This is a genomic window from Bacteroidales bacterium (assembly GCA_031275285.1).
Classification (GTDB): Bacteria; Bacteroidota; Bacteroidia; order Bacteroidales; family UBA4181; genus JAIRLS01.
On sequence record JAISOY010000186.1, the window covers coordinates 1 to 46,373 of the forward strand.

Sequence of the window (46,373 nt, forward strand, 5' to 3'; positions counted from 1 at the left end):
ATTATGGAAAACTGTACTATGGCCGAAGACTGCGACCTCTGTTTCGAGAACAGTACCCTTAATGCCGTAATAAATGGGAACATTGTAAGCATCAAGAACCCTGCAGGAGGCTCCATCACTGCCGATAGTATCGGTGAAGTCATTATGGACGAAAATTGTAAAAATCCGGGAGGATGTTCTGTTAAAATCAATAATAAGACCCATCTTGCCTCATGATGTATCATTTTGATGAAATCGTCCGCCGCAGGAACAGCAATTCCTACAAATGGGATACAGCAGAAGATGAGAATGTTTTACCGATGTGGGTCGCCGATATGGATTTCCGCACAGCTCCTGCCATTATCAACGCATTGGAACGGCGTGTACAGCATGGTATTTTCGGATATGCTAAAGTGCCGGAAACATATTTTGATGCGGTAATTGGCTGGTTCCGGAAAAGACATCATTTCACCATCGAAAGGGAATGGATACTGTTTACTTCGGGCGTCGTTCCAGCCCTTTCGGCTGTCATCAAAGCACTGACACAACCGGGCGATAAAGTAATCGTGCAGACTCCCGTCTACAATTGTTTTTTCTCCAGTATCCGAAACAACCAATGCGGAATGGTGGAAAACCGGCTGATCTATAAGGACGGCACATATAGCATCGATTTTGACGATCTCGAACAAAAAACCGCCGATACGTCAGCAAAGCTGTTGCTGCTCTGCAGTCCGCATAACCCTGCCGGAAGGGTATGGTCACGGGAAGAGCTGACAAAGATGGGTGAAATTTGCCTGCGGAATAACGTAATCATCGTTTCCGACGAAATTCACTGCGATCTGGTTTACCCCGGCCATACACATATCCCGTTTGCATCCATCAGCGAAAAATTCCTGAAAAATTCCGTTACCTGTACCGCCCCGAGCAAAACCTTCAATCTGGCAGGCATCCAGGTGGCCAATATCATTGCAGAAGATGAAGAAATACGCAGGAAGATCGACAAAGCCCTTAACATAAATGAGGTTTGCGAGATCAATGTTTTTGCCATAGAAGCCCTGATCGCTGCTTATAATGAAGGAGTGGAATGGCTGGAAGAACTGAAGGAATACCTGTACGGTAATTACCGTACACTTACCGGATTTTTTGAACAGCATCTTCCGCATCTGCCTGTTCTACCGCTTGAAGCGACTTATCTGGTATGGGTCGACTGTTCGGCATTGAACCGGACATCGGAAGAGATAACCAAAACCCTGCTTGATAAAGAAAAGCTGTGGATAAATGAAGGCACTATGTATGGTGAAGCAGGTGAAGGCTTTATACGTATCAATATTGCCACCCAACGCGAAAATCTGCTGAAAGGCCTCAAAAGCATCGAAAAGCAACTTAAACGATGAATAATTAAGCCATTAATACAAAATATGTACTTCAATAATATTTTATGGACCATTGGCAATACTCCCATGGTCCGGATCAATCAACTTAATCCCCACCCCGATGTTTTGCTTCTGGCCAAACTCGAGGGATTTAACCCGACAGGCAGCATCAAAGACAGGATTGCCCTGAAAATGATTGAAGAAGCTGAAAAAAAAGGTGAGTTGACCAAAGATAAGATCATCATCGAAGCCACTTCAGGAAATACAGGAATCGGACTTTCCATGATAGGAAGGGTGAGAGGATACAGGATACAAATTGTAATGAGCTCTGCCGTTTCGGAAGAAAGGCAAAAAATGATCAAAGCTTTTGGAGGGGAAATAATTCTCACTCCGCCCGAATTAGGGACTGATGGAGCCATCATGAAAGTAAAGGAATTGATAGAGTTGAATCCCGGAAAATTTTTCAACCCTAATCAGTTTTCGAACATCAATAATAAGCTGGCACACTACAAAACAACCGCCGAAGAAATATGGACCCAAACCCAGGGGCAGATCACACATTTTGTCTCTTCACTCGGCACATCGGGAACCTTAATGGGTGTGGGTAAGGGGCTGAAAGAGAAAAACCCCGCAATAAAGATCATAGAGGCTCATCCGGTCAAAGGTCACTATATACAGGGGTTGAAAAGCATGGAAGAAGCGATTGTCCCTGAAATATATGATGAATCGGAAATCAACATGAGTATTAAGGTAGAATCGGAAGAAGCTTTTGCAATGTCCCGGCGCATCATCAATGAAGAAGGTATCTTTGTAGGAATGAGTAGCGGAGCTGCCATGTTGGCAGCCCTTAAAGCAATTGAACAGCTGGATAAAGGAGTAATGGTGGTCATCTTTCCCGATAGGGGAGAAAAATACCTAAGTACCAGCTTATTTCCTGATTAACCGACCAGAGTTGCAGAAAAATCTATCTGGATGATGATAAATTTCAGTAATTTTGATATCTGTTTAACGGAAGAGAATAGTCTGGTTGCGCTGAATAAGGTGTTTAACGATTATTACGTATCTTCGTTGCCTGCAAATACAATAATTTATTGATCCCGTAAACAGCTATTTATGCAGTCCCTGAAAGGAAACGAGACATCCAGAGCAGGCATCTTCATAGCCTATTTCCTGATTTATGTAGTCTGGGGTTCCACCTATTATTTTATCGGTGTAGCTCTACGGGGACTACCGCCGTTTCTTCTTGGAGCGCTCCGTTTTACTACAGCAGGACTGATCTTATTGCTTTGGTGTTGGTACAGGGGTGAACCTGTTTTTAAAAAAAGCCTCATCAAAAAATCGGCCATCAGTGGCATTGTGCTGTTGTTTATCGACATGGCGGTCGTGATGTTGGCACAACGTTATATCAGCAGCAGCCTGGTGGCGATCATTGCCAGTTCAACGGCGATCTGGATCATGGCACTGGATGCTCCCATGTGGAAAAAAAACTTCCGCAACCCATTGGTAATCGTTGGCATCATCATTGGATTTCTCGGCGTCATGATGCTGTATGTGGAACAATTTAAATTCGACAATCATCCCGGTGAACACAGGGAATACGGTGTCCTCCTTTTGGTCTTCGGATGTATCTCATGGGCACTCGGCACACTCTATGCCAAATACCGTTCATCGGGTGAGGAAGAAGTGAACGCTTTTGCCGGTTCTGCATGGCAGATGCTCTTCGCAAGTGCCATGTTCTGGATATGCGCATTTTTCAGTGGAGATATAACGAATACTGACCTACGTATCGTTCCCACAACTTCATGGCTATCGCTGGCGTATCTGATCATATTTGGTTCTATCATGGCCTACTCTGCTTATGTATGGCTGCTCAAAGTACGTCCGGCAACCGAAGTCGCCACACACGCATATGTCAATCCTTTTGTTGCAGTATTTATTGGTATGGTTTTCGGGAAAGAAGAGGTTACATGGATACAAATGGCGGGACTGGTGGTGATATTAGCCAGTGTGATGTTGATCAATAGAAAAAGAAAAAAGGCACTTAAGTAATTGAGATCCGAAAATCAACAAAAAATACTACAATGAAAACGAATATTCATTATTTACTTCTTTCTTTTCTGATAGTTACCTTATTATTATCCTGTAGCAATGCAAATAATACAAAAGCAGAAAAGAAACCCACATTAAAAGAGGCCTTAAACGGTAAATTTCTCATCGGCACCGCCCTGAATCTGGCACAGGTGTATAATAGAGACTCCTCATCTGTGAATATCATAAAAACACAGTTCAATTCGATTGTTGCCGAGAACTGCATGAAGAGCATGTATCTGCAACCCAGAGAGGGAGAGTTTTTCTTCGGCGATGCAGATAAATTTGTTGAATTCGGAGAAAAGAACAACATGTTTATTATAGGTCATACGTTGATCTGGCATTCACAAGCCCCGGCCTGGTTCTTTGTGGATGAAAAAGGAAAAGATGTTTCCCGCGAGGTATTGGTTCAACGCATGAAAAACCACATCACTACCGTTGTCTCCCGCTACAAGGGACGGATAAAAGGATGGGATGTGGTTAATGAAGCCATCCTGGAAAATGGAACTTACCGCAAAAGCAAGTTTTACGAAATTATTGGTGAAGACTTTATTCCTCTGGCATTTCAGTTTGCAAACGAAGCAGATCCGGATGCTGAACTTTACTATAACGATTATAATGAATGGTACAAAGGGAAACGTGAGACCCTGGTTAATCTGGTGAAATCATTCAAAGAAAAAGGTATTCGTATAGATGCTATAGGGATGCAGGGACATATTGGAATGGATATTCCCACACTCGAGGAATATGAGTCAACCATTGAGGATTATCACCGGGCAGGGGTAAAAGTAATGATAACAGAATTAGATTTAAGTGCATTACCTTCACCCTGGGGAACCAGTGCCAATATATCCGACACAGTGGACTATCAGAAACAGATGAATCCTTATACCGATGGTTTACCTCAGGAGATCGAAGCAGAATGGGAAAACCGTTATCTTGATTTCTTCCGCTTGTTTCTGAAGAACCAGAATAAGATCGGCCGCGTCACCCTCTGGGGTGTTTCTGATCGTGATTCCTGGAGAAATAATTTCCCGGTAAAAGGCAGGACAGATTATCCGTTGTTGTTCGACCGGAAGTATCAGGCCAAACCCATAGTAGAGAAGATCATTCAAATATCGGTAGGGAATTAAGATATCAAACAAAACTTTACTGAAAAAACTGTAGTCCAGCCATGCGGATATATCTGAAATCCAGCCAGTCCTGATGTTTCACGTATTCGAAAATAAAGTTGAGTACCAGAGGATCAACACTCATAATCCCAGTCCAGTTCGGTCGAAACGGTACATCAGATTTTTTTTGATCAGACAGTTAAGCGCATCAGGAGATAACCCTATAATAATAAACATGATTAATACCCGATTTTAACACAAATAAAAATACATAACAAACAATTCATTATCAAACAAGATTGATATTTCAATCATCCAACCTTTCCATTCAGGAAATCTTCTATGAATCAAATTTTCCGAGCCTCTTGTTTTTTACATATATTTTAAAAACCGAACAGGAGTATCCCTAAAGGATTCAGGAAGCGGAAGAAGTAATATTTTATTTAAAAATAAATTCCGTATCTTGTCTCATATTTTTTAATGCATTTTAATCTTTTCTCGCTGAGAATTGCTCTAAAAAGTAGTTTATATAATATACTCATTTTCAACCACAGAACAACATCATGCAAAGTTTAAAAGGAAAAGTTATCATTGTAATGGATGCTTCCAGCGGTATAGGCGAAGCTACTGTAAAGAAAATTGCAGAAAAAGGCGGAAAGATGGTCATTGCAGCCCGGTGGCCTAACCATTAACTCCTAAAATATCATCATATAATATCCACAAACATAGCGGCATACACACTGTCATGAACAAAATTGGACATTTAGTTTCACTGAGCCCTTCGGGGTTCATCTAACCATTTAAAATAATTTTATACAGATGAAAGCAATCGTCTTAAAACAGTTCGGAGGAATTGAAAACTTCTCATTGAAAGAAATCCCCGAACCACAGATAAAGAGCGGGCAGGTATTGATCCGTGTAGAAGCAATCGGCATCAATCCCGTAGATATAAAAACCCGCAAAGGAGGCGGACAAGCTGCACAATATAAAGATACCCCCGAAATGGTCATCGGATGGGATGTGGCCGGAGTAATCACCAGGGTTGCCGGAGACGTAAAAGACTTTAGCCCGGGAGATGAGGTTTTCGGTACCATCAATTTCCCCGGGCAGGGAGGTGCTTATGCCGAATATGCCGCTGCTCCCGCCAATCAACTCGCCCGTAAACCCGCCAATATATCCATGCCCGAGGCCGCAGCTTCAACACTATCGGCATTGACAGCCTGGCAGGCACTTATGTATCTGGGACATATCAGGAAAGGAGACCGTGTGTTGATTCATGGTGGTGCCGGAGGAGTCGGTAATTTCGCCGTACAGATAGCTAAAAAAACAGGATGTCATGTCATCACAACAGCATCGGCATCTGATGCCGGTTTCGTGAAAAATCTCGGTGCAAACGAAGTGATCGATTACAAGACACAGAAGTTCGAAGAATTGATCAGCAATATTGATTTTATACTCGATCCCATCGGCGGCGAAAACTTCGTCCGTTCATTAAAAGTGCTGAAACCCGAAGGCACTATTGTATTGATATCCTCCCCTAATATAGAAGAAACGAATAAGATAGCCAAAGAGCAACATGTCAGAAATTACAAACCGATGATGATGCATTCGGACGGAGAAGATATGGGACATATTGCCGGAATGCTCGCCGATGGCAGCCTGAAAGTGCATGTGGATAAAACATTTCCTTTCGATAAGATACCCGAAGCCCACAACCAACTGGAAAACGGAAAAGTGAGAGGGAAAATAGTTGCTTTGGCTTAATAACTATCGTTCTTTGCAACAAGATAATTTGTGCCTTACAGCAACATATCTGTCGGAAAACGAAGAAAATCAACAGAGATAAACAGGTTGATCTTCTTTCGTTTCACTTTCAAAAGTTAAAATTCTAATTATTTTTATATTTTCTAAAATGAATAACAGATAGTAAATCTTGTATAGATAATCGAACAACTTACGATTATCTATACAAGGTTTACTATTTTTGTGTTCCTATTGGAATATTGTTCATGCTGCTGAACCCGAAAAAGTACGGAAAGACAAAAAGGGCTTCAAATCAATCGTACACTGGCCCGTAATATAGCATGGACCATCAGGAATGTAAAGCCGGCCTCACAATCTCTACCGGAAGTAGAAAACCGGGTACGAATAAATTTAAAAAAAAAATAAAAATAAGAGCGAAATAATATGTTTCAGGATATAGTACCGCATACTTTGAATATAAGCTATCAAAATCTAAAACCAAAAGATGATGATTATCTGACTTCGTATAATAGTAATCTGGTATTGATCCATGAAGATACGACATTCCATTTTCCTGCAATAACAGATATACTCCTGCATCACCGTATAAATTCAGACCGGCTGATTTATTTGTTCGACATAGACGGTAAAAAATTCTTCCTTAATCCAGACAGCCTGCCTGAAATCAGTAATTTTAAATATCAGGATGTACGTTCATTCCGAAACAGGCAGCCCGGCTGGTTGTGTTTCGGCGCAGCAACTGCAATGCACTTGGCCCGATGGTATGAAAATAACCAATTCTGCGGTAAGTGTGCCTGTCGAATGTTATCTAAAGAAGAGGAAAGGGCTTTATGCTGTCCTGAATGCGGTCTGGTGATTTATCCTGGGATAAACCCGGTAATTATTGTCGGCATTACAGATAATGATCGATTACTTTTGGTAAAAAATGCCAACTCGGAATACAAAGACTATGGGCTTGTCTCCGGGTTCATGGAGGTAGGTGAAACACTGGAGGACTGTGTAAAGAGGGAAGTAATGGAGGAAGTCGGATTGACCGTCAGAAATATCAGTTATTATAAAAGCCAACCATGGGCATTCTCAGAATCGATATTGGCCGGTTTTTTCGCGGAAGTAGATGGAAATCCAGAACCGGTTCCGGATGGAAAGGAACTGTCGGAAGCTATTTGGTTCTCCAGAGAAGAACTACCTGCGGGTGATTCCGGATTCAGTCTTACCTGGGATATGATCGAAAACTTCCGGCTCGGGAATGTGTAATTTTGATCCTTGTATGGAGCCTTTCAGTAAATCTTTTTTTATTATGTCACCTCGTCGAAATGTTCCTGCGCCTACTCGATCATCATCTGGACGGAAGGCATCAGGCTTTCGCCCATCTCAGTAAGCGAATATTCCACACACGGAGGTATCTCGGCAAATGCTTCCCGATTTAGCAAATGATCCTTTTCTAATCGTTTTAAAGTATGTGTAAGCATCTTTTGCGATATGTCGGGTATTCATTGGTGCCGGAAGAGTTCTTAAAAATGTATTTAAAAACTTTATCCAGCACCAAGAGGAATTTTGTATATATCCAAGCTGGAATATCAGAAACTTCAGTGGACATCCGGATTATATTACAAACCGCTTTAAGAACAAATTTCTCATCAATTATTGTATGTCATAACCATCCGTCGGGAAACTTTATTCCGAGCCAACCGGATAAATTACTCACCGATAAAATAAATGGCGCTTGCAGAACAATGAATATAAGTCTATTAGATCACATTATTGTTGCAATAGAAGGTTATTATAGTTTTGCTGATGATGGGAAGATATATTAACAGAAAATGAAATGTTATGGTGCAAATAAAAAAGCGGCTGAGAAAACTATTCTTAACCGCTTGATTTTCTAGTGACCCCGGAGAGGCTCGAACTCTCGACCCATTGATTAAGAGTCAATTGCTCTACCAACTGAGCTACGGAGTCATTTTTTTGGTGGGTCAAAGTTAGGGAAAAATAATAAACGGACAAATATTGATTTCATTTTACTTTCATCCGGTCGAACCCTTTTCCGTATACGCCCATCACATTTCCCATAGAGATAAAAGCTTCCGGGTCCACCTCCTTTATTGCTCGAAAAACATTGGTGACCTCATATTTCCGGACAATGACCAGGATCATCTTAGTGGGTTTTTTGGTGTACCATCCCTGTGCATCCACCAGGGTCAGTCCGCGTTTGACATTGACAAAAATATGTTCCGCCACTTGTTCATACTTATCCGAAAAAATAAAAAGCTGGTACGACTGTTTGGAACCCGCCAGCACAAAATCAATAACATAGCTGGATATCACCATCACACAATAACCATAGATCATTCGTTCCAGGGAATGGAAAATAAAGAATGAAGAAGAAATAATGACCACATCCACCGTCATGATCACACGTCCCGGACTGATGTTCCGCTGGCTGGTGATCATCATGGCAATCAGGTCGGTTCCGCCTGCACTTCCACCCTGTGTAAAAACGATGCCGGTTCCTATACCTGCCAGAATAGCCCCCACGATAGTAGCCAGTAAGGTATCTTTCACCAGCGGATCCGGAAAAACTTCCTGGAAAACACCCAATAAAAGGGAAAAGACAATCACCCCATACACAGATTTCAAACCAAAATTCACGTTGACCATTTTCATTGCTATCAGGATCAATAAACTGTTGACCAGCAGATAAGTGATCCCTGCCGGGAATCCTGTGGCAAAATAAACGATGGCAGCAATACCGCTCACGCCGCCGCCGGTAACATTACTAGGAATAAGAAAAGCTCCCCATCCGAAAGTAGTACAAAGCAACCCAAAAGTAATAATTACATGGGAACGCAATATGGCAAATGTTTTTGATTCTTTTTTCATGAATGAAAGCATATTAAAATTCGTGCAAAAGAAAGTAAGAAAATCTTATTCCGCAATGACTTAAGTAACCCCAATAAATGAATGCCATACTTATTAAACGTAATTAACTTGACCAATGCGACTTAAGAAAAAACAAATAGCACTGAATGCTTAAGAGAATAACAACATATTTATTTTAATGTTTATGATAACTGACAGGTTTGTTATATTTGCATCTCATATTCTGCAAAAAATATTTTTAATGGCTGCATCTTGTCATCATCAATGAACATATATATTCGTTTTCTTTAGTAAACCATCAAAACATTCACCAATGATAGAAAATATCCCTCAAATACGCCACACAACATGCGGTAATTTTTTTCTGCTGGCCGGTCCCTGCGTGATAGAAAACGAAGGCATATGTTTTGATATCGCCCGCCGTATCAAGGAAATAACAGACCGGTTACAGATCCCCTATGTCTTCAAAGGCTCTTTTAAAAAAGCCAATCGTTCCCGCCTTGATTCCTTTACCGGTATCGGAGACCAAAAAGCCCTGCAAATTCTCGCTGATATCCGTGAGAACCTGCAAATTCCCACAGTTACCGATATCCATACCGAAGCCGATGCCGAAATGGCCGCCCCGTATGTGGATATCTTGCAGATACCGGCATTCCTGAGCAGACAAACAGATCTGTTGGTTGCTGCAGCAAAAACCGGAAAAATGATCAATATCAAAAAAGGTCAGTTCATGGCTCCCGAGGCCATGCAATTTGCAGCAGATAAAGTAAGACAGGCCGGAAATGAAAAAATAATCCTGACAGACCGCGGTACCATGTTCGGTTATTATGATCTGATTGTCGATTACCGCGGGATCAAACGGATGCAGGAGACCGGATTACCGGTGGTACTGGACATCACACATTCACTGCAACAACCCAATACAACAGAAGGAGTAACCGGTGGCTTGCCACAGTTAATTGAGACAATTGCCCGTGCCGGTGTTGCAGTCGGTGTTGACGGAATTTTCCTCGAAACGCATCCTGAACCCGCCTGTGCAAAATCAGACGGAGCCAACATGCTTCCCCTTGATCAACTGGAAGACCTGCTCAGAAAACTGGTACGGATCCGGCAGGCGGTCAATAACTTTTAATTTTTTGCCTTGTCGCTTGCCGACAATATTCCTTTCCATAACATCCGGACATCTTCCGGGGTAATATTCTTTCTCGGAAGCGAATGATCGATTCCGAACATTTCATAAACATCTGCCAGCAAAGGCCTTTTAAATTTGTTTTTTATTCTTCTGGAAATATCACTCCGGGAAGCATCAAAAAGCATATTTCTCGAAAAATAAAAATTTAAAAAGAATTCCTCACCCTTCCACTCCCCCATATCCGTGAGATAGAAAATATTGTTCTGTACCCTGATATCCCTGGGGTATCCATCAACCGTCAAAGGATGCACCTTTGAGACCGTATTATAAAACAGGTTGTTTTCAATAATGGAATGGGTATGGCCGGATCCATGGAACTGCAACAGGATATTCCTGTCATTCATACTGATATTGTTCCGTATAAGGTGTCCGATATTTTCTGCATCCGGCACCACTTTCGAGCTGCCGTGCAACAAAAGAAAACCTCCTTCATTATCATGGCTGAAATTATATTGGTAGGTGTGCCCTATCGAATAGGCATCACAGTCAAAAGCCATACCGTCCCGGGTGCTGCGTGTATTCCATACTTCGTTGTACCGGATCAGTACCGAATCGCTGTTCCATGCCCATAAGGCGGCATTGAATTCTTTCGACCGGGAAGCTGCCCCGTTTACCTTATTGTATTCAATAGACGCCTTGAATGCCACCTGTGGAACAATACCGTCCCCACCGATACTTTCCAGATCATTCCCCCGTATCACAATATTCAGGTTGGCCTGGTATTCTCCCATCTCGTCCATCCAGGAATATGGATAATCTTTCTCCCTCAGCCTTCTCTGCCAGTAAGAACTGACACAGATCCCGGTCCTGTTTATCATAAACATCCTGTTACCTGAAATATCCACTCCATTAAAGAACGATGGCTTCTCTTTTCCGATTACCGCCAACAGGATACCCCCGCTCCCATGGAAATCTTTCGTATCATTACCCTTCACATGATGGATGTAATTGTTTCGGATGGTGATTCCTTTCAATTCTCCGGTATCTGAAGCTACCACATATATTCCCCGCCTCCTGTCGTTTCCGTGGTTATCAAAATCGACCATCCGGTTCCCGGGTATATTGGTAATTTCCAGGTCGCGGATCTCCCAGTATTGCTGGTTGCGCAACAAAACAGCCTGGAAAGTCCGATATTCCTCAAAATAGACTGGATCAGCCTCTCCTCCATGTATGCACGGCAATTTCTCCCCACCATACTTTGAGATAACGATGGGCTGTTCTTCTGTTCCGGAACCCTGAGGAAAAAGCATTCCAAACCATTGCTGTCCGGAGCGGAACAGGATGGAATCACCGGGCTTAAAAACCGATTGATTGACCTGCCTTAACGTTTGCCATGCATAATCCGGAGAAAGTCCGCTGTTGTAGTCATTTCCCGTAAAAGCATCGACAAAGTAAGTCCGTCCGGAAACAGACAAAGTAAACAAACAAACAACAATACATATTAAAAACGGTATTTTTTTTGTTTTACCGGTCATAAGCAGGTCTGATTTGTTTCACAAAGATAATGATCTAATGCAAAAGGAACGCTTTTATGACAGGAATCTGACGATCATAGTTCTAAGCAATTACAGGAACATTCAAATTTACCGATGGACGACTTGAAATTTTGACTAATTTTGTGTTCATTTTCTGAAACCCGATCAATTCATCAAAATCATTAGTTCGCTTTGGAACCTTTAAACGAAAAAGAAGCCATCATTATAAAAGGGGCAAGGGTCAATAATCTGAAAAATATAGATGTGACCATTCCCCGGGATCAATTCATTGTCATTACCGGATTAAGCGGTTCTGGGAAATCATCATTGGCTTATGATACCATATATGCGGAAGGACAACGTCGTTATGTGGAAAGCCTATCATCGTATGCGCGCCAGTTTCTGGGCCGCATCCATAAACCCGAAGTAGATTTTATCCGTGGAATACCGCCGGCCATTGCCATCGAACAAAAAGTAAATACGCGCAATCCACGTTCAACAGTAGGAACTTCCACTGAGATCTATGATTACCTCAAACTGCTTTTTGCACGCATAGGCATCACCTATTCGCCCCTGTCAGGGGAAGTGGTCCGGAAAGATTCGGTAACAGATGTCGTCAATTATATCTTATCCCTCCCGGAAGGAACCAATGCGCTTATTCTCTATCCCTTCAATGAACAGCAGAAAAAGAACTTCGGTGCATACCGGGAAATACTGTTGTCGCAGGGAAGCAGCCGTATTGAGATCAACGGAGAGATCAAACGGCTGGAGGAAGTCCCGGTAAAGGACAAATTTTCTGAAAAAGACGAAGTAAATCTGGTCATCGACAGGATACGCGTAGCATATGATGAAGAGTCTTCCGCACGTTACGCCGACTCTATTCAAACTGCTTTTAATGAAGGAGACGGGCGTTGTATCATCAGGACCATGGATGAAAAGAATGTCGCGAAAGAATTCTCCAATCGTTTTGAGCGCGACGGTATCCTTTTCGACGAGCCCAATGAACATATGTTCAGCTTTAACAGTCCTTATGGGGCCTGCCCCAAATGCGAAGGGTACGGAAAAGTCATCGGTATCGACGAAGACCTGGTGGTTCCGGATAAAAGCCTGTCCATCTATCAGGATGCCGTGGCTAGTTGGAGAGGAGAAAGCATGAGTGCATGGAAGAACAAGTTGATTTATATCGCCGATAAAATCAATTTCCCCATCCATAAACCTTACAATGAGTTGACGGAAAAACAACTCGACATATTGTGGCACGGCACACGTAATTTCAGCGGCATCGATGGGTTTTTCAAATACCTGGATGAAAATAAATACAAGATACAATACCGTGTAATGACTGCCCGTTACAGCGGGAAAACGACCTGCCCGGAATGTAAAGGCGGCCGGTTACGAAAAGAATCCACATACGTAAAGATCAACGGAAAAACCATCAATGAACTGGTGTTACTACCGTTAGACGAACTACATACCTGGTTCGCAACTCTTCAGCTGAATGATTATGAACAACAGGTCGCACAGCGGATCCTTACGGAGATCATTAACCGGTTGGACTACCTGACTCAGGTAGGATTGAGTTACCTGACGCTTAACCGGCTATCTTCCACCTTGTCGGGGGGAGAAGCGCAACGCATCAATCTGGCAACCTCACTGGGCAGCAGCCTGGTGGGATCGCTTTATATACTGGACGAACCCAGCATCGGATTACATCCGAGAGACACTACCCAGCTGATAGGAGTATTAAGAAAACTTCAGGCACTGGGAAATACCGTGCTGGTTGTGGAACATGATGAAGAGATCATGCGTGCCGCCGACCGTATTATCGATATAGGACCACTGGCAGGCCGCCTGGGAGGCGAAATCGTCTTTGAAGGTACTTCCGAAGAATTGGAGCACTCGAAGAACAGTCTGACCGCAGATTATCTGACAGGCCGGGAACAGATCGCACTTCCTGCCCAACGCCGTAAATGGAACAGTTATATAGAGCTTTCAGGCGCCCGGGCCAACAACCTGAAAAATGTCACGGCACGCTTTCCTTTAAATGTATTGTGTGTGGTGACGGGGGTCAGCGGATCGGGCAAGTCAACGCTGGTCCGTGATATCCTGTATGCGGCACTCGGAAGACGCATCAATGGGGTAAGCGAAGAACGGGCCGGAGCTTTTGACAAGATCACCGGGGATATCGCAAAACTGAAATCCATTGAATTTGTGGACCAAAATCCGATCGGGCGGTCAACCCGGTCAAATCCGGTCACCTATAGCAAAGCTTATGACGATATCCGGAAATTATTTTCCGAACAGCCTCAAGCCAAATATAACGATCTGAAGCCGGCCCACTTTTCATTCAATGTAGAAGGAGGACGTTGTGAAGAATGTCAGGGAGAAGGTGAAATCACCGTTGAGATGCAATTCATGGCAGATGTGAAACTGGAATGCGAAGCCTGCCATGGCAAAAAATTCAAAGAAGATGTACTGGAGGTCACTTATCAGGGTAAAAACATCTATGACGTGCTGGAACTTACCGTAGACGAAGCAATAGAATTCTTCGGAAATAAAAAATCCACCCCTGAAAAAAAGATCGTGGAAAAGCTAAAGCCATTGTCTGATGTGGGACTCGGATATGTAAAGCTGGGACAATCGTCAAGTACATTAAGCGGTGGTGAAAGTCAGCGTATCAAACTGGCGTCTTTCATTTCCCGGGAAAATAGCGAACTCCCGACACTTTTTATTTTTGACGAACCAACCACGGGACTGCATTTTCACGATATCCGGAAGTTACTGGATGCATTCAATATGTTGATCGAGAATGGACACAGCGTATTGGTGATCGAACACAATCCGGATGTGATCAAATGTGCCGACTGGGTCATTGACCTGGGACCGGAAGGAGGAAAAGGCGGAGGAACCATTATCTGCGAAGGGACTCCGGAAAAGATCGTATCATGCGACAAATCTTACACAGGTCAGTACCTGAAAGGAAAAATTTAATGTATAGCAATGTATCTCAACACCTGTCATCGATTTTCAGGAAAAGAATTATCTTTGCGCACATTTAGAAGAAGTAATATCTTTACATGGATCATATCAGGAATTTTTGTATTATCGCCCATATCGATCATGGGAAAAGCACATTAGCAGATCGATTATTACAGGCAACCAATACCGTTGCCGAACGTGATTTTCAGGACCAGATACTGGACAATATGGATCTGGAACGTGAACGCGGCATCACCATTAAAAGCCATGCCATCCAGATGGATTACGTGCATGATGGGAAAAAATATACTTTGAACCTGATCGATACCCCCGGCCATGTCGACTTTTCGTATGAGGTCTCCCGGTCTATCGCTGCCTGTGAGGGTGCACTTCTGATCGTCGATGCCACACAGGGTATCCAGGCCCAGACAATTTCCAATCTTTATAAAGCTATTGAATACAACCTGGAAATTATCCCTGTCTTGAATAAAATGGATATGGCCGCAGCCATGCCTGATATTGTAAAAGACCAGATTGTCGATCTTCTCGGTTGTGACCGTGACGATATCATCGAGGCCAGTGGAAAAACGGGATTAGGCGTGGAAACAATCCTTGACCGCATCATCCATGTAGTTCCGCCACCGAAAGGAGATCCGGAAGCCCCGCTCCAGGCGCTTATTTTCGACTCTGTATTCAATTCTTTCCGTGGAATCATTGCTTATTTCAAAATTGTCAACGGAAGCATCTCATCCGGAGATCATGTTAAATTTTTCAATACCGGCAAAGAATATGACGCGGATGAAATCGGCGTCATGCGAATAAAACTGGAGCCGCGTGAGACTTTGAATACCGGGGATGTGGGTTATATCATTTCCGGCATAAAGGCAGCACGTGAAGTGAAAGTCGGGGATACCATCACGCATGTGGACAGACCGAGCCAAAGCGCTATTGCCGGGTTTGAAGAAGTAAAACCTATGGTGTTTGCCGGTATTTATCCGGTAGATGCCAGCGATTACGAGGAACTACGGGCATCCATTGAAAAACTGCAGTTGAACGATGCATCCCTTACCTTCGTTCCGGAATCATCTGCAGCCCTTGGTTTTGGTTTCCGTTGTGGATTCCTCGGTCTCCTGCATATGGAGATAATACAGGAACGGCTCGACCGTGAATTTGACATGGATGTAATCACTACCGTTCCAAACGTATCCTATAAAGTATATACCAATAAAGACGAAATACTTGAAGTGCATAATCCTTCCGGACTTCCTCCGGTCACGCATATCGACCGTATCGAAGAACCTTATATTAAAGCACAGGTAATTACCCAGGCTGAATTTCTGGGCACGATCATGAAGTTATGCCTGGACAAACGGGGTACGCTTAAAAATCAGGTATTTCTGACCACTGACAGGGTCGAGTTGAATTTTGAAATGCCGCTGGCAGAAATAGTATTCGACTTTTATGACCGGTTAAAAAGTATTTCAAAAGGCTATGCTTCTTTTGATTATTATACCTCCGGTTATCAGCAGGCCGATCTCGTAAAGCTGGATATCCTGTTGAACGGAGAAAGTGTAGATGCTTTGTCCGCACTGATACACAGGGGCAATGCCTATGATTTTGGCCGCCGGATCTGCGAAAAGCTGAAAGAGCTCATACCCCGTCAACAGTTTGATATTGCCATACAGGCTGCTATAGGGGCGAAAATCATAGCAAGGGAAACCATAAAAGCTGTCCGTAAGGATGTTACAGCTAAGTGTTATGGTGGGGATATTTCGCGTAAACGAAAATTACTTGAAAAACAGAAAAAAGGTAAAAAGCGTATGCGGCAAATCGGAAATGTAGAAGTACCTCAATCTGCATTTTTGGCAGTCCTGAAATTAAATGACTAAATGTCATTCGTGGAAATGATAAGAAAAATCAAAAACCATGAACGATTATAGAAATCTTTCTATAACTTTGTCGTGCCTACATAATAAAAGCGTTGATAAGTAGTTATTTATTATTATATAGGTCAACATTGATCAAGGTGAATGATAAAAGTAACTTTCTTATTGGAAGTCACGTATATATCTTAATAAAGTAAATTGGAATAATGAATTCTCGCAATATATTTTTTGTCATACTCACCATATGTTTTATCTCCACACCTTTGAGTTATGGTCAGAAAAATTCAAAGGTAAAAAAAGCATATGAGGAATTTAGTGCCGGCCACTACAGTTCTGCTGCGGATATGCTGAGAAAGGCTTATTCATCAGTCAAAAATAAAGACGAACAGGCCGCGATCTTATTCAAAATAGGGGAATGCTACAGGCTGACCAGCGAACCTTCCCGTGCGGAGTCGTGGTACATCAAGGCCATCAACAAAGGTTACCAGGATCCGATCGTACATCTATACCTGGCTGATGCAAAAAAGATGAACCAGAAATACGCAGAAGCCAAAGAAGAATACGTCAAATATAAAGAAAAAGCACCCAATGACAGGCGGGCCGACGACGGTATCAAATCTACCGAACTGGCAATTACCTGGATGGAGACCGGGAACGGTTACCAGGTGGAAAATATGAAATTCTTTAATTCACGCCAGAGTGATTATTGCCCTGCATATGCTTCCGATGATTATACCACCGTATATTTTACATCGTCACGCGATGCTGCAACAGGTAAGAATGTTAATGCCGTAACCGGAGAAAGCTTTTCCGATATTTTTGTTTCTAAACTCGACCGGAAAAATGTCTGGAGCCAGCCGGTGCCTATCGATGGAGATGTCAATACCGAAGTAGATGAAGGTATTTGTTCATTTACCCCGGATTTCCGGACCATGTATTTTACCCGTTGCCGGTCTGCCAAAAATAAAGCATGGGGCTGCCAGATTGTCACAGCACAGCTGGTAAATGGCAGATGGACCAAAGAGAAAGCGATCGACATTGCCAATGACAGTGTAGTCATAGCCCATCCGGCTATTTCTCCGGATGAACTGACCTTATATTTTGTTACAGATATGCCTGGTGGACAAGGCGGTAAAGACATCTGGAAAGTGACACGTTCTAATTCCGGTGACAATTGGGGTACTCCTGAAAACCTGGGTCCTACTATCAATACTCCGGGCGATGAAATGTTCCCCTATGTTCATGCCGACGGGACCCTTTATTTCTCATCCAACGGCCATATAGGCCTGGGTGGACTGGATATATTCAAAGCCAGGAATGATGAAGGACAATGGATAGTAGAGAATCTGGGCTATCCGATCAATTCCCCTTCAGATGATTTTGGTATTACTTTCCAGGCTGAATCGGAACAGGGATTCTTCTCTTCGAATCGTACATCCCGCGGTGATGATGATATTTTCGTATTCTCCCTTCCTCCGCTTGCCTTCAACCTGACAGGCGTTGTGGTGGATGAAAAAACAAATGCCGTATTACCTGAATCTACCGTAAAAATTATCAGTAGCGACGGTATTACCAATGAAATGCCGACAGGAGCAGACGGTACATTCAAAATAACATTGAAACCCAATGTCGATTATGTCTTTATTGCTTCAAAGAAAGGGTATCTTAATGGTAAAGAACGTGAAACGACAAAGGGATTGGAACGCAGCAAAGATTTCCGTATCACCATTCCATTGTCTTCGATTGCTAACCCAATTGAATTGACCAACATATTCTATGATTTCGCCAAATGGGATCTTCGTCCCGAATCCATGGTCGCTTTGGATAGGTTAGTAGAAACATTAAATGACAATCCACATATTACCATAGAATTAGGATCGCACACCGACTCTCGTGGTACCATAGCAGATAATGAAGTATTGTCACAACGACGTGCACAATCAGTGGTAGATTACCTCATCCAGAAAGACATAGCTTCTGACCGCCTTACAGCAAAAGGATATGGGGAAGAACATCCTAAGGTGGTAGATGATGAGTTGGCGAAACAATATCCATTCCTGCCTAAAGGAACCCGGTTAACCGAAGAGTTTATCAATTCGCTGACCGATAATAATCAACAGGAAATTGCGCATCAGATCAACCGGCGCACTGAATTTAGAGTACTTCGTACGGATTATAATGAATAAAAAGATGAAATATATTTTTAACTATTTTTAAGAATTATATAAAACGCCTCAATTTTTATGGCATAATTTTTGTTCTTAATATAATAGTTTCATAGTAGCAGTAGTTTTTCTCATAAGTTAGTAGTTGTAAATGTTAGTAATTGAAAAGAGCCGTTCGGGAGAACCGCTCTTTTTTCGTTATATCAGCCTTGTATGTGGGGATTGCTACATTCATACCCCGGATATCAGGAATACTATTTATGTTTTTTCTTTAGTAACTTTTTGGCAGAAACAGCCGCTCCGATAATCCCGGCCTCGTTAAACAGGTCGGCAGGTACTATTTTGGCACGGGATTCAAACGGGATACCGTTTTTCGCTAATTTCTTGGCCAGCCCGCCTCCAATAATAACCAGGTCCGGCCAAAACATTTCTTCAATATAATCAATATATGTTTTAAGCCGTAGCATCCATTCATCCCAGCTCAATTCAAATTTCTTCCGGGCTGCATCGGAAGCCCATTTTTCAGCATCTTCAATCCCTCCGGGCAAGCAAATGTGTCCCCATTCGCAATTCGGAACAAGTTTGCCTTTGGTAAAAAGGGAACATCCTATGCCGGTACCTACGGTCAACATGATCACGACCCCTTTATTTTTCTTTCCGGCACCATATTGCATTTCAGCCATTCCGGCAGCATCAGCATCATTTACAGTAATGCATTTATTATCGGTCCGCTTTTCTATCAACTTTTCAAGGTTCACATCCAGCCAGCCATCATCGATATTGGCCGCGGTTTTGACTATCCCATGCTGCATCACACCCGGAAAGCCGATGCCGATAGGCCCGTTCCATTTCAATTTCTTTGCAATATTCCTGATCACACCCACCACTGCTTCAGGAGTAGATGGATCCGGAGTTGGAAGCCGGTACTTTTCAGTAGTCATTTCCCCTGTTTTAACGTTCACTATAGCACCTTTAATGCCGGAACCTCCAATATCAATACCCAATATAAACTTCGATTTCATAGGATTATTTTTTAGGTTGTATGTTTTATATGATTCAATTATCCTGTTTGATAGAACAAACTTACACTTTTTTTTAAAATAATCATTTTCGAAGTGATCATTCCTGAAATTTTGTTATTCAATCCGGACAATGCGGTTTGGTAAGGTAAAAAGTCTCCGATTTAAGAAAAAGATTATCGCTTTAATTTGTTTTTTATATCAACATTTTTATTACCTTTGCCGCCTCAAAAAGTATATTTTAATAAAAATGGAATCAATCACATTAAAAGCCTCTTTGCGTAAAGAGACCGGAAAAAAATCGTCAAAAGCAATCAGAACAAAGGAATCAGTTCCATGTGTTTTATACGGAGGAAAGGAAAACGTTAATTTTTATGTTGCCGAAGGAGACTTTCGTGGATTGGTTTATACGCCTACAGTATACCTGATCAATCTGGATGTGGATGGAAAAGTCCATAATGTTGTCATCAAGGATTTACAATTTCATCCGGTAACGGACAAATTGTTACACGCCGATTTTTATGAGGTATCAGAAGATAAGCCTCTGGTTATTGAAGTTCCTGTTAAAATCACCGGTTCTTCCATGGGTGTACGTGAAGGGGGAAAATTAGTGGTGGAAAAAAGGAAAATAGCCGTAAAAGGTTTGGTCAAGGATATTCCTGCAGAGATTGCAATTGATATCACAGAATTGGGTATCGGAAAAGCGATCCGCGCCGGGGAAATTGAAGCCAAAAAAATTGAGGTTGTCGTACCCAAAGACACTCCTGTTGTATCTATTCGCACAACCAGAGCAGCGGCAGCAGCGGCAGCAGAAGCTGCTAAACAATAATGATTTAATTGATCAATCATATAAGAAGAACCCCGGAGTCTGATATAGGCTCCGGGGTTCTTCTTATATGATTTGCTCTTAAGTGAATTTTCTTCTTCAATTATTGGAGAATCAGGATTCTCCCGACCTTTATTCGTCCTGCGATCAAGGTCTCCTTCCAGTGGATTGGCCTTTCATTTTCTGGAATTCATACCTCCGGTTGTAACGGAAGAAACGTTCGCTTTGTCCGAAAGTAATCGTCACCATTAACTCATGGGAACCATAAGAATATTTCCGGATACTGCTTAGAGTATGGTCAAAAGCATAACCGAAATGATATTGTTTATACCGGGCCCCGAATAAAAGGCTTACCCCGCCAATATTACCGCCTCCGCCCGTACGATAAGAAAAACCACCCCAGAACTGGTCATAATAATAACCCATGACATTGATATCCAATTGTCCGATACCATGTTCATTCATTTTCCCCTGTAAAGTGGGCATGATATTCCATTCCGGATTCAATTCGAAGATATACCCTCCCATCAAAAGATATTGCCGCTCAATACGGTAGTTTGAACTATTACGTCCGCCAAACATGAGAAATGATTGAAACAGGTTGGATACGGACAGACCAACATAATAATCACGGGTCGTATAGTGTATCCCAAATGAAGCATCGGGAACAAAACTATTTAATTTTGATGCATTGAGGAACATATCATCATCTTCCGTCTCTATTTTACCTCTGTCGATATATAATTGGAACAGGTTAGCTGACAACCCTAATGAAAGTTGTCCGAAACGATCTTCCAGATGGTAAGCATAAGTAAACTGTGCACCTGTTGTACGGATAGGACCTCTTATATCGTTGAACAGGGCTACTCCTACCCCTATATTTTCCGGAGAAAAGAAACCGGAAGTCCCACGCCTGCTCCTGCTTCCAAAAAGGCCTTGACGGGGTAAGCGGGCTTGTCCTGTTAAGGTTTGATTGGTAGGTGAAGCTGAGAAACCGGTCCACTGGTCTTTGATAACCACTCCGACCGATGAAAAGCCATCACTGCCTGCTGCTGCCGGATTCAACAGGAAGCGGTTGAAAAGATATTGTGTAAAAGGCTGGGATTGCTGAGCATTGACTGTAATACAGGACAACAAAACAATAACCGTAGCACTGACAATATAGGTATATATTTTTCTTGAACTCATACTTTCTTTACCGGATAATGGAGATTGTCCCGAGTAGAGGCCTGCTTGATTTTCCATCATTCAAATTAATGACATAATAATATGCCTCCATAGGAAGAACATTACCATTGGTATCACGACCATCCCATGGTTGGGGATAACCTCTGGCCGAAGTAAATACTTTTCTCCCCCAACGGTCGAAAACCTCCACTACCGCATTTGGATACTCACTTAACACCTTTATTTCCCATACATCATTATCTCCGTCCCCATTGGGAGTAAAAGTATTAGGAATCCTAAACAACACCGGCTCCGGTGCTTCTTCGCATGCCAGCACAACCACAGTATCCGATGCCGTACATCCGTCCAGGTCAGCCCGAACCCAATATACTATATTTTCCTTTGTGTCATGTCCTGAAATATCAATAAAAGAAGAGGTACCTGTTTGTCCGGTAGACCAGGTATAAACTGTCCCTTGTGGATTGCGGTTAGGATTAAGGGCATGTAGCCGGAATTCCGGTGTACAGACCATGGTATCTTTTCCTAATGCAACTGTAGGGGTTGGACTTTCAATAACCGTAATAAAATTAGTGATCAAACAACCATTCCAGTCAATTGTCTTTAATTCGTAAGTTCCTGCCTTGGTAATGGTATTATTAATAATGGTATAATCTGCCCATTGATATGCCTGGAAATCTGACTCATTAAACATTATTTCGACTGCGTTTCCATTACATATGGTATATCTGTCCTGGGAAAAAACAGCTTCGGTCCCTACAACGGCTACATCCAGATAGGCCCAATCACCGGCACAACCTGTATCCGTTATTTCCTGAACACCTAACTGATAAGTCCCCCTGTTAAAGCCCCACTGGACAACAATTGAATCAGAATAGGCCTGAAGCAACTGCCCGGCATTACCAGGAACGGTATAGTCGAATACAGTATTTAAACCGACTATTCCCGGATCGCGTGTAGCTTTAAACACGGATTTACTTCCCACGCACACCTTAGTATCCTGCGAATAACCAGAATGTAAGATAGTAGAAAATACCGCTATCAGAAATAATATGTATGAATGTTTGATCAACGTAAACCTTCCTTTGTTCTATTCTTTTATATAAACCTAAGCCCTGCGTTGAAATCCGTCACAGAGCTTAGGATATATATTTCCTGAAAATGAAAGACTAACTAAGATATTTACATATTCCTAACATGTTGCAATTTCTTGGTTGCCGGCTGAGGAGCGACAATCAAAGTGAATTCGCCACTAGGGATATCTGTTCCTGCAACTGCAGCAATTTCAGTCGGATTCAATGCCTTACGGGATATTCTATCCGTCAGTTTGGTAATGGTAACTTTATACAGGCCGGCCTGAGTTACATCAACAGGCATTGAATAATTGCCCGCTTTACTTGCTGATGTACCGATTGTTGCATTTTTAGTGGAAGAAGTAGCGCCACTACCGTCAAAATTAGAGAAAGCAAGGGTATATTCTACTTCCCATGCACCAAAACCGGTTAATGCGATGTTATCAATATTAACACTGGTCATTGAAGATGAATAACAGGTGGCTGCCTGAGCCGGAGTGGGCCAGGCTAAAGTCGGTTTGGCTACTATGGTGATATTAGCCAAAGTATCTGCTGCTTCACAAAGGGCAGTACCATTAAATACCGTACGAACATTAGCCCTTAACTTGTAAGTACCGGGAGAAGTGGGCATCTTAACGCTTATCTCATTATTGGTATAATAACCCGAACCCGCAGTAGCTTCAGTGAGCGTGGCTCCGGCTAAATCCAGAATTGTCCAGTTTTGATTCACACCACTCGCATTTTCAAACAACCATTTGTATTGATAAACCAATCCTGTTACAGCTGTCTGTGCCTGTGTCTTATATGGCATACGGCTACCCACTGTCACAGAGTCGATACTTTCACCACCGGTGCTGGTAAAGTCCGTATAATTAGGTGCCTGGGCAAAAGCTCCTGAAGACAACAGGGCTATGGCTGAGACCAAAATACCCGTTTTAAAAATATTTATCGCTTTCATTTTCTTTATTTTATTGAAGGTTATTTTTTCGGTATATGATTATATTATGGATTCAGATTCGGTATATGATAGATCGGACCGGTTTGTGCAGGTTTGATCAGGTTATATACAAATTGGTTGGCTCCGCTGGTAATGACGCCCGCCACACTGGATTTCCTGGATACACGGTCTGTAATAGATGTAATGACAACAGTATATGCGCCATAATCTTCGAATTCCAATACGAAACTACCTCCTGCTGCCATATTGACTGAAGCAGTATATGGTGTAGCAGCTCCTCCATCTTTGGATAATGTATATCCGACAATTACCTGGCTGGAACTGGAAGTGGCCGTTACATCAAAAGTATAGGAAGCCTTATTGGAAGAAGTTACGCCCGGTACACACTGGGTAAATGAATATTGGGAACTTACCTGGTCAAAGCCGATTACCGGTTTAGCTATGACAGCCACCGGTATTTTCGTAGGAGTGCCTTCACACACCGTACCACCTGATGTTGGTTTCTCACGGACGATCAAAGTATCTATGGCAGGATTCGCACCCCATGTCACTGCTGATATATGGGTAGTGCTCCCGTCTGTTGTACCCACTGCAGGTGTTTTCACAGACCACTCAAATGTTGATGTTAATTTAGTGACATCCACAGGATCAATGATATTTCCCGATCCGTCATAAAAATTGGAGTTAAACGCCCGGTCAGGCAACACAAAATATTTCATGGTAGAAGTTACTGTCACCGAGTCACGTTCCTCTTGAGGAAGATCCGGACCTCCAGAACTATTATATCCATGCTGGTAATGGGCCTTACCATCGATCTGGACATTTGTCGGATTGGTTTGTGCATAAGTACTTCCCGCAACAAAGAGGAATATGGCAACAATACAATAAGTCAATATATTTTTCATGGTTTAGATATTATGTTCTATATTAATGATACATTCTATATGATAGGTTATAACAGGCTATCTGTTTTTATAAAAAAGGATATATCACACTCCAAATATCGTGTAATACAATCCTGATAAATACGGGGGAATGAGGCATTGATCAACTCCATGGGCTTTTTATTTATTCGTTTTTTACCTTACTAGCTTATACGCTAAATTTTAATTCAGGTTACATTTTTGGAAAAAAAGGTGGAAACTCATTCAGCCGATTTCCAGACAAAAACGCTAGATCCATATTCAAAAACGACAATTTCATCGCACAAATTTGCATCTTTTTCCTTATTAACCGGAACAAGAACCTGAATTGGCTATAGCCCAATTAAAAAGAGAGGGCTATCATTTCGGATAGCCCTCTCCTATAGGTATAAAATAAGTTGGATTGATTTATCTAAAGCTTTCCTTATCACCGAACATTTTAAACTTAACAACATCGGGACATGGTATGGAACCCCTTCTGTTTGACTTGTTTCCTTCATTAAAGGAGAATGAAACGGTTATTTCATGGGAACCACCTGTAGCCGGTCCTAAATTAGATACGGTAAAATCATAACTATATCCAATGGCAATATTATTAAAGGCGACACCGACAGTGAAGATGAGGGCATCATAAGACGGATGGTCCTTACTGGGTAATCCCCTCCATCCGACACCCAGCAATAACGGCGCACGATACCAGTTGGCGCCAATATCGAGCTGGTAGTAACCCTCGGACATCTTGAACATATAATTCATAGAAATCACTTCAGGTGTTCTACCGACATTGTTCCTTAACCCGAAATTGATACCTCCGAATTGGGACCATTGGATAGGAATACGAGACTCATCCCGGCGGGTGGTCGACGCATTGGGACGCAATAAATGGTCGGCAGTAAGACCGAACCACATTCTCCGGTTATAAAGCACCACAGATGATCCGGCATCAAAGTAATAATAAGGTTTGGTATCCTGTTCCACACTGGAAGAACTCGTACCTGTCTCGGATATCTGATCGGGAAAAATTGTACTTGAATACTTAATACTGCGTTGAGAATAAGAAAATGATATCCCCGGGCGGATCCGCCAATCATCATTGATATTAAAACGGTAGGAATACAAACCCTTGATTTGGGTCATTCCATATTTGGCGGAGCCCATAACATCCCTCAGAAAGACCAATCCGATGCCACTGTTGATGGCATAGAAATTATGGTCTATCCCTACCGAATAGGTCAAAAATGAACCCGGTAGTTTTGCCCATTGGTCCCGGTAACTGACAAAGGCTCTTGAACCCAATGAATTTCCGGCAAAAGAGGGTGCGATAAGCAACGGGCTGGCATAATATTGCGAGAACTGTGCATCCTGCGCAGATATCGGCAAACCCATGGAAACCACTATCACTAAAGTAAATATATAAAATCTTATCATCACAATCTAATAACTATCTTTCTCCTTTTACGAAATATATGGTTAGGAAGTTACATATTTGTGCATCATTATCTCAACAACAAGACATCACCCATTTTAGAGAAAGTCTGGCCTGTTTCGAATACACCCTCGATCTTATAAACATATACACCTTCCTGACATAGCTGGCCTTTGAAATATCCATTCCATCCCCTGGTCGGGTCTTTCGTTTCGAAAATCAATTGTCCCCAACGATTATAGATGGTCAGATGGTACGAACGGGTCGGACTCAACACCGGAGGATAGAACAACCAGTTCTGGTAACCACGGTCGCTGATCTGGTCGCTGGGCTCTCCGTCTGTTTTTGGCTTAAAGGTATTCGGGAAGATCACATCGCCCGCATTTTCCAGTTCTACAGCGCCCGGAATGGTCAGGGTAGTGACGCATTGTGGATCGGTATATGTCCCTGTAGTCAGGGTAATATCATAGCTTCCTGCTTTCCGGTAAATATGGTCAGGATTCATGGTCGTATCGATAGCCGATCCGTCACCCCAATCCCAACGATACCATATATCATATGGCTGTCCGAGACTATTCTGAGCCGTCGTATAATTAAAGGCACGAAGCGTCTGTCCTACCCACAGGAAGTCAGGTTTGACCTCGAAGGCAGCCCTTGGTACGGGATGCACCACTACCTGCTGTGTCGTGACACTTGGGAAGGCAGCATCACCGGTAACTGTAAGCGTTACGGTATATGTCCCTGCATCCTGGTAGGTATGTACCGGATTTTCCAGGCTCGATGTGGAGCCATCACCGAATGACCAGTTATATACCTTACCGTTCCGTGAATTATTTTTAAACTGAACCTCATACGGCATACAGGCGGGAGGCACCGAATCAAACCTTGCCACAGGAACAGGCGCATCTATCTCTACCACCATTGTCTTGGAATTGGGGCATTCGTCGTTCCAGGTGCTTACATTCTGCGTGATCTCATATTTGCCCCATGCATTGATGTGTACCGGGGAAGGATCGGGCAGGCTGGAAATAACACTGGGTGTTCCCGAACCTTGTTCTGCCAACGTCCAGCTATACCTCAGATTATTTTTATCAGCTGCCGGGATCTGGTTGGTGATGGTAATCGGCGCATCAGGATAGAACTGGAAGGATGGTGTAGCCACAAAATCAGCTACCGGTTTTCCGTATACCACGATCTCTTTGGTTACACTATCAGTACAGGTTCCCGACCACACTTTCAGCTCAACCTGATAAACTGCTGTATTAGACATACTTTGATTATCAAACGTATGGATCGGGTTGATCTGTGATGAAAGCACATTGTCGCCAAAATTCCAGATCACATTACCGTCGCCATAACCCCTAGAGCCATTCGTGAATTTCACCTCAAGCGGAGCGCAACCTATGGTATCCCCAACCGTCACGAAATCCGCCCTCACAAATGGGAACACGGTAATGCCTGTCGAAGTGGAGGCCGTACAACCCCATACATTCTCAGCAATCAACTCCGGATGTACCAGCGTATTTGAAGCCTGGGTGTTCGAATAAATATGTTTGGTCAAGGTACTCACCGCATAGGTAGTATCAGCCGAAACATCCCCGTACTCATAGACATACATCATACCGGTAGCCGGATTGAGATATGACTTGTTGGTAAAGATAACTTCCAGTGGCTGGCATCCCTGGTTCACGGAAATATCAAAATCGACATGCGGTTCCGGATACAAAGTAAAAGGATGGGTAACCGTATCCCTGCACCACTGGTTGGATGCGGTCAGCAATACTTTCAGATACTGAGGATTACTATTGCTCGGATTTACATAACGATTGCTGGGCAACGGACCTGTCTGGGTCGGATAACCAGGACCAAAATTCCAGAGGTACTGGTTGGCACCCGTTGACTGATTGGCAAAACGGGCATCTACCGGGGAACAACCATCCGGCGGACCGTCGAACTCAGCTATTACTTCCGGACCGACGGAGATGTAGGTACTCGATGAATTCTCACAAACATGCCAGCCAAAAGTATTGGATGAAGTGAGCGTCACCAGATGGTTATTCATCCGGCTTCCCGAAGTATTACTATACTTGTAATAAAACGGATTGGTATCATATACATCCTTTTCATATGTATCCCCGAAAGACCAGTTATATTTAGTGGTCAACAGGTTTGACTGGGAAGTATTGGTAAATAACACGGAATCCGGAGGACAGATATAACCCGTTACATTATGGATAAATGTTGCATTCGGAATAGGATACACGGTGATCAGCGTATCTTTGTTCTTATAGCATTTCTCTGCACCTATTCCGTTTTCCGCCTGTAACCACACATGATACACTTTCTTGGCAGAAGGAGAAGGATTGGCAAAAACAAAATTTAACGGATCTACTGTAGCCACACCATAATTCGGATCGCTGGGATTCGAAGAAACAGGCAGGCCATCGGCGGGTTTCGTGGGCATATCCCAATACCAGCGGAAAACCTGCGATCCTCTGGATATATTACGGATACCTGCGCCAAATGGAGCACATCCCGCTGTATCAGCCGTGAAATCTACGGTTAAGACGGGCATCACCTTAATAGTCTTCAGGGAAGTATCCTGACAGCCAAACTCATTGGTCGCCTTAAGGGTCAGCGTCTTAAATTCTGCAAAGAATGTCTCATTATTGAACTGATACAAGGTATCCGCACCCCTGTTAGGTACGCCGTCTACTTCCCATAAATACTGGGTAGCAGCCGTATTAACACCAGTACCCGGAGGAGAACCCGGAGTCCACTGAAGATTGTCGAACCAAAGGCTTTCCGGAGAACAGAGGAAAGCAGGTGCCGGGCTTGTCTTATCTGATGCGTAAAGTGTATATTCAGCTTTAGGTGCAGGACGGACAGTCACCGGTTTGGTAACATCGGCGCTACAAAAGTATTGCTGGGGCGTACCGGAATTATAAACGGCAGTGGCTGTCAATTTAACATTCACTACATCGGATTGGGAATATTTATTCGGAGCAGCTACCCGGCTCTGGAAAACCCACGAAGGATGCGGAACAGTAGCATCTGCAACATTATCTTCGTCAAAATCCCAGGCATAAGACTGGATATTCTGCGCAAAAGAGGTGAATTGCGTCGGGATCCGGGAAGCAGGCGTTACTTCCGACTGATCGCACACTTCAAAAGAATTGGCTGAAAAATCGACCTTCAGTTTAGGATATACAGTTATGGTCCGGCTCAGGGAACCGGAACAGAAATTACCATACCTGTCTTTATTTACCGTACTCAGGGCATTCAGGGTCAATACCCGTTGAATGGCCGTGGGCATATCATTGATATAGGTATGGGGTACCTCTGTATTGAATGGAGCAGGATCATCCGCCGTTAAATCACCCCAGTTAAGGAAGTAAGTGACATTGGCTTCATTGGCGGTATTTTTCGCTTTGATCAGGAAGTCTGCACATCCCTTATCATCAGACAGATCCATAGATGTCACAGGATCCGGATGGACGCGTAATGTCTTTGTCGCAAAGTAACTGAGACATGCGTTGGCCCCGACTTCGGCAATGAAATATTTCGTATCCCCGACAGTACCTGTAGCCCTGTAGGGATTGCCATAGAAAACCATATTGGTGGTAGAATCGGTGTACCAATTGACGCTCTTTCCGGCATCCAGATCAAACATGGTCAAGCCGTTATGGCAATATTCCATAACATCAGAAGCCGGAGCTGCCGGTGTTTTCCTGATTTTCAACGATGTAAAGGTGGTGTCGCTGACACAGTTCTTATCATTGAATACATACACACCATATCTTACATCGGCTTCGTCCAGCGGACCGGTATAATTCAATACCGCAGGCAACGCATTCGGGTGGGTCGTATCATCCGCCACATTGATGGAAGACTGGTTATTTGCCGTATTGATCGGAATATCCGCGCCATCGATCCGGTACCAGCGAATATAATTATCTGTTACACCATCCGTATTTTTACCAATACCGGTGGCCTGCACCAACTTATTCGCCACTGAAGAACAATAGGTCGGACCGGTTAAAGCCGGAGCATTAGGTGTAGGATTCACAGACACAAATACAGTATCCGCATCACTACGGCACCCTCCATCCTCGGCTGTAAGGTAGACGAAGAAATTGGTAGTACCTGTAACGGTCGGGGTAAGCGTACCTCCATCCTTTACAATAAATCTATATGGATACCAATCCAGGGTCGATCCGGGGTCGCCCTGAACCAGGGTAGCGTTCAACTGTACCTGATCCCCTGCACAAATCGTGATGTTCGGACCGGCATCTACAATAGGTTTAGGTACCACGGCGACGTATTGTTTCGCCGGAGGAGCCGTACAACCAAAATTATTGGTTTCCTGCACCGTAATATACCCTTTCCATGGCAAAGCCGGAGTAGGATATTCATAAACCTGAAATGCGCTGTTATCCGGAGAAGGAATGGACGGATGACCGGGTACCGGTGTCGGAAGTTCTTCATAACTCCAACTATATGTAGAGCCCACGGTGGAAGGATTAACATCATACAGTATCCTTGGTTTACTTCCACCGACACAATTATCAGTTGGAGGAGATATTTTGGTATTTGGTATGGGATTGATCTGAACACGCACAAGCTGTGCTGCTGAGTTATTAGAACAAACTTTTGCCGGATTAACCTGGAAAGAAAGCTGTGGAAGAACGCTGATAGTCACGTTTTTTTGCGAACCACCCCACATGGTATTGGGTGGAAAATAATCACTACGCCGTGTCGTATCGCCTACAAAAGCAGGAAGGTTACCTGTTCCGTTGGTCGGGAAATTATTGAATACCGGTGATGTAGCCAACGGCAAAGACTGCATTTCGTTAAAATATCCGGTTTCAACTCTCCATATATAATCATAGGTATAGGTATTGCCACCGGGATTATCAGTCTGTACGCTAAAAGCAGCCGGATTGATCGGATCTCCCGCACATGCGGTCATATTGGCATAAGGTGTCAGCTGTGGTACCGGAGCAACCATCATCGTGAACGTTTTGGGATCACTGTAACATCCGTCTTTTAACGACTTCACCGTATAAGTAGCCGTTAAGGTCGTCAATGTGGCATTTACCGTATTAAAACCGGGCACGGCGGAACCGATATTATTGGTTTCATATTGATAGGGTAACCCGATCCTGTCCCCACTGGGGGTCCACTCATACGATATACCTGTGAAACTACTGCTGAATGTCGATGTAGCTGTCAACTCACTGGTACAGTAAATCTGATCTGCAGGAACAGTAACATCCGGGGTCGGCTTAATGATGACCTTAAATTTAACGGTATCTCCCTGGCATCCGTTTACTTTGGCCGATGCCTCGAACTGACCGGTCAGGTTACCAGGCCCTGCATTTTCTTTAGTGGTGAAACTCGGAATATTCCCTGTTCCCGTAAGATTTAAAGGAGTAGTGGAATTACCACCGGAAATACCGGCATTATCCAATATCCATTTAATATCTCCCGATGGGGTATTCGGCAGGTTATCTGTCTTTATCTGGATGCCCGGCACCGTTATTTCCGGACACTCCCGTAGATCCTGGATCACCGACATCTTAGGCGCAGGCTTTAAAGTATACGGTATATATAATGTATTTACCGAGGAACAGAACTGACCCGATACGGGAGATTTATCCGATGATACGGCGGTCACTTCAACTGTAGCCACCTTGTTCGAAGAAGTATAATTCTTGTTCTTCCCGGCGGTAAATGCAGGGATATTTCCTGTCTGCGGGGTGGTCGGAAGGCCGACATCCACACTGGTGTTCCAGTTATAGGTAACCGTTACTCCTGGCTTGGTGATCTGGGAGGAGAAATTAATGCCACCAACTGATTCCCCGGGACAGAACGGTGCCGGAGTCGTTACCGGATTAATTTTAGGAGAAGGATATATCGTATAGGTGAATGTAGCCGGAGTGGTATTCACACAACCGTACTGGGTCGTTGCGACTACCTGTACGGTAGCCACCCAATCATCCGGAGAATCATTGGTCCTGGGCGGGAAAGAAGGAATATCCCCTAAACCGCTGCCTGTTTTTCCTACATCATCACCGGTAAAGGTCCACTGAATCTGACTGATCTGTGCTGCCGGTATATTACTGCTGGAAAGCGTCACAGCATCAAAGACCTCCGACGTGGTAGAACAGAGCGCCTGGTTATTGATGGCTGAGATCAATGGTGTGGAGTGTGCAGTTAAGGTCACATCTGTCGGATTACCGTCACAGCCGTTCAACTTCGGAACCACCCTGACCACCATAGCCATATCAGATCCGGTAGTATTGACAGGTATTTCTATAGCGGTAACGCTGGAAGCACCTATTGTATGATTAAAGTTGTCCCCACTGGTGGTAAACGCATAAGAAGGAACATAAGCATATTCCGGAACAGGAACAATACTGTTGAAATAAGTACCCGGCGCATTGGCTCCGCAAAGCTCCTGGGAAGGGATCGACTTAATGATCGGACGGGGCTTCAATGTAACCGTGAATGATTCGGTAGCCACACAACCTTCCGCCGTAGACTTAACGGTCACGGTACCCACGCGATTGGTAGCACCGTTATTATCAGCCGTAGTGAATACGCTGGTAGTATATTCTTCGGGACTGACCGATCCCGGAACCAGAATAGCCGGACGGTCGGTGCCGGATAATCCCGTATTTTGTCCTGTATAGGTCCAGGTCATGGTAGCATTGGCCACACCCGTAGAGAAAGTGGTCAGATCCGACTGGGTCAGGGATTCGTTGGAACAATATTCCTGATTCGGATTAGTCAGTGTAATATCAGGACGTGGATTAACTTTCACCGTAAAGGTCTCCGGATCACTGGTACATCCGTCTACTGTAGCTGTCACTTTCAGATCGCCGGTTTCTGCCGTCACGCCGGAAGTAAGGCCGGCTTCCAGATACTTCAGATAAGGAGATACATTAACGGTAGCGGTTCCGTCAGACATTCCCGAATTCGGATGCGCTCCTGGATCTCCTGCCCAGGTATAGGTAACCGGTTTATTCAATGCAGGATTCAGGGACAATACAAAACTTTCCTGCGGGCAAAGCACCTTATCGGAAATAGGTGATAAGGCCGGTTTGGGTTTTACCGTTACATTGAATACCATGGGGATTGCGTCACAACCATCTAGCGAACCTACCACCGATACCGGATAGATCTGGTTGGTGGTGGTATTGTTGGCAGGCGCCGTAATGACTGCCGGATTTCCTGTAGTGGTGGTGCCATTAAAGGTCCATTTGTAGGTAACACCTGTCAGACCATTGGCATTTGTAAAGGTTATGGTTGAATTGTCAGTCGGACAAAGAGAAATATCCGCTACCTGTGTGGTTATCGGAACCGGCTTAAAAGTAATGTCGATGGTAGCCTGGGCCGCGCTTCCGCAATTACTGGAAACCGTCCATCCAAATTTATATACGCCAGGCACGCTGACTTCAAATTCGGTAACGGGGGAAGTAGACGGCATAGCCGGGGAAACAACCGTTCCTGGACCTGAAACCAGTACCCATTCTCCACGTTCCCAGGGTTCCATTCCTCCTGGGTCCGTAGTAGTGCCGGTAAGTTCTTTCTTCAATCCGCAAACGACCGTAGAGGTCGGTTCTATTTTAGACGGATTGGGAAGTGCTTCGAAAGTCAGTTTGATCCGGTCGGAACAGCCTGCGCCTGCCGGATTATTCCATTCTACCTCGTACACACCCACAGCAGTAGCTGTAACAACGGCCGAAGGATCTGTCACATTACTGAAAGAAATAGGATCCGCCGGATTTACTTTTACCCAGTTGGCTCCGGCTCCGGCTGTGGCGGTCATGGTAATGCTAGGTCCACAGGTGCTTTTATCCCCTCCGGCATCAAGATTGGCTGCCGTATTGATCTGATGGGTACCGGAAGGAGTACCGGTACAGGTCAGGGTCCCTACAGTCTGGGTTACACTGGTAATAGTCACATTAGTAACATCTGTACCTTCCTTGATCATGGATGCGGGAACGGACAAAGAGGCTCCTGCTGCTACAGTTACTGTCTGAGAACCTGCACCTAGTTTATCAGTAGTATAGGTTACCGTATAAGTTCCTCCGGCATTGCCGGATAATACAAAATCAGGTGGATTGATGGTAGCATCCGTTTTTTCACAGATATTCTGGCTTCCGGACAATGTAGCCGTAGGCGTCTGACGTATGATAATGGTAGCCGAACCAGAAGGTTGACCGGTACAAAGTCCACGGTCCTGGGTCACGGTTAGCACTTCAAAAGTATAAGTACCTGGACGTGTGGTCGCCACAGGATCAAATGTAATCAGTGGTATATTTATATTAGCACTGCCCGAACCTCCAGTTGTGCCAGCTATGGTTAATAAAGTCTGAGACCCCACAGGCGTCCCTCCTTTTCGCAACTGCCACACAATCTGCCAATTAGAATTTTTGATACCTGTAGCGTTTAAGGTAATATTTACGGAAGCAACATCATTACAAACAGTTTGAGAACCTGTTACCGATGTTTTGGGAACAGGTAAAATCGTATGCTCCTGGGATAACATCGGAGATGAACAAAACTTATCTGCCTTACCAGATCGGTTGGCTGCTGAACTATATCTGAATACAACCCCAATTGTTCTCTTTATTCCGTCTGCTAAAGTGGTAGTTTCCGTAGTTTTACTCTGCGGATTATTTGTTCCAAAGTATGTACCATCCCATGTCCAATAATTTTGTGTGTTGACAGTTTCGTTGGATGCCCCAGACTGCCCCACTAATGTTATAGGATTTGGAGTCGGTGAAGTTTGCCATAAATAACTTGTATTGGAACATAAGTCATCTGTCGGCTTGTTTACCCAGGTAGGAGCAGATAGTACAGATCGTTTGAGAACCTTTGCCGTACCCGTAATCTTAGGCGAAGCCGTTGAGGTACAGCCGGTTGTCAGGTCTTTTAATTGAGTAATTTTATAATCTGTTACCGTTCCGTTGGCCGGATTGGCGGTAATGGTCGTAGTATAAGGTACAGAGGTAAAGGTATACTGGTTGGTTTCCCCATTGGTCAGGGTCACTTCCACCTGGTATTGCCCGCTGGTATTTCTTTTTGCATATACCCCGTTCAACGTCAGGTCAATGGTTTCATCCGGGCATATTTCCCCGCCATTGGTCAGGTTGGCCATAGGCTGAGGATTTACCGTCAGGTTAAAAGTAGTGGATGCACCCGGACATTTATCACAGGTACTCCCTGTATAGGTATAACGACAGGTTCCGGAAACGGGGAATTGAGTCCCGTTCACCCATTCTCGATGCACCCGGATCTGTATTGTGTTGGTAGCCGGAGCTACCGGATAGCTTTTCAACTTGATGGTGGCATTTTGTCCGGTAGCATCGGTGGGTGTTAACTCCAGAAGATTTAAAACATTCCCGGGATCTCCCAGAATCCATGTAGATCCGTTATTGATGCTGTATTCCCAGACAAACCGGGTAGCGCCGCCATAGGTTTCGGTATTTGGGGCTCCAGGATAGCTCAACGTAAGTACTTCGTCCGGACATCCTTCTTTTTTCCCGCCTGGTGTTCCGGGTGCACCGGAAATATCATTACGTATCACCCATGTGATCTTCGCAAATTTAGATTCACAGGTATAGGAAGTACCGGGGGTTTTGTCATCAAAACGGTAACGCACCCAGAACACATATTCTCCGGGAACATTGGGTTTTACCCGGTATGAATCAAAAGCAGCCGGAACATCCGCAGACGAAGTGGGATCGAACTGGTTACCGGTACCGCTTCCCGTATATACCTTTGTCCGGACCAGCGGACCGACGGAACCGCCATTGTCCGCATACCATTCGTATTCTCCGGGAACCATGGCCCCAAGAGCCGCTTCATGCTCAACAGTTACAGTATAATTCGGTGCAATCGAATACTGCCCCGAAAAGCAAAAAGTGAGTGTGGCATCCTTAGGATCCGGCGGAGCCGGTACTACCAGTATTTCAGCGGTAATAAGGTCATAATCGCCGGGAAAAGGATTACAATAATTCCAATGCCGGGCTTCGATAAAAAAACGTTGCCCCGCCGTAGTTACATTCGGCGGTATATGTATATTTTGTGTGGTTTCATTTATATTCTGATTCAGAATAAAACCTGAAATTGTCCTTTCCGTTTCCGAATAAGGAGTAGCCACTCCTAAAGGATCCGAAACAGGCGTGGAACCAACGGTAACCTCAGGTATATTGCTGGCACCGACTCCATATACGAACTGTACGACACGGTCTCTCTGATTGGTATAATAATCCAGAATTTCTTCTCTCGGATCCCGGTTACATGCTAAAATGGTATTATCTGTAAAAGTGATGTTTACTTCCTGCTTTTCACAAACAAGGAATACCTGCTCATTGGTAATATCATCCTTAAATACCAATTGTCCCATTCCCTGACTATCTCTTGACCAAACGGTTACATTGTATATTTCTTTATTTAAACAGGTATATCCTCCTGTTTTTGAACGAATATAGGATTGAGACTGGTAAACACAATCATTAGAAACGGGATAAACATGTGAAACTTGGTTAGTTATTTGATAAGTAGTTGTTCCATCGCCATTATTCGTAGCAGTCATGGTTCCAGCGGCTATCATAGCAGCAACATCCCATTCATCTGTAGTTCCATCACCCCAAATGTAGCCCAATACCAGATCATTAGCCGGCAAACTCACATGGCTTACCGTTCTTCTAATGGTAACTTTATAATCACGTGGGGCGCAATATTGAGCATTAAGTGTACCCGGACGGGTATCATTATCTTCCCATATAGCACAATTCTGAGCATTTACTTTAGGATTAAAAATGATTATAGTGAAGAATAAAAATACGGCCTTTAAAATATTTTTATACCCCGGTGTGTGTTTATAGATAAATTGCGTCATAATTATATCACTTCAGATCTGAAACATTCATTAAAAAAACACTATTTCCTGAAAACTACAGGTTATACGTATACACAGTTATTTTCTACGTATACGGAAAAAAGAAAAAAAGGTTTATTCTTTTTGATTCATTAATTAAGTTGTAAAAATACAAACAATCACTTAATCAACAACAGGATTTAATGATCGATAAAACAATCAAAAGACACACAACACCTTAATTCAATTCGCATCATCAATCTTGTTTAATGGAATCGTCGGAATACTCATTCTATCTGAAAAATGAAACGACCTCAATAATATGATTGAAGTCGTTTCCTGCAAATGCTGTTTTTTACAGTCCGTCAATTATTCTTTTATAATCTGCCGGACAGTTGTCCCCTGACTGGTAGTGACCTTTAACAAATAGGTTCCCGGCTGCAAACCAGATACTGAGATTTGGGATGACCGTTTCGCATACTTCACCATTTTTCCATTGAGGTCATAAATTTGTATGGTGAGTATATCCGAATCGGCTTGGACAGTCACGTCATTCACCACCGGATTGGGATAAAACGAAATTTCAGGTTCTTGTTTTTCCATTAACTTTTTACTTTTTTCAGTAGAATTTTCCTTTTCTGAAAATAGGCCAAAGTCGTAATCGACCGCTATGGGTAAACGGTCCATCACGGCTGCTCCGGCCATGCGTTCTATAATACGGATTTCTCCATCCACTTCTTCATAAGGCATCAGCATATAATAATCCGGGAAAATACTCCAGGAGACCTGACAGGTATAAACTTTGGCAGCTACTGACACAGTCACATCTTCCATAAAATTACCGAACGAATCGAACAACCCCATTCGTGTGTTTGTTGTTACCGGCACGTTAACCACCACCCGGAATGGAGTATCTATATATACCTTATGAAAATTCCGTTCTGAAGTATTCAATACCAAATGGCTTTGTAATATCGTAGAAGTTGATACAGGACCGGAAAATACCGAGTAACCTGCTATCCGGGTAAAAGAAAAAGGCAGTTTATCTACCAAATGGCTGTTGGCTGGCCTTTCTATGATCTGCCGGATACCGTTCTCCATAATATATGGCTGGATCATATAGCTCCCGGAAGTCATTGAATTCGAAATACGACAGGTATACGTATAGCTTGATCTGGAAATATGAATATCTTCCACGAAAAAGTTATTGGTTTTGAATAAGCCGATCTTAACGGAATCGGGATGTGCTGTAGTATGGGCATATATTTTAAAAGTTTCGCCCGACCGGGCTTCATAATAGTCGGGCCGCGGGCTTTCGTCCAGAGCCAGATGATCCAGTAATTTCAGATTAGCTTTTACTTTTACCTGATATTCCAGATAAATCAAACTGGGAAAACTTGCATTCGTCATTTTACAGATCAATATTTTTCCGGCATTTTCTTCCCCGGGTACAAACCTGCCTGAATCGTTGTCCTGAACATTAACACTCCTGGAATTATTTTCGCTAATATACTCCCACCATCTATAATTGGTATAATTCCCATTTACAATATATTCACTGCTTAAATCTATTTCCTGATCATAAGTAACTTCTCCACCGTCAATTGTTTTTTGCCGGTCGTAACTGTAGCTAGGTATATTCAAAACAGGCAAAGCTGAAAATTTCAGAAAATTGTAATTACAGCGCACAGTGTTCAGTTGGCTGGTTTGGTTAATATTCAGGCTTGTTAACTGACATGAAGTACAGGTTAAACTTTTCAGATTAACATTTTGCCTGACATCCAAATTTCTTAACGGATTATTACTGCATTCTAATTGTTGCATTAAAATATTCCGGGAAACATCCAATGTATCAAGTTGGTTTGCACCACAACTCAAGTTAGTTAATAAAATATTTCCTGAAACATCCAGACCGGTCAATTGATTCCAATCACACGATAATTTTTTCAGGTTTATATTTTGACTAACATCCAGATATACCAGTTGATTTGAAGAACAGCTCACATTGGTAAGATTAATGTTCCTTGATATATCTATATCTGCTAATTGATTAAAATGACACTGTAAATCGATCAATGAAGCATTATTTCTAAGATCCAAAGATACCAATCGATTATGACCACAAGATAACATTCTCAATAATAAATTATTCGACACATCTAAAAAACTTAGTTGATTTTCTGTACAAATTAGGGTAGCCAAATTAGGATGAGTACTAACATCCAGACTATTAATTTGGTTATAATCACAAGTCAATGAATTCAAATTAGGATTGTTCGATACATCTAAACTCACTAATTGATTCCTCTGACAGTTTAAATTGATTAAGTTCGTATTTTGGGATATGTTTAAAGTTCCTAATGGATTAGAAGAACAATCCAATGTTTCCAGATAGCTATTTTGAGTAACATTCAGACTACTTAAATCATTGGTGCGACATACCAATGTAATCAGATATTGAAATTTACTGCAATCCAATGATCCAGACAATCGAGGTTCTGATAGCCCTCCATAGGTAAATCCTGTCAACCTTTGGGGATTATTCGAATTCCAGACACAAATTCGGGCAGTGTTCAATTTAGTGATCCAATTCTCTGATACAGTCCAGTCAAGTGTATCTGTAACAGACAGGCCTAATGCTTCCAAATTTAATTTTCCGGATACAGTAGAAGGTTGCCTTAAAAACGTACGCAACCCTTCCTTATCGTCTTCATGATAGTTTTGCGAGAACACTTTTCCCGAGCAAAACAACAAGACTCCTGTTAAAATTAAAGCGTAAATTTTTTTCATGGTAAAATAATTTAGGTTAATAAAAATTTAAATAGATATTTGTTTCCCATTTACTTGATCAAACCCTTTCAATAGTATAATGCGTATTTAATTACTCTTAATTTATGAGATTTTTGTTTCGTATTTATATAAATTTCATTATTATTTCTCGAAAAATAATGAAATTTTACACACTTTGTTTTATTTTTTCATATTTTTATTTAAAATTTATATCAAAAAGCGCTTTTGTTCGGCAAAGTCTCCGGACTTCGTCAAACAAAAGGAAAACTCCTGCTTTACATGTATACAAGAAAGGAGTTTGCTTTTAGCGAACCACCTTATCAGTAGGCATTGGCGGCCATAATATTCGTTAATCATCATTTTAATTAAGAAATACATCAACAAGCAATACGAAGAAGTTCCAATTAATAATACAAATGATCAAATCTAAAATTTCAAAATGTGTATATTTCAGCCGGCTTTGTGAAAAGGTTTTTCCACAGGCACAATGAGATCATTTTTATTTTAGGTTAATAATTTATGTTATAACGCATTATATAATACAAACAAAATATCCGTCATAAATGTTCAATGAGATATTTTTTATTGATTATTACACATTGAATATCTTTAAGCCATTCATATTATAAACTTAGCGTAAGCCCTCGTGAGTAATTATCTAAACGAAATATGTGGACGTATTTATTGGAATCTATATAATAAGTAATATAAAACAATTAATGCTATATTTACTGAACACAATTCACTTGATCAATGCAACTTAAGAACACTGAGTGTTTAAAATCAGCATATCGTCATTCAAACTTATTAAAAAATGAATCGACAATGACCACCAATACAAAACCGAAGAGGATCAACATCCCTATGATCTGGGCATATTCCAGCAAGTCATCACTGGGATTATATAATTGACTGGTACCTAATTTACCGACCCATTCTTCCAGTAAATGCCAGCCAAATGCATCCGAAATCGCCATTTCGGAAACTTCCGGATCCATGTTGCCGGTTTCTATCGAAAGTTGATGTAAAAATACGTGTAACCCTTCTTCATCTGTTTCGTGACAGATCTTTGAAAACGCTATTTCCGAAAAAGATACTCCCCATAGTAAAAATAAAAAATATCCTTTTTTCATAGTTTCCTGTTTATTAGTGAATATTCTGTATTATTCCTGATAATTACAATTAACAAAAATGCCGTATAAAAGTTCAATAAATTTATCCGGTACACTTATAAAACACATACATAATCATCTTTCCCACAGCACACTTCCGTCATGCTGTCCCAATAAAACATAGAAGGGCTATTTCCCTCTTTTGGCATAAAAACAAAAACAAATGTTAAATTTGTCATTTATTTAAACTTTTCCGTCATGAGTCGACGTTGGAACAAACTTTGGATCGGTTTGGTATCAGGGATCGCCCTGCCACTGCTCTTATTCTTTATTTTTTACCTGATCATGTATGCCCACATCCCTTTCGGGGAGTACCTGGTGTATTCCGCCAAAATGCGCGCATTGCCAAAAATACTGAGTCTGTGTGCGATCCCTAACCTGATCATTTTTTATCTTTTCCTGAATAAGGAATACTGGTATGCTACACGCGGGATCATTGCCGCCACCCTTCTCCTTACCCTGGGAGTGGTGGCCGTAAAACTATTTGTTTAAAATTCCGTATATTTAATATTATATAAACCGTTTTTATATGAAACACTTCACATCGGTACATGATGTTTCGAATCTGGACAAACTGATCAAAAAGGCGTTTGAGATAAAGGCCGACCCTTTTAAGTACGAAACTGCCGGACGGCACAAAACAATGGTACTGTTGTTTTTCAACTCGAGCCTCCGTACACGTTTAAGCACCCAAAAAGCAGCCCAAAACCTGGGAATAAATACTATGGTACTGAACATCAATGAAGATGGATGGAAAATCGAGACGGAGTTCGGAGTGGTCATGAATGGGGATAAGGCAGAACACATCAAGGAAGCTGCTGCCGTGATCGGACGTTACTGCGACATTATCGGGGTCCGGTCTTTTCCGGGACTGAAAGATCGCGAAGCCGACTATTCCGAGCAGGTCATTAACCAGTTCATACAATATGCCGGTGTGCCTGTCGTCAGTATGGAATCGGCAACAAGACACCCGTTGCAGTCCTTTGCCGACATCATTACCATTGAACAATACAAAAAAAAGGAGCGTCCCAAAGTATTGCTTGCCTGGGCCCCTCATTGCAGGGCGCTACCTCAATCCGTTCCTAATTCTTTTGCGGAATGGGCCGTTGCTGCCGGATACGAGGTGATCATCACTCATCCTGAGGGCTATGAGCTGGATCCTTCTTTCACCAAAGGCGCCACGATCGAATATGACCGCAAAAAAGCGTATGCCGGAGCCGATTTTGTTTATGCCAAAAACTGGTCTTCCTACCATAATTACGGAAAGATCCTCAATGAAGACCTGGCGTGGACGGTCAATAGCGAAAATATGGCCTTGACCGATCATGCGAAATTCATGCACTGCCTGCCTGTCCGTCGTAACCTGGTAGTTTCGGATGCTGTTATAGACGGACCTGATTCGATAGTCATCGAAGAAGCTGCGAACAGGGTGGTTTCGGCACAGACAGTTCTCTGGGAAATATTAAATAACCTATGACCGGAAAAACCGAAAACCTGATGTCTCAACAGGCAGTTGAACTTCTGATGCGTTTGATCGCCACTCCTTCCCTAAGCAGGGAAGAAGAACAGACGGCAACCATCATCGAATCGTTTCTGCTTGGACAGGGATGCCAGACATTTCGTAAAGGAAACAATATCTGGGTGCATTCAACCATAGATAGGAACTTACCTGTTATCCTGCTCAATTCGCATCATGACACGGTGAAACCATCTTCCTCATGGACAAAAGATCCTTTTGCGCCTGTTATTGAAGATGGAAAACTTTATGGGCTCGGTAGTAATGATGCCGGGGCTTCTTTGGTCAGCCTGATGATGACTTTCCTTCATTATCACCGGCAAAAAGACCGTAGGTTCAACCTGATCTATGCGGCTACAGCCGAAGAGGAGATCACCGGCAAAAACGGGATCGCACTGATCCTGGATGACCTGGGACCTCTTGACCTGGCCATTGTCGGGGAACCGACACAAATGCAGATGGCTGTGGCTGAAAAAGGCCTGATGGTGCTTGATTGTGAAACACACGGAAAAACCGGGCATGCTGCGCGGGAAGAAGGGATCAATGCTATTTACCTGGCGTTGGATGATATCGCATGGTTTCGTCACTTCACATTTCCCAAAACATCCGGCTTGCTGGGAAATGTAAAAATGACCGTATCGGTGATACAGGCCGGTTACCAGCACAATATTGTCCCGGATAATTGCCAGTATGTGGTTGATGTCCGGACAAACGAGCATTACCGGAATGAAGAGGCATTGGACATCATCCGTAAACATGTAAAAAACAGCATTATCACACCAAGGTCTACCCACATCAACTCCTCTTCTATTCCCCTGGAACACCCGATCGTCAGGAAGGGACTTTCTTTGGGCTTACAGCCTTTCGGATCACCAACGACATCCGACCAGGCCCGGATCCCTTATACGTCCGTCAAGATCGGTCCGGGAAATTCAGCCCGTTCACATACTGCCGATGAATTTATCTTTTTAGATGAAATAGGACATGGGATCGACATATATATTAAATTATTAGATAATTTTTCGTTCAATTAGCTCTAAATGCCTTTAAAGCATCTGTTTATCTTTATTATTGGGTTGAACCTGTTTCGGGCAACATTCGCTTTGGATGTCGATAGCATCGAAATCAGGTTAAGTACCATTGTCTCTGATACGGAAAAAGTAACAGAGTACAATAATATTGCCCGTAAACTGATGTCTGAACCGGTGAACGATTATGATGTTGCACTCAATTACCTGAATAAAGGATTAAAAATTGCCGAACAAACACAAAACTTAAAAGGAGAAGCCGAACTTCTAAGAACCATCGGGATTGCCTATTTCCACAAAAAAGATTATGATTTAGCCATATCAAATTTTCAAAAAGCACTGGAAATTTCCCTGCAATTGAAAGACAATGAGGGTATGGCCCAGAACTATTATAACATCGCCATATTATACCGGGAACAATCAAAATTGTACTATTCCCTCAACCACTTATTAAATGCTCTTTCCCGTTGGAAACAATCAGGCAATAACGAAGGCATTTTAAGTGCCTATATCGAGATTATCCGGCTTTACCAAAGCATCCAGGACTATCCCTTAGCAATCAATTATGTGGAGGAAGCGCTGAAAGTAGCCCATGAGACCGGAGATAAAGCCGGAGAAGCGTCCTTGCATGACATGCTTGCCAGGATCAATCTGGCAATGGGTAACGTCTGGGACGTCGAAGATAATTACGCCCAATCTTTACAGCTTTATGAAGAATTGAACGATCAGTTGCAGGTAGCACGGATCACTCAAAATATAGCGGCTAACCTGTACCTGAATGATCCGGAAAAACGTCTGGCATTATTGCGGAAATCCGCGTCCATATATGAAGCGCTTGACCCCGGTAATCCCACATTATATTCGATATATAATAACATGGGAAATATTTTTATGGTTGAGTCGAGGTCTGACAGTGCTGAATTTTTCAAGAAAAAAGCCCTGGATAAGGCCATTTTATCGAAAAGCACCCAGACCCAGGCTTCTGCATACTATTCCTTAGGACGGTATTATCTGGACAATCATTCCTTAAATAAAGCCGGAAAATTTTTCAATGAAGCCTATCTTCTTTCTATATCAGCCGGTACTACGAATATACAGTCAAATGCATTATCAGGCCTGATCGCAGTAAAAGAAAGACAAGGTAATTTTACCGATGCCATGGTAGAACTTCAAAAGTACCAGGCAGTAAAGGATTCCCTTTTAAGATTCGAAAGTGAAAGGGATAGTTCTTTATTAAACATGCAATATGAATTTGAAAAGGCAGAAAGAGAGCAGAATGAAGCGATAAAAATGGAATTACAGCAACAGGAACAAGCCATCAGGCAACAGCGTTACATCGTTTATTCCATCATAACAGCCCTGCTGTTCATCGTTATCCTGCTTGTCTTTATTGTACGGGGAAACCAACTGAATAAAAAGGTAAACAATCAGTTACATAAGCAACAGAAGGAAATCGAAGAGATCAACGAAGAATTGCAGGAATCCCATAATGAACTTTCTAAATATAAAGACAGGCTGGAAGAGAGGGTACATGAACAAACGGCTAAACTACAACAAAGCGAGATACAGCTACGTACCCTCAGCGACAATCTTCCGGGAGGCTGTATGTACCGGAAGCATGTACTGGCTAATGGCGACGAAAGTATTTCATATATCAGCAGCACAGCCCAGAGGTGGATAGGTGTAACTCCCGAAGAGATCAAAAAAGATATCCATACCTTCTATCATCGGATCAATAAAGAAGACCTTGAGGAAAAAATCCGGCTGGAACAGCAAAGCATACAGACTATGTTGCCGTATTCCTGCGAATTCCGCCTTAATAAAAACGGAAAAGAGGTTTGGTTGCTCGAAAATGCCATGCCTCATCTGGATGATGATGGAAATATCGTATGGGATGGTATTGCTGTTGATATTACCGACAGGAAAGAATTTGAGGCGGAATTGATCCGTGCAAGAGTACAGGCTGAAGAATCGGATATGCTCAAATCATCCTTCCTGGCAAACATGTCACATGAGATACGTACGCCGATGAACGGCATAGTAGGCTTCCTGAGCTTTCTGGAACAGGATAACCTACCTGCTGCTAAACGCCAGTCTTATATCCGGATCATCCGGAGCAATGTACAGCAACTGCTTCAGATCATAGAAGATATTATCGATATTTCCAAAATAGATACACATCAGTTGGCGCTACATCCGGTTAGCTTTGACCTGAACAACCTTATGGAGGAACTGGATGTATTCTTCTATGACATCATCGCCCGAAATGATAAAAAAATAGAATTAATCCTGGACCGGAGACAATTCCGCTATCCATGTTTCATCCAGTCGGACCCGATCCGCGTTCGCCAGATCCTTTCGAACCTGATCGGTAACGCCATAAAATTCACCCTTAAAGGATATATTCGTTTTGGCTATTTATTGAGAAAAGATGCTTCCGAACTTTTGTTTTTCGTGGAAGATACTGGAATTGGCATTCCTTCTGACAAGAAAGAATATATTTTCGAACGGTTCAAACAACTGAACGATGATCCGTTGAAAATGTACGGAGGCACCGGGCTCGGACTGGCCATTTCCAGGAATCTGGTTGAAATGCTGCATGGAAATATCTGGGTTGAATCCGAACCTGATATCGGTTCTGTTTTTTATTTTACCTTACCTTATTTG

At 42.9% G+C, this 46,373-nt stretch carries 29 protein-coding genes and 1 tRNA gene; 17 read left to right on the plus strand and 13 right to left on the minus strand.

Going from position 1 to position 46,373, the window contains the following annotated elements; genetic code table 11:
- From LBQ60_18230 to nudC, 7 genes are all read left to right on the plus strand, one after another.
- Positions 1–216, plus strand: a 216-nt coding sequence (locus LBQ60_18230; GenBank protein MDR2039864.1) for a DUF3737 family protein, incomplete at its 5' end; no start/stop codon positions are given.
- Positions 213–1,373: a pyridoxal phosphate-dependent aminotransferase gene (locus LBQ60_18235; GenBank protein MDR2039865.1), complete on the plus strand. Its 1,161-nt coding sequence runs from the start codon at positions 213–215 to the stop codon at positions 1,371–1,373. The genes LBQ60_18230 and LBQ60_18235, both read left to right, overlap by 4 nt.
- A gap of 24 nt (positions 1,374–1,397) precedes the next feature.
- Positions 1,398–2,294 carry a cysteine synthase family protein gene (locus LBQ60_18240; protein MDR2039866.1) on the plus strand — a complete coding sequence of 299 codons (897 nt, stop codon included), beginning with the start codon at positions 1,398–1,400 and terminating at the stop codon, positions 2,292–2,294.
- A gap of 171 nt (positions 2,295–2,465) precedes the next feature.
- Positions 2,466–3,401: an EamA family transporter gene (locus LBQ60_18245; GenBank protein ID MDR2039867.1), complete on the plus strand. Its 936-nt coding sequence runs from the start codon at positions 2,466–2,468 to the stop codon at positions 3,399–3,401.
- A gap of 32 nt (positions 3,402–3,433) precedes the next feature.
- Positions 3,434–4,573, plus strand: coding sequence for an endo-1,4-beta-xylanase (locus tag LBQ60_18250; protein MDR2039868.1), 1,140 nt, complete (start codon positions 3,434–3,436; stop codon positions 4,571–4,573).
- A 798-nt stretch (positions 4,574–5,371) separates the two neighbouring features.
- Positions 5,372–6,316 (plus strand): NADP-dependent oxidoreductase, encoded by a 945-nt coding sequence (locus LBQ60_18255; protein MDR2039869.1) that lies wholly within the window; start codon positions 5,372–5,374, stop codon positions 6,314–6,316.
- A gap of 423 nt (positions 6,317–6,739) precedes the next feature.
- Positions 6,740–7,570: an NAD(+) diphosphatase gene (gene nudC / locus LBQ60_18260; protein MDR2039870.1), complete on the plus strand. Its 831-nt coding sequence runs from the start codon at positions 6,740–6,742 to the stop codon at positions 7,568–7,570.
- A gap of 71 nt (positions 7,571–7,641) precedes the next feature.
- Here nudC and LBQ60_18265 read toward each other — a convergent pair whose 3' ends face one another.
- Entirely contained in the window at positions 7,642–7,806 is a 165-nt protein-coding gene (locus LBQ60_18265; GenBank protein ID MDR2039871.1) for a winged helix-turn-helix transcriptional regulator, read from the minus strand.
- Here LBQ60_18265 and LBQ60_18270 point away from each other — a divergent pair.
- Positions 7,774–8,130 carry a DNA repair protein gene (locus LBQ60_18270; protein MDR2039872.1) on the plus strand — a complete coding sequence of 119 codons (357 nt, stop codon included), beginning with the start codon at positions 7,774–7,776 and terminating at the stop codon, positions 8,128–8,130. The two genes, LBQ60_18265 and LBQ60_18270, sit on opposite strands and share 33 nt — an antisense overlap.
- 72 nt (positions 8,131–8,202) lie before the next feature.
- On the opposite strand, the gene LBQ60_18275 is transcribed toward LBQ60_18270, so the two are convergent.
- Together LBQ60_18275 and LBQ60_18280 are read right to left on the minus strand one after the other, a co-directional pair.
- Positions 8,203–8,275, minus strand: a tRNA-Lys gene (locus LBQ60_18275).
- A gap of 54 nt (positions 8,276–8,329) precedes the next feature.
- Positions 8,330–9,196 (minus strand): YitT family protein, encoded by an 867-nt coding sequence (locus tag LBQ60_18280; protein MDR2039873.1) that lies wholly within the window; start codon positions 9,194–9,196, stop codon positions 8,330–8,332.
- Between the two features lie 325 nt (positions 9,197–9,521).
- On the opposite strand from LBQ60_18280, the gene kdsA reads away from it, so the two are divergent.
- Positions 9,522–10,328, plus strand: coding sequence for a 3-deoxy-8-phosphooctulonate synthase (kdsA, locus tag LBQ60_18285; protein MDR2039874.1), 807 nt, complete (start codon positions 9,522–9,524; stop codon positions 10,326–10,328).
- On the opposite strand, the gene LBQ60_18290 is transcribed toward kdsA, so the two are convergent.
- A complete protein-coding gene (locus LBQ60_18290) occupies positions 10,325–11,863 on the minus strand; it encodes a hypothetical protein (GenBank protein MDR2039875.1) in 1,539 nt (512 codons plus the stop codon). The genes kdsA and LBQ60_18290 overlap by 4 nt on opposite strands.
- A gap of 192 nt (positions 11,864–12,055) precedes the next feature.
- Between LBQ60_18290 and uvrA the strand changes: the two genes are divergently transcribed.
- The 3 genes from uvrA to LBQ60_18305 all read left to right on the plus strand — a co-directional run bounded on the left by uvrA (position 12,056) and on the right by LBQ60_18305 (position 18,914).
- Positions 12,056–14,854, plus strand: coding sequence for an excinuclease ABC subunit UvrA (gene uvrA / locus LBQ60_18295; protein MDR2039876.1), 2,799 nt, complete (start codon positions 12,056–12,058; stop codon positions 14,852–14,854).
- 86 nt (positions 14,855–14,940) lie between these two features.
- Positions 14,941–16,731 (plus strand): translation elongation factor 4, encoded by a 1,791-nt coding sequence (lepA, locus tag LBQ60_18300; protein ID MDR2039877.1) that lies wholly within the window; start codon positions 14,941–14,943, stop codon positions 16,729–16,731.
- Positions 16,732–16,934: 203 nt separating this feature from the next.
- The gene (locus tag LBQ60_18305; GenBank protein MDR2039878.1) at positions 16,935–18,914 is read left to right on the plus strand and encodes an OmpA family protein; all 1,980 of its coding nucleotides are present in this window, start codon (positions 16,935–16,937) and stop codon (positions 18,912–18,914) included.
- Between the two features lie 233 nt (positions 18,915–19,147).
- On the opposite strand, the gene LBQ60_18310 is transcribed toward LBQ60_18305, so the two are convergent.
- Positions 19,148–19,915 (minus strand): ROK family protein, encoded by a 768-nt coding sequence (locus tag LBQ60_18310; GenBank protein MDR2039879.1) that lies wholly within the window; start codon positions 19,913–19,915, stop codon positions 19,148–19,150.
- Between the two features lie 247 nt (positions 19,916–20,162).
- On the opposite strand from LBQ60_18310, the gene LBQ60_18315 reads away from it, so the two are divergent.
- Positions 20,163–20,741: a 50S ribosomal protein L25/general stress protein Ctc gene (locus LBQ60_18315; GenBank protein ID MDR2039880.1), complete on the plus strand. Its 579-nt coding sequence runs from the start codon at positions 20,163–20,165 to the stop codon at positions 20,739–20,741.
- Positions 20,742–20,885: 144 nt separating this feature from the next.
- On the opposite strand, the gene LBQ60_18320 is transcribed toward LBQ60_18315, so the two are convergent.
- The 8 genes from LBQ60_18320 to LBQ60_18355 form a co-directional block, all read right to left on the minus strand.
- Positions 20,886–21,986: a type IX secretion system membrane protein PorP/SprF gene (locus LBQ60_18320; protein MDR2039881.1), complete on the minus strand. Its 1,101-nt coding sequence runs from the start codon at positions 21,984–21,986 to the stop codon at positions 20,886–20,888.
- Positions 21,934–22,893: a gliding motility-associated C-terminal domain-containing protein gene (locus LBQ60_18325; protein MDR2039882.1), complete on the minus strand. Its 960-nt coding sequence runs from the start codon at positions 22,891–22,893 to the stop codon at positions 21,934–21,936. Before LBQ60_18325 ends, LBQ60_18320 begins: the two co-directional genes overlap by 53 nt.
- A gap of 212 nt (positions 22,894–23,105) precedes the next feature.
- On the minus strand, positions 23,106–23,954 hold the full coding sequence (locus LBQ60_18330; GenBank protein ID MDR2039883.1) for a hypothetical protein: 849 nt from the start codon (positions 23,952–23,954) through the stop codon (positions 23,106–23,108).
- A gap of 44 nt (positions 23,955–23,998) precedes the next feature.
- The gene (locus LBQ60_18335) at positions 23,999–24,859 is read right to left on the minus strand and encodes a hypothetical protein (GenBank protein ID MDR2039884.1); all 861 of its coding nucleotides are present in this window, start codon (positions 24,857–24,859) and stop codon (positions 23,999–24,001) included.
- A gap of 426 nt (positions 24,860–25,285) precedes the next feature.
- Positions 25,286–26,305, minus strand: a complete 1,020-nt coding sequence (locus LBQ60_18340) for a PorP/SprF family type IX secretion system membrane protein (GenBank protein MDR2039885.1) — start codon at positions 26,303–26,305, stop codon at positions 25,286–25,288.
- Positions 26,306–26,373: 68 nt separating this feature from the next.
- Positions 26,374–37,221 carry a PKD domain-containing protein gene (locus tag LBQ60_18345; GenBank protein ID MDR2039886.1) on the minus strand — a complete coding sequence of 3,616 codons (10,848 nt, stop codon included), beginning with the start codon at positions 37,219–37,221 and terminating at the stop codon, positions 26,374–26,376.
- Between the two features lie 348 nt (positions 37,222–37,569).
- Positions 37,570–39,990: a T9SS type A sorting domain-containing protein gene (locus LBQ60_18350; GenBank protein ID MDR2039887.1), complete on the minus strand. Its 2,421-nt coding sequence runs from the start codon at positions 39,988–39,990 to the stop codon at positions 37,570–37,572.
- Between the two features lie 794 nt (positions 39,991–40,784).
- Positions 40,785–41,123 carry a hypothetical protein gene (locus LBQ60_18355; protein ID MDR2039888.1) on the minus strand — a complete coding sequence of 113 codons (339 nt, stop codon included), beginning with the start codon at positions 41,121–41,123 and terminating at the stop codon, positions 40,785–40,787.
- A 237-nt stretch (positions 41,124–41,360) separates the two neighbouring features.
- Between LBQ60_18355 and LBQ60_18360 the strand changes: the two genes are divergently transcribed.
- The 4 genes from LBQ60_18360 to LBQ60_18375 form a co-directional block, all read left to right on the plus strand.
- Positions 41,361–41,654, plus strand: a complete 294-nt coding sequence (locus tag LBQ60_18360; protein MDR2039889.1) for a hypothetical protein — start codon at positions 41,361–41,363, stop codon at positions 41,652–41,654.
- 37 nt (positions 41,655–41,691) lie between these two features.
- Positions 41,692–42,639, plus strand: coding sequence for an N-acetylornithine carbamoyltransferase (locus LBQ60_18365; GenBank protein MDR2039890.1), 948 nt, complete (start codon positions 41,692–41,694; stop codon positions 42,637–42,639).
- Entirely contained in the window at positions 42,636–43,712 is a 1,077-nt protein-coding gene (locus LBQ60_18370) for a M20 family metallo-hydrolase (protein ID MDR2039891.1), read from the plus strand. Before LBQ60_18365 ends, LBQ60_18370 begins: the two co-directional genes overlap by 4 nt.
- Positions 43,713–43,718: 6 nt before the next feature.
- The coding region (locus LBQ60_18375) for a tetratricopeptide repeat protein (GenBank protein ID MDR2039892.1) at positions 43,719–46,373 on the plus strand (2,655 nt) is incomplete at its 3' end.

What these genes read in the sequence shown, in the direction of transcription:
- LBQ60_18330 (MDR2039883.1), bottom strand. Translation starts at nt 23,954, where the DNA reads ATGAAAGCGATAAATATTTTTAAAACGGGTATTTTGGTCTCAGCCATA.
- LBQ60_18310 (MDR2039879.1), bottom strand. Translation starts at nt 19,915, where the DNA reads ATGAAATCGAAGTTTATATTGGGTATTGATATTGGAGGTTCCGGCATT.
- LBQ60_18290 (MDR2039875.1), bottom strand. Translation starts at nt 11,863, where the DNA reads ATGACCGGTAAAACAAAAAAAATACCGTTTTTAATATGTATTGTTGTT.
- LBQ60_18320 (MDR2039881.1), bottom strand. Translation starts at nt 21,986, where the DNA reads ATGATGGAAAATCAAGCAGGCCTCTACTCGGGACAATCTCCATTATCC.
- LBQ60_18255 (MDR2039869.1), top strand. Translation starts at nt 5,372, where the DNA reads ATGAAAGCAATCGTCTTAAAACAGTTCGGAGGAATTGAAAACTTCTCA.
- LBQ60_18365 (MDR2039890.1), top strand. Translation starts at nt 41,692, where the DNA reads ATGAAACACTTCACATCGGTACATGATGTTTCGAATCTGGACAAACTG.
- LBQ60_18315 (MDR2039880.1), top strand. Translation starts at nt 20,163, where the DNA reads ATGGAATCAATCACATTAAAAGCCTCTTTGCGTAAAGAGACCGGAAAA.
- LBQ60_18305 (MDR2039878.1), top strand. Translation starts at nt 16,935, where the DNA reads ATGAATTCTCGCAATATATTTTTTGTCATACTCACCATATGTTTTATC.
- LBQ60_18235 (MDR2039865.1), top strand. Translation starts at nt 213, where the DNA reads ATGATGTATCATTTTGATGAAATCGTCCGCCGCAGGAACAGCAATTCC.
- LBQ60_18370 (MDR2039891.1), top strand. Translation starts at nt 42,636, where the DNA reads ATGACCGGAAAAACCGAAAACCTGATGTCTCAACAGGCAGTTGAACTT.
- LBQ60_18355 (MDR2039888.1), bottom strand. Translation starts at nt 41,123, where the DNA reads ATGAAAAAAGGATATTTTTTATTTTTACTATGGGGAGTATCTTTTTCG.
- nudC (MDR2039870.1), top strand. Translation starts at nt 6,740, where the DNA reads ATGTTTCAGGATATAGTACCGCATACTTTGAATATAAGCTATCAAAAT.
- LBQ60_18350 (MDR2039887.1), bottom strand. Translation starts at nt 39,990, where the DNA reads ATGAAAAAAATTTACGCTTTAATTTTAACAGGAGTCTTGTTGTTTTGC.
- lepA (MDR2039877.1), top strand. Translation starts at nt 14,941, where the DNA reads ATGGATCATATCAGGAATTTTTGTATTATCGCCCATATCGATCATGGG.
- LBQ60_18240 (MDR2039866.1), top strand. Translation starts at nt 1,398, where the DNA reads ATGTACTTCAATAATATTTTATGGACCATTGGCAATACTCCCATGGTC.
- LBQ60_18280 (MDR2039873.1), bottom strand. Translation starts at nt 9,196, where the DNA reads ATGAAAAAAGAATCAAAAACATTTGCCATATTGCGTTCCCATGTAATT.
- LBQ60_18270 (MDR2039872.1), top strand. Translation starts at nt 7,774, where the DNA reads ATGTGTAAGCATCTTTTGCGATATGTCGGGTATTCATTGGTGCCGGAA.
- LBQ60_18335 (MDR2039884.1), bottom strand. Translation starts at nt 24,859, where the DNA reads ATGAAAAATATATTGACTTATTGTATTGTTGCCATATTCCTCTTTGTT.
- LBQ60_18250 (MDR2039868.1), top strand. Translation starts at nt 3,434, where the DNA reads ATGAAAACGAATATTCATTATTTACTTCTTTCTTTTCTGATAGTTACC.
- LBQ60_18340 (MDR2039885.1), bottom strand. Translation starts at nt 26,305, where the DNA reads ATGATAAGATTTTATATATTTACTTTAGTGATAGTGGTTTCCATGGGT.
- LBQ60_18360 (MDR2039889.1), top strand. Translation starts at nt 41,361, where the DNA reads ATGAGTCGACGTTGGAACAAACTTTGGATCGGTTTGGTATCAGGGATC.
- LBQ60_18345 (MDR2039886.1), bottom strand. Translation starts at nt 37,221, where the DNA reads ATGACGCAATTTATCTATAAACACACACCGGGGTATAAAAATATTTTA.
- LBQ60_18245 (MDR2039867.1), top strand. Translation starts at nt 2,466, where the DNA reads ATGCAGTCCCTGAAAGGAAACGAGACATCCAGAGCAGGCATCTTCATA.